This window comes from Pseudophaeobacter profundi, from assembly GCF_029697505.1.
Taxonomy (GTDB): Bacteria; Pseudomonadota; Alphaproteobacteria; order Rhodobacterales; family Rhodobacteraceae; genus Pseudophaeobacter; species Pseudophaeobacter profundi.
Map to the genome: position 1 here is coordinate 229,013 of NZ_JARJEF010000002.1, position 56,216 is coordinate 285,228.

The window sequence follows — 56,216 nt, forward strand, 5'->3', positions numbered from 1 at the left end:
ATGGCCGTCACCGTCGGATAGGCATCGGTGACCACGATCATATTGTCGGGATTGCGATAGCCCTGATAGGTCTCGTTCTGGGAATTGGGCGCCGCTTGCAGGTTGTTGTTACACTGCACCCAGTAGAAATTCAGCACACCGTCCTTGAGCTTGCGATCCTGCAGCACCGCGTGGAAACCGGGCTTGGTGTTCAGCAGCCCATGCGGCAGTTTCCACAGTTCCTCGGCGTGTTCCACATGCTTGGGGTTGGTTACGACCATATCTGCGGGCAATCGGTGCGCAAAGGTGCCGACCTCGCGCGCGGTGCCACAGGCCGAAGGCTGGCCGGTCAACGAAAACGGAGAATTGCCCGGTTCAGATATTTTACCGGTCAGCAGGTGGATGTTATAGACCATCTGATTGGCCCAGACGCCACGAACATGCTGGTTGAAGCCCATGGTCCAAAGCGACATGACCTTGGTATCCGGATCTGCGTAAAGCTCTGCCAACTCCTCAAGGAATCCGGGTTCGACCCCCGACAACTCGCTGACATGGTCGAGCGTATAGCTTGAAACATGCTCCTTGAAGGCCTCAAAATCGCTGTCTTCCATCAGTCCGGGATTGTCGGCCCCGGTTGCGGCGACTTGCAGTTCGTGTTCGGGGCGCAGCCCATAGCCGATGTCAGTGGCCCCCTTCTTGAAGGTGGTATGTTTGCCAACGAAATCCTCGTTCACCCGCCCCGTCTGGATGATGTGATTGGCGATGTAGTTCAGGATTGCCAGGTCAGTGCCCGGTTTGAACACCATCGGAATATCCGCCAGATCCATCGAGCGATGGGTGAAGGTAGACAGCACCGCACATTTCACCCCGGGGGTGCCCAGACGGCGATCGGCCAGCCTGGTCCACAGGATCGGGTGCATCTCTGCCATGTTTGATCCCCAGAGCACAAAGGCGTCTGCGTGTTCGAAATCATCGTAGCAGCCCATCGGCTCATCAATGCCGAAGGTGCGCATGAAGGCCACCGCTGCCGAGGCCATGCAATGGCGCGCGTTGGGGTCGAGGTTGTTGGACCGGAAGCCCGCCCGCATCAATTTGGTCGCGGCATAGCCTTCCAGCACGGTCCATTGGCCGGACCCGAACATGCCGATGCTTTCCGGGCCCTTGTCCTTCAGAACCGTCTTGACCCTATCCGCCATGACGTCAAAGGCCTCGTCCCAGCTGACCGGTTCAAATTCGCCCTCTTTGTCGAAGACGCCGTTCGACTTGCGCATCAGTGGCGTTGTCAGCCGGTCTTCGCCATACATGATCTTGGAGAGGAAATAGCCCTTCACGCAGTTCAGGCCGCGATTGACCTCATGCTGCATGTCGCCATGGGTGGCGACGACCTTGCCCTCCTTGACGCCCACCATGACACCGCAACCGGTCCCGCAGAACCGGCAGGGTGCCTTGGACCACTTGATCTTCAGCGCCTCAACGCCGCCGGGGACGGGCTGCGCCAGCGCCTCCTGTGGGATACCTGCGGCAGATGCGGCCAGTGCGGCTGCCTGGGCTTTCAGAAGCTGGCGTCGGGTCACGTCGAGTGGCATGTGGGATCCTCCATATGGGCGGGCATATCGTCGGGTTCTTCGGCATGTTCAAAAACCATATTTGCCACCAGAACACCGGGCATCAGGTTGATCTCGGTCAGCCGGTCGCCCAGCTGACCTGTGCTGAGCCCCTCGATGGTGATGATCAGACGCGTGGCATCCTCGCCATGCACCTCGACCCCGTCGAGAACCTCTATCAGGGCGCGTACCCTTTCTTTTGCATCTGGGGTGACGCTCACCACCGCGGATGATACGTGCCAGCGATCCTTAGGCATAACTCACATCCTTCCTTACCGCGTCAATTGCACCAGCGGGACAGACAGATGAGCAGGCCGCGCAGCCTGTGCAGGCCGCAGCATCCAGCAGCGGCAGGAAGGGGCCGCCAACCCTTGGTTTCATTGAAATCGCCTCTTGGGGGCAGGCATCGCGGCAGGTCATGCAGGATATGCCTGCCTCGACAAAACAACGCGCCGAGATTTGCATCACATGGCCCATCTCATGCGCCATGTGGTCATTATCGACAAAGACGATCTCGGCAAAAACGGTCTCGGGGCAGGATGCGGCGCATTTTCCGCAAAAGGTGCATTCGCCCGCCTCGGGGTTGAGCATCACGCCATCCGGGGCAAGCCGCAGGATGGTTTCGGGGCAGCTATCAACACAGGCCCCACATCGCGTACAGCCCTTGAGGGTCAGTTCGGAAACGCCAGGTGGTCGCGCCAAAAAAGGCGGAGCCTGGGTACTGCCTTTCAGCAGGTCACGCCGAGATATACGCCCCTTCGCGGACATACGGTCAGTGCCCCGGGGGTCCGGGCGGCCCCGAAATTAACTGGAACATCCAGATGAGAAACCCGTAGCCGCCGACGACGCCGACGGCGACAATAGGCCAAACGCCGAAGGCCAAAATCAAGAAACGTGTTAACTCTTTGCGTCGTCCCGCCCCGCTTGATTGCAGGTTGGGGTCAGTGGCTTGTCCATCAGACAATGCTGCCTCCCCCCGCTCGTAAAAGAGCGGCAACTCAATTACAATCTATTCTGGGTTGAGCCTAGAACACCGGGCAGACAACATCAAGCGTACCGACTGCCGAGGCCATGTTTTTTCATTTCTTACGATCAAAACAGGATGGGAAAACCATCAAGATATCATCGTAAGTATTTGTTTAAATATACATAAACTAAATTTTGGCGCAAAGTCAGGGGCCCTGTTCGGCGATGCGCTGAGGCGTGTCTCTCTGCGTTGCGCAGCGTTCCTGTCGCTTGTTGCGCATGAAAAAGGCCGGGTTGCCCCGGCCTTTTTTGACATGTCTTAGGTCTGGCGATGGGGCATGCGACCGCCGCCTGGCTTAGCCACGGCGCCGACGTCCGCCGCCGCTGCGGCCGCCACGACCGCGACCTTCTTCACCGGCTTTTGCCGGAGCTTTGTTGAACTTGATCCACTCGCCGCCATGCGGGTCATTGTTGGTCAAGAAGTTGGCGGCGCGGATGGCTTCCATTTCTTTGCCGGCGCGCGGCTGCATCGAGCCCAGGCCAAACATGGTCACGAAGGTTTCATCATCCATGCCCTCGGGCAGAATAATCCCAGCAGCGGCAACTTCTTCCTTTTTGGCGGCCAGCGCTTTTTGCGTCACCGGCAGGCCAACTGGGTTCATGATCGCCGAAGTCATCCCGGCCCCCATTGCCATGGGCAGGAACGCATTGTTGATGCCGTGGCGGTTTGGTAGGCCAAACGAGATATTGGACGCGCCGCAGGTGGTGTTGACGCCAAGCTCTTCGCGCAGGCGACGCACCAGGGCAAAGACTTGCAGCCCGGCAGTGCCCATAGCGCCGATCGGCATCACCAGCGGGTCGACGACTATGTCATGGGCCGGAATGCCAAAATCGGCAGCGCGCTGTACGATCTTTTTCGCCACTTCAAAGCGCACGTTCGGATCTTCGGAAATGCCGGTGTCATCATTGGAAATCGCCACAACGGGCACGTTGTATTTCTTGACCAGCGGCAGGATCTGTTCCAGCCGCTCTTCCTCGCCGGTGACCGAATTCAGCAAGGGCCGCCCTTCGCAGATTTCCAGCCCGGCCTCTAGCGCGCCGGGAACCGAAGAGTCGATACAGAGCGGCACATCCACAAGCCCTTGAACTAGCTCAACGATCTTGCGCATCAGCGGCGGTTCTGTCTCGTTGGGGTTGGGGTTGGAGTTGTAGACCACCCCAGCATTGATATCGAGCACGGTAGCGCCAGCCAAAACCTGCGCGACCGCATCTTTTTCAACGGTGGAAAAATCGCCGGCTTCCAGCTCGGCGGCCAGTTTCTTGCGCCCTGTCGGGTTGATCCGCTCTCCGATAACGCAGAATGGCTCATCAAAGCCCATGACAGCGGTTTTTGTTTTTGATTCAATAACTGTACGGGTCATTGTTTATCCTTGAGAGTTAGCAGGCTGCGCTGCGGCGCCGCCATTGTTGATCGCCCAATTGGCATTGGTCTTGATGCCACCCAGCGGGAAGAAGTGAACATGCGAGATGTTAAAGTCGGGATTGGCCGCCTTATGCGCTGCCAGTTCGGTCAGCACATCCGTGGGCTCATAGGGCAGCAGCAGTTTCGACACATCCATCGCCCGCTTTTGTAGCACTTTCAGCGAGGGACCAACACCGCAGGCAATGGCGAATTTGATCAAGGTCTGCAATTTGGCCGGCCCGGCAATGCCGATATGGATCGGAATATCAATGCCGGCCTCTTTCAGCCCGTCGGCCCAGGCGATGATCGGCTTGGCTTCAAAGGCGAACTGGGTCGCCAGAGCCATTTTGGCATCGGTGCGTTCAGAAAATTTCTGTTTCCACTGAAGTGCTTCGTCGATGTTCTTGGTCGAACCATCGGCATCGATATCACGGTTGCCTTCGGGATGACCTGCCACATGCAGATTTTCAAAGCCAGCCTTGTCGAACAGCCCGGTTTCCAGCAATTGCATTGAAGAATGGAAATCACCATGGGGCTGGGCGACACCGCCGGCCAGCAAGAGCGCCTGTTTCACATCGGCTTCGCCCTGATAGCGCGCGATCCAGTCTGCCAGCGTCGCCTCATCCTTGATGATGCGGGCGGGGAAATGCGGCATCACCGGGTAGCCTTCGGCATTCAGGCGCTTGGCGGTTTCGACCATTTCCTCGATCGGGGTGCCCTCGATATGGGCAATGTAGACGCGGGTGCCTGCGGGTAGCAGGTCAGCAAAGCTGTCCACCTTGGCGGCCGTGCGCGGCATCACCTCGATCGAATAGCCCTGCAGCAGGGCCTCGACCTGTGGGTTTACGGGTTGCGGCGACTTTGCGTCACGCTTTTTGAAATTCAACAAAGCCATCACGGCCTCCCATAGTGGTGTCAGGCTCACGCCCATCCGTCGTTTGCGATCAGGGTTTTCAAACGCTCCTGATCGTATTCCGCTTCCAGACGTCTGGCCTCGGCTTCGGCAACCTCTGCTGCGTCACCTTCTACCACATAGGGGGCCGCTTTGCGCCACTCTGCCAGATAGGCATCGCTGTCTTTGGCGTTGACCTTCATTGCGGCCCGGTCGATTGCCTGTTCAAAGCGTTCTTCCAATTGCCGTTTTGAGCCGCGGCGCCCTTTGCCTGCGATGACCTGCGCGGGAATATCGCGCCAGTATACGATCGTGATATCCACCATAGCCTGTCCTCCTAAGACGTCTGCACTTGCCTGCTTTTAGTGCGTCCCGCGACAGCGCGTACGCCGGATTTCGACATCACTGGGAGTTGGAGCGACGTTTTCACCTGTGTCGTGAATACAAAACCGGCACCGATCTGGCTACAGCAGGGCCTGCCAAAAATTTTCATCAAGCTTATGAGTTCATTGCAAGGCTGCGCCGTCACCACATGGCCTGTTTTACGCAAACGCAGCTGTGGTGCCTAATTCTCCCGCGCTCTGGGCGCCGGATCCCCTTGCGCCGCTGGGCTGCGCTCCATAGTCTAGGGGTAACACGATAATCGGAGGGCGTGAATCATGGCGCCCAGGCGTTCTAAAGGTGCGGGCGCGTTTCCCAAGGTGGTTGAAACCCCTGTACCAGCCCGTCCGGATTCTGATGCGCTTTACGCGGCTCTGGATCTTGGCACCAATAGTTGCCGCATGCTGATTGCCCAACCCAAGGGCAGCGGATTCCATGTGGTGGACAGTTTTTCCAAGTCGGTGCAGCTGGGCACCGGACTTGAACGCACCGGGCGCTTGTCGCGGTCGTCCATGGCGCGCACCATTCAGGCGCTGCGGATCTGTCAGCAAAAGCTGAAGCGCAACCGCGTCAAACGTATGCGACTGGTCACCACCGAAGCCTGCCGCCGTGCCAAGAATTCGCGCGAATTCATCCGTCAGGTCAAACGAGAAACCGGCCTGCCACTGGAAATCATCCAGCCGGAGGAAGAAGCACGCCTGGCAGTGATTTCCTGCGCGCCGCTGGTCTCGACCAAGACCGAGCAGCTCTTGGTGGTTGATATCGGCGGTGGCTCGACAGAGCTGGTCTGGATTGATCTTTCCTCGGTGCCGGGGCGCGACCGTCCGGCGGCGATCATGCGGCTGCATGCCGGGTTTCATACAGCTGCAAGCCCCTTTCCCACCGCCAAGGTCGTGGATTGGATCTCGGTGCCGCTGGGGGTGGCAACCCTGCGCGACCAGTTCAACGATGTCGAAGATGATTCTGCCCGTTTTGCGCTGATGAGCTGGTTCTTTGAAGAGCATCTGGCCAATTTCGCCCCCTATAAGGACGTGCAGGCGCGGGCCGGCTTTCAGATTGTTGGCACCTCGGGTACTGTAACCACTGTTGCTGCCTCTCATCTTGGGTTAAAGCGCTACGATCGTACCAAGGTAGACGGGTTGCGGATGACCAGCGATCAGATCGACAAGGTGATCCGTGGCTATCTTGAACTGGGCCCCAATGGGCGTCGCCGCGATCCCCGCATTGGCGAGGATCGCCAGGCGCTCATCATGTCGGGGTCGGCCATCTTGCAGGCCTTGCTGCGCTGCTGGCCGACTGATCGGCTCTCGGTAGCGGATCGCGGTCTGCGCGAGGGGCTGCTTTATGCGCAGATGAGCGCAGATGGCGTGCTGGAAGACGGGCCTTTTTGAGAAGGCGGGCCTAAGTATAGGCGCGCAAATTGTAATTGACGCCCTGCCCCTGCGGGAGGCGGCGGCGAACACGGTGAAGATGATGGCAAAAACGCCCACTGGTAAAAACACCTCCGGCCGCGGCCAGCGTGACCTGAAGGTTAAGGTCAAATCCGCCCGCGGACGTCGGCTCAGCTCTACCCGCTGGCTGCAGCGCCAGCTGAATGATCCCTATGTCAAACGCGCCCAGGCCGAGGGGTATCGCGGGCGTGCTGCGTATAAGATCATGGAAGTGGACGATAAATATCGCTTCCTCGTGCCCGGTGCGCGGGTTGTCGATCTGGGCTGCGCCCCCGGTGGCTGGGCCCAGGTTGCGGTCAAGCGGATCAATGTGATGGGCGAAAAACGCGGCAAATCCCAGGGGCGCATCATCGGTGTTGACCTGCAAGAAATGGAGCCCCTGGCGGGGGCTGAATTCTACCAGCTCGATTTCATGGATGAAGGCGCGGATGACAAGGTCAAGGAATGGCTTGGCGGCATGGCCGATGTGGTGATGTCCGATATGGCGGCCTCCAGCTCTGGTCATAAACAGACCGATCACCTGAAGATCATTTCTCTGTGCGAGGCTGCCGCCTATTTTGCCTTTGATGTTCTGGAAGAAGGCGGCACATTTGTCGCCAAGGTTCTTGCGGGCGGCGCCGAAGGGGAATTGCAAAAGCTGTTGAAGAACAAGTTCACCAAGGTGGCCAATGTCAAACCTCCGTCGTCGCGGTCTGACAGTTCCGAAAAATTTGTCGTGGCCATGGGGTATAAAGGCTAGTCTATACCCCTGCCCTGATAGAATGTTGCGCAACCGCGGGTGCCCGTATTGCGCATCTCGTCACATCGGCAAAGTCAGTCGCGTGAATGAATGAACGCGACAGGCCTAGGCGGATCGCTTCTGCCCCAGAAGAGATTGCGTTGCTCGCTTTTGCAGCATCAAGACCTCTGCGCCTGCACCTTCACTTTGCAGCGATACGCGGACCTTGCGTTGCATTTGTTCAGCAAGGCCAGATTTGCGCAAGACCTGCTTGGCAAGCGTTAGTAGGTGCCGGTTCTTGTCTGACAGGGTTGCTTTGCCCATCCGCGTCACACTGTGAAATGCCATTGTCCTCGCCCTCTTCATATTCCCCAAAACCATGGGGTTATGATCGAATAGAAAACCGGCATGGCCGAAATGTGGCAAAGCTGCCCCATTGTTTCCAATCAGGAAACATGTGGTGTTTTTGCCACCTGTCCCGCATCCGTTTTGCGCAGGTCAATCAGGGCGCCGTTGTATTCTGCCCCAAGGATCAAAATCGCCGCATTCACATAGAGAAAAATCATCGCCGCCATCGCCCCGGCCAGCCCAGCGTAGGTCGCCGAATACTGCGCGATCGCGCTGATGTAGAAGGCAAATCCAATCCCGGCGGCCCACCACAACGCGACGGTCAAAAGCGTCCCTGGCAGGATGTCCTTCAGCCGGTAGATCTGCCCCGGCAAGACCAGATGGCAGAGAAAGACCGCCACAAAAGGCACCACAGCTGCTACCAGCCCATTGATGCCAATCGGGATGTTGAATGACAGATCCACATTGGGGAAAAAATCAGCCAGGTAGCGCAGATACAACGGCAAAATAACCTTGAATATCGCAGCGATCAGGATGCCCGTTCCGCCCAGGATGACAAAACCAAGACAGATCAGCCGCGATTTCCAATAGGGGCGTGTGTCGCGTTCATGATAAGCCCGTACCATGGCGACCCGCACCGCATTGACGCCATTTGCCGCAAAATAGAGCGCCAGCACACCGCCGATGGTGATCAGCCCGGTGTTTGAGTTCTCAAGGACTGCATAAAGCTCAGTCAGGATCGGCGCCGAGACCGCCTCTGGCCAGCCGCCAAAGACCAGATCGACCAGATCATCCAGATCGATATTGCGCGAAAAAATGTTTGCCACCGCACCAGCCAGGGCGACGGTGAACAGCACAAACGGAAACAGCGCCAACATCATTGACATGGCGATATGGCTGCTCATGACCCAGCCTGCCTTGCGGTTGAAACGCTTCAGGGAAAGCCAGAGGGCGCGGGCCCAGATCGGATAGAAAGTGCTGCTTTTCATGGGCATAACCTTCCACAACTGCGCTGCAATGACCAGCCCTATGCTGATCTTGCGGCCTGACCAAAGGCGTACCGCATCTGGACAGTTGGGTCGTCAGGGTATTCACTGCCGACATCGCCCAAACGGAGCAGAATGTCATGGTCCTGTCTATTTCCAACGTCAGCAAGACACTCCCCAATTCTGGCCTGGGGCGACCAATATTAGATCAGGTTTCCTTGCAGCTTTCGGCGGGGCAGTCGCTTGCGCTGACTGGCGAAAGTGGATCGGGAAAATCAACTCTGCTGCATCTTGTCGGGGCCTTGGATGGTTTTGACAGTGGTGAAATTCATCTGGATGGCATACCGCTGAGCGGCCTGCAGGAAGCCGCACGCGCCGCGCTGCGTCGACTAAAGGTTTCTATTGTTTTTCAACAATTTAATATCATCCCCTCACTAGATGTCGCCGCCAATATTGCGCTGCACGCAAAGCTGGCAGGCCGATATGACGCCAGCCTGCAGGCGCATCTGGCAGATCGCCTTGGGCTCTCCGCGCTGTTGTCGCGCTACCCAGAGCAGCTCTCGGGGGGGCAGCAGCAACGGGTTGCCATCGCCCGCGCGCTGGCCCTGCGACCCAAACTTCTGCTTGCGGATGAACCCACCGGCAACTTGGATGAGGACAGCAGCGATGCGGTGCTGGCGCTGATGCTTGAACTGGTGCAGGAAAGCGATAGCGCGCTGTTCCTTGTGACCCATTCCCCCAGAATTGCCGCCAAGCTGGATCGCCAACTGCATCTGAGCGGTGGCAAATTGCGATGATGCGAGCAGCTTTTCATACGCTGCTGTCCTATTGGTCGCGCCACCGTTTTCAACTGTTTGCGCTGGTCGCGGGCTTGGCGCTGGCCACCACCCTGTGGTCAGCGGTTCAGGCCATCAACGGCCAAGCCAGACAGAGCTACGCCCAGGCGCAGGATTTTTTACAGCAACTGGACGGGACCAGCCTGGTTTCGCCGGGCGGAAGTTTGCATCTATCTGACTATGTCACCCTGAAACGCCAAGGCTGGAAGCTGACACCGGTGTTGGAAGGCCAGTATAGGAATGCTGGGCAAAGCATTGACCTTATAGGAATAGATGTCTTGACCTCGCCACAGGTAGCGCGGCTGTTTCCGGCAGAAAGCCTAGGTGGAGATTCCGATTTTCTACGCGGGATATTACACGAACCCGGTGGGATAGTTCTGCATCCAGAAACCGAAAAACTGCTCCCATCTGTGCTGAAAGAGATGCAGATCTTTCGGTCAGAAGCGGTTCCGCTTGGGCTCGCCGTGGCAGATATTTCGTTGGTGAGCAGGCTTTTGCAGCGCCCGGACGATTTGAGCCGCTTGATCCTGCTGGGTGACACCGGGCCAGGTGCGATGCCTTCAGCCGACAGCGGAGCAGATATGCGGCCACCGGATACCAGGGCGCTTGCCTCGTTGCCCGCGCATATCAAACTGGCCCCCGGTGGCACGGCCCGTATGAACCCTGGCACCCTAACAGAAAGCTTTCACCTTAACCTGACTGCCTTTGGGTTTTTATCCTTTATTGTTGGGCTGTTTATCGTGCAAGGCACCATTGGCCTCGCGATGGAGCAACGCCGTGGCCTGCTGCGCACTCTCCGCTGCCTTGGACTCCCCTTTGCGCAGATGATCTTGATCTTGGTGGTAGAGATCACACTGATTGCAGTGGCTTCCGCCTTTATCGGTTTGATATTGGGTTATTTTCTCGCCGCGTCGCTCTTGCCTGGCGTGGCGGCAACCCTCTCTGGGCTATATGGTGCCGAGGTAAGTGGTGCGCTTTCCCTGCAGCCCGCCTGGATTCTGTCGGGGCTGGCAATGACCCTGGCCGGGGCCAGTCTCGCCAGCGCCCATGCCTTTTACACCCTATGGAAGCTGCCGATCCTGCAGGCACCCTCTACCCAGGCGCGCGGCCAACGGTTGCTGCAAAGCTACACCGCATGGGCGGCGGCGGGCATCGGGCTAAGCCTGGGCGGGGTGCTGGCCTTGGCGCTGGTCGAGGGGTTGATCGGTGGGTTCATGTTTCTGGGCGGGGTAATGCTGGGCGCGGCGCTGCTACTGCCCTATGTTCTATGGTCATTGCTGGGGATGGCGCAGGCCCGGACGCGGGCACCGCTTATGCAATGGCTTTGGGCAGATGCACGGGCACAACTGCCGGGCCTGTCGCTGGCGCTGATGGCTCTTATGCTGGCGCTGGCAACAAATATTGGCGTTGGAACAATGGTTTCCAGTTTTCGGCTCACCTTTGTGGATTGGCTGGATCAGCGGCTTGCCGCGGATCTATATGTGACCACCCTGGATGATGCCCAGGGCGCAGAGGTGCAGGCTTGGCTGAGCCAGCAGGGGCTGACGGTGCTGCCGATCCGCAGCAAGGAGATGCAGCACAGCACCGGCCAGTTAAAGATTTACGGACTGCGCGACGATGAACTCTATCGCAACAATTGGCCGATGATTTCCGCCCGGCCCGAGGCTTGGGATCTGCTGGTGCAGGGCCGTGGTGTCTTGGTCAGCGAACAACTGGCGCGGCGGGCCGATCTGCAGCTTGGTGCGCATATTGATCTGCCCGCTGGCTGGCCGAGCGAGATCCTGGGCATCTATGCCGACTACGGCAACCCACATGGCCAGGCGATGGTGTCACTGCCGCAATTGCTGAAAAACGCCCCCGATGTGGACAATCTGCGATTTGCGCTGCGCCTTGATCCCACACAGGTGAAACAGGTGATCAACATGCTGCAGGAACGGTTTGAAATTCCACGGGAAAACATCACTCAGAAAGACTTGGCAAAGGCCAGATCCATGGCAGTGTTTGACCAAACCTTTTTGATTACCGATGCGCTGAAACTGCTGACCTTGGCGGTGGCCAGCTTTGCCATTTTCACCAGCCTGGCAACGCTTTGGAACCAGAGGTTGCCACAGCTTGCCCCGGTCTGGGCCATGGGGGTGCGCCGTCGCAGCTTGGCCCTGATCGATATCCTGCGCAGCCTGCTCATGGCCGGGCTAACGGCTCTGTTGGCCCTGCCGCTGGGGCTGCTGCTCTCTTGGGCGCTGCTTGTGGTGATCAATACTGCGGCCTTCGGCTGGCGGCTGCCGGTCTATCTGTTCCCGATGAACTGGTTGGCCCTGGTGCTGCTGGCCCTGCTGGCGGCGGGTCTTGCCGCCCTGCTGCCCGCCTGGCGCCTGTTCCGCATCAGTCCCAGTGAATTGTTAAAGGTCTTTTCAAGTGAACGCTAAACCCCTGATTATCTGGCTGGTTCTCTGTATGATTGGGCCAGCGGTCAACGCCCAGGGCTTTGCCGGGCTTGGCACTACCGCCGCAGAGGGCTTTGCCCAGCCCAGCCCGGATCTACCGCTGGTCTTTCCACGCGATCACGGGGCGCATCCCGATTTCCGCATTGAATGGTGGTATTTGACCGCGAATCTGACAGATACAGAGGGGCGCAGATATGGGATCCAATGGACCCTGTTTCGCAGCGCCCTGGCCCCCGGAGAGGCCGAGGGCTGGCAAAGCCCGCAAATCTGGATGGGCCATGCCGCCGTGACCAGCGCCCGGCAGCATTTCACCGCAGAACGCCTGGCGCGTGGCGGGATTGGTCAGGCGGGTGTCTCCATCAGCCCCGGCTTTCAGGCCTGGATCGACGATTGGGATATGGCAGGCGATGCCGACCTTGGCCAGTTGGACATCACCGCGGCTGGAACAGAGTTTTCATATACGCTGAGCGCCCACACCCAAGAACCGCTGATCTTGCACGGTGCAGCAGGCTATTCGGTGAAATCCACCGATGGGCAGGCCAGCTATTACTATGCGCAGCCCAACTACCAAATCTCAGGTACGCTCCGCCTGCCCTCTGGCCCGGTTGAGGTCACCGGCATGGGCTGGCTTGATCGTGAATGGTCAAGCCAGCCGCTGTCGCAGGAACAAAGCGGCTGGGATTGGTTTTCGCTGCGCTTTGACAGTGGCGAAAAGCTGATGGGGTTTGTGCTGCGACGGACCGATGGCAGCGTGGATTTCCGTTCTGGCACCTGGATTACAGCCAGTGGAACCGCGCAGCCGCTGCCCCCCGGCACCTTTCAGGCCGAGCCACTGACCCAGAGCACAGTCGCAGAGCGACAGCTGCCCACGCGCTGGCAAGTCACCCTGCCCGATCGGGATGTTTCCGTGACAGTAGAGGCGCTTAACCCGCAAAGCTGGATGGATCTTTCCTTTCCCTATTGGGAAGGCCCGGTAGAGGTGAGCGGCAGCCACAGTGGCAGCGGCTATCTGGAAATGACCGGTTATGAATAAAAGGGGCGCCCTTGCGGCGCCCCTTTCTGGTTTGGTGATGTATGCCGCAGGCTAGGGTTTGATTGCGCATGTTTTGGATGCGCAAAACCGGTAGCCATCTGTGCGCAACATCCGCTAACGCACCACAAAAACAGAGCAATCCGAATGGCGGATCACCCTGGCTGCATTGGGGCCTAGCAAATAGTCTTTTAAATCCGGCTTATGGGCGCCTATCACGATAAGATCGGTGCCGGCTGCCTTGGCCACCTTCAGGATCTCTTGATAGGCGGTGCCGGTGGCAACGATGTGACGGATCTTGCTATTGCGATCCTTACCCAAGACCTCTGCACAGATGGCTTCGAGCTTTTCGGTCGTCTCTTCGATCGCCTTTTCGTGGTGATGGCTTTCAAAGAAACCAGAGACCCAGCTTTCGCCAAAATCCGGCAGCACGTTGACCACATCCAACTGGGCCTTGTCGAGATCGGCCAAACGGCCAGCCTGTGCGAGAACCATCTTGTCAGTGGCGCTGTCGCTTAACTCGACCGCGCACAGAATAGATTTGCTCATGTCACTACTCCTTCTTCTTCCTTGCGGACGCGGCCGCGTTGCATCAGGGCGATCAGACCGAGTAAAACCAGCGCCGGAACAAAGATCAGCTCTTTCGGAAGCTGATCGGCAGGAGCAAGGATTTCTTTCACAAAAACAGGGCTATCACCGTAAAAGTCAAAGCTGCCAAGATCCTGTTCGGCCGGGGTACCAAAACCAGGCGCATCCAGGTTCATCTGTGTCTCTTCTGGCAGCAGGATCAGACCTGCCTTTTCCGCCATTGCAGCCCCGTCCAGGCCATCCAGCACCTGTACAACGAGCGTCGTAGAGGCGATCTCACCAGTGTCGAAATCTGGCCCCTCGATCGTTAGGCGCAGTTCTTGTCCGGGGCTTGCCTGATCCAGTGCCTGAACCAATTCGATGGGCGCAACCTCGGTATGGGCAGGCATGATCCGGTTCATCCAGAAATCCGGACGGAACAGCGCAAAGGCGACAAAGACCAACAACAGGCTTTCATAAAAGCGGCTGCGGGTCACGAAATAGCCCATGGTGCCTGCGGTGAAGACCAGAATGGCGATGGTGGCAGAGATGGCAACCAATATACCCTGCGTCCAGGTGACATCAATCAACAACAGATCGGTGTTGAAGATAAAGACAAAGGGCAAAGCCACTGTTCGCAAACTATAAAAGAAGGCTACAAAACCAGTTCGGATGGCATCGCCCCCGGATACAGCCGCAGCCGCAAAGCTGGCCAGCCCCACCGGTGGCGTCACATCGGCCATGATCCCAAAATAGAACACAAACAGATGCACGGCAATCAGCGGCACGATCAGGCCGGACTGGGCACCCAGTTCCACCACGACCCCCGCCATCAGCGAACTGACAACGATATAGTTGGCGGTTGTGGGCAGCCCCATGCCCAGCACAAGCGATAAGAGGCCAACGCAGATCAGAACAAAAACCAGAATGGTCCCGGTCATATCTGCGGCGCGTTCTGCCACGGTGCCCTCAAAGCTGGTGATCCCGATCATGTCAGTCAACGGGCTGATTGCATGCACGCCAAGTGCGCTCAGATAGGTGAGCCCATAGGCCATGGTTTCCACCAGATCCGCCATCACCTGTCCAACCCCGGTCAGGGTTACGGTACCGACGATGACGCCGGCCGTTGCAGTGGCAAGCGCGATGCCAATCATGTTGCGCGACCCGTCGATCAGGCCGTTCCACAGATCATGGCAACCATCAACAAAAGTCGCCATCATGTTGCTTTGGTTTCGGAAAAACGCCTTGATTGGTTTTTGCGTCAGCAGGATCACAAACAATAGTGCCGTGGCCCAAAAGGCCGAAAGTCCAGGCGATTTCTGTTCGATCATCAGAAAGTAGACAAGAACGATGATCGGCAGCATATAGTGCAGCCCGGCCTTGTAAATCTTGGAGATATCGGGCAGTTCCACCTCTTTTGCATTCGGGTCGTCCGGTTCCAGATCAGGAATGCCAGCCGCCAGCGCCACAAGGGCAAGGTAGACGGCCAGAACAACCCCGAACATCAGCAACCCCGCCACACTAGGCACCCATCTGTAGGCAGCTTCGACCGGGAACTGCGTACCATAGCAAAGCCCGGCAAAGACGGCAAAGAAACTGGCCATGCCCAGAATGGTGCGCGCCATGTGGACTTCGCGGTTGCCAATGGTTGGCATGTTCCGCTTCACCGCTTCCAGGTGCACGATATAGACCAGCGCGATATAGGAAATAGCAGCGGGCAAAAAGGCATGGGTGATCACCTCGACATAGGAAATGCCGACATATTCCACCATCAAGAAGGCCGCAGCCCCCATGACCGGTGGCATGATTTGCCCATTCACCGAAGAGGCAACCTCAACCGAGCCGGCCTGCTCGGATGAAAACCCGACCCGTTTCATCAGCGGGATGGTAAAGGTGCCGGTGGTCACCACATTGGCAATCGAAGATCCGGAAATCAGGCCGGTTGCGGCAGACCCCACAACGGCCGCCTTGGCCGGGCCACCGCGCAGGTGCCCAAGCGCGCCAAAAGCCATTTTGATGAAATAATTCCCCGCCCCGGCCTTATCAAGAAGAGCGCCGAAGAGCACGAAAAGAAACACAAATTTGGTTGAAACGCCAAGCGCGATACCAAAGACCCCTTCAGAGGTGATCCACATATGGCTCATCGCTTTTTTCAGGCTTGCGCCCTTCCAGCGGATAACTTCCGGCACCCATTCAGAGGCACCAAAGAAAACATAAGCCAGAAAAACCGTGGCAATGAGGGCCATGGCCGGCCCCAAGGCCCGGCGGGCAGCTTCAAACAGGATCAAGAGCCCCGCCAGCGCGTAGAATTTATCGATGTCATCGGCCAAGCCGCCGCTGTCGACGATCTTTTGGTAGTTCAGGAACCCATAGATAGAAACGAAGACACCCGCCGCCGCCAGCGCCCAATCTTGTACCGGAACAAAATGGTCCTCAGGCGTGGACCATTGCCGCAGATATGACAGGACGACCAAGGCGCCGGCTGCCAATCCAAAGACAATCGCGGCGATCTGCAGACCGCTGCTCCAGCCGCCCAAGAGATATTGGCCAAGGATTGCAAGGCCACTGTAGGACAAGACAAAAATGGCCGCAAAAACACCCATCGCGCTGACAATCTGTTCAAGCCGCGTGGCGATCCCGCTGCGGTTCAAATAGGTGGGCGCGACCAGAACCAGCGCCACCACAGCACCAACCCCAACAGCGGCGTTCATCGAAATGCCCGGCGCAACAGTCACCATCAAGGCGACCGTAAAAGCCCCCAGTCCCAGCACGGTGCCAAGATGTCCCAGCGAAAAGGAAATCAGGTTTCTGCTCGTTCGGTTCATGGCCGGATAGGCCATGAACCCCAGCATCAGGGCAAAGGCCAGGTGGATCAGGCGTGAATTGTTGTTAACGGCACCTGGAAGCAGGTAGTTCGCCAGAGGTGAGGCCAGAACAACTTGAAAAACGGACCAGGCAACAGCGATGACAGCCAGGGAAAGACCAACGGCTCCGACAGGGTTACGCGCACCTGCATCGGAGGAGGCGACCAGTTCCTGCAGTTCTTCTTCGCTGAGCGGTCGATTTCCCTGAACATCGGATGTCATGAATAATCTCCCATACAGACCGGCGCCGTCGTTTCAGGCGATCCCTTGGATTGCGGACCCTGTCTGTCTCTCTTTTGTTTTGGGGGCAGCCCCCTTTTAATTGGAAAGGGGCGCCAAATCGCGCCCCTCCCTATGGTGTTGGATTAATTATTCAATCCAACCTTGTTCACGGTAGTACTGCGCCGCGCCATCATGCAGCGGAGCCGAGAGACCATCGGCGATCATCTCTTCAGGCTTCAGATGAGCAAAGGCAGGGTGCAGCTTGCGGAAGGCATCGAAGTTTTCAAACACCGATTTCACAACTGCATAGACCGCTTCATCCGCAACATCGGTCGAGGACACGAAGGTCGCACCGACACCAAAAGTCTGGGTGTCTTCGTCAGAGCCACGATACATACCGCCGGGGATGGTGGCGGTGCGGTAAAAGGCATTGTCCTCGACCAGCTTGGTCACGGCATCGCCATCCACGGTCACCAGTACGGAATCACAGGCGGTTGTGGCTTCCTGGATCGAACCGGAGGGATGGCCAACGGTATAGACCATGGCATCGATCTGGTTGTCACACAGGGCGGCGGACTGTTCTGCGGCTTTCAGCTCGGTTGCGAGGGCAAAATCTTCCATGCCCCAGCCCTTGGCGTTCATCAGCACTTCCATGGTGCCGCGCTGGCCGGAACCGGGGTTACCGATGTTGACGCGCTTCCCTTTCAGGTCGTCAAAGTTGGTGATGCCGGCGTCGGCACGCGCCACAACGGTAAAGGGCTCTGGGTGGACAGAGAACACAGCGCGCAGGCCTTCAAAGGGGCCCTGCTCGGAAAACTTGGAGGTGCCGTGATAGGCGTGGTGCTGCCAATCAGACTGGGCAACGCCGAACTGCAGCTCGCCTTCGCGGATGGTGTTGATGTTGTACACCGAACCGCCAGTGGATTCGACCGCGCACTTGAAACCGTGTTCTTTGCGGTTCTTGTTGACCAGGCGGCAGATTGCACCACCAGTTGGGTAATACACGCCAGTAACACCACCGGTGCCGATGGTGATGTATTCCTGGGCCTGGACGGCAGGTGCCAGGAAGGTCGCGGCGACAACGGCGCCAATGCTCAACTTAGAATATTTCATGATGTGATCTCTCCCACGATATATTGGTCATGAAGTCTCGCCGTTCATGCGTTGGAACGACGATGGTTACGCACACTCATTTTGCCGGTCAGCCTGTAGGCCATGCTCACGACAAAGGGGTTATCTGATCGCGCTGCCCAAGCTAGCCTGTAAGAGGTCTCGCCTGTCAAGTTGTTCAAAATCAAGCAACAGGGGTGAGATGACTGTTTCCTCGCATATGACACAAGACTGCCAAATTTCCCCCAAGCCCCCCTCTCTGAGAGTCGCCGCACTGTGTCAGAATGTCGCATATGGGTGCAAGCCCGTTATGCAGTGATTCATGGTTTTCCCGGCCTCAGCGACTGTTTTTTTAAACCTGAACATCACACTAGCCGCGAACCCAGCCACAAGCGGCCTATCGGGAAGGGCTAGATCACCTCTGCCGAAAACGTCTTGATCCATGTCAACAACGCCAACTTAACACACCCGGCAAAATACCCAAAGTGGCTGCGCCACCCCCGGTCATCGTGCAAGCATTGAACAGGCGGCGCGATTGCCGCCCCCGCGTAGGTAGGATTGGTTACCCGCGCAGCAGGCGATTTAGCGGCGGCGGTCGCCGGGCACAACTGCGCATTTGTTGCCAGAGGTGCTGCCACCTAGGCAGCCTGCCAGTTTGGCTGGTCTTGCCTTGGCGGTTGTTTTCCGCGACACCTATAGGCAATTGTGCAGGGCTGTGGTGGTTTGCTCCGCGACCTTACCAACGGTTTTGCAAATCACTCGCCGTGGCGAGCCAGCCAGGAGGACCCCATGAAAGTTGACGGCACGCCATACCGATCCCTTTGGTGGAACACAGAACACCAGGCGCTGCAAATCATTGATCAACGGTGGTTGCCGCATGATTTCCAGATTGCGCAGCTCGACAGCATGTCAGATTATGTGAAGTCCATCAAAGAGATGCAGGTACGCGGCGCGCCCTTGATTGGTGCAACAGTTGCCTATGGCATGGCATTGGCCATGCGGCAAGATCCCAGCGACGCGGCGCTGGACAGTGCCTGGAGCGCGCTGAATGCAACTCGTCCCACCGCGATCAACCTGCGATGGGCCTTGACGCGTTGCCGCGACTTGCTGTTGCCCCTGCCCCAGGATCAGCGCGGCGCGGCGGCCCTTGCCCTGGCGCATGAGATCGCCGACGAAGACGTCGAGATCAATCGCCGTATTGGCCAGCATGGGCTGACACTGATCCGAGACATTGCCGACAGCAAAACCGACGGCAGCCCGGTGCGGATCTTGACCCATTGCAATGCTGGCTGGCTGGCCACCGTCGACTGGGGCACCGCAACCAGCCCGATGTATCAAGCCCATGATGCCGGAATCGCACTGCATGTCTGGGTGGATGAAACCCGCCCCCGGAATCAAGGCGCGCTGACCGCCTGGGAGCTGGGCAGCCATGGGATCAGCCACAGCTATATTACCGATAATGCCGGCGGCCATCTAATGCAGAATGCAGAGGTGGATCTGGTCATCGTTGGCACCGATCGCACCACCCGGCAAGGTGATGTCTGCAACAAGATTGGCACTTATCTCAAGGCCTTGGCCGCCAAAGATAACAACATCCCCTTCTATGTCGCCCTGCCCTCGCCGACCATCGACTGGAGCGTCACCGAAGGGCAGTCAGAGATCCCGATCGAGGAACGCAATGCGCGCGAGATTTCGCATGTCTGGGGCCTCGGCGCCGAGGGCAAGATAGCCGAGGCACAGGTCACTCCGCCTGGCGCGCCGGTTGCCAACCCGGCCTTTGATGTCACGCCAAATCGTCTTGTCACCGGGTTGATCACCGAACGCGGGATCTGCCCGGCCAGTGCGGCGGGACTGGCAGGCCTGTTCCCAGATCTGGCAGGCGCGGCCCCGCAATCACCACGCCGGAGCGAGGCCCAAACCAGATGACCACCGCCTATTCCGACAGCCGCCAAACCCGTCAGACCATCATTGATGCCTGCCTGCAGATGGATGCAACCGGGGTGAATCAGGGGGTGTCCGGCAACATCTCTGTGCGTCTGGATGACGGCTTTCTGATCACGCCTTCGGGGGTGGACTATGCCAAGATGCACCCCGACATGTTGGTGCGCCTGCCGCTCGACGATGGGGCCGCGATGCCGGGCCAGATGAAACCATCGTCCGAATGGCGGTTTCATCGCGATATCCTACGCGCCAAGCCTGCGGTGATGGCGGTTGTTCACGCCCATCCGGTGCATTGCACTGCCCTGGCAATGAACCACCAAAGCATCCCGGCCTGCCACTATATGGTTGCGGCCTTTGGCGGCGATGATGTGCCACTGGCAGGCTATGCCCTGTTTGGTAGCGCTGCCCTTTCTGCGCTGGTGGTTACGGCGCTGCAGGATCGCGCGGGCTGTCTGATGGCCAATCACGGTGCCGTCGTCACCGGCGATACCCTGGAACGAGCGCTCTGGCGGATGACCGAACTGGAAACCCTGGCCAAGGGCTATACCACCGCGCTGAGCATCGGCACACCCAAGGTCCTGGGAGCGCAAGAAATGGCCGAGGTAAAGCAGGCCTTTGCTGACTATGGCCTAAAGACCACATAACACCAACCGACAGCCCGGATCCTGCCGTACAATGCCTCTGCCCCCCATGGGTCCAGCCGTTCGCGACGACAGAGTAATTGGGCGATGCCTGATGGAAACGCCTGTAGTGCCCTCTGGGATTGATCAATCCTGAAATGGCCAAGACCCGAAGAAAGCATCGGTCGGAATAAGGCCAGACACCAAGCCGGAGCCTAGCGCAGCAATCCGGCAGAATATGCGAAAGGCGCCGGGTTCAAGGATCAATTGCGGTTCACGTCCGGGCCCCAGATCGGTCAGTACCGCATGGCAGTGCGGAAATTCAATCTGTGACAGGTCACAAAACGCTAGCCATGGTGCAGAAGTATTGCCAGCGAGCATCGCAAAGAAGGTTCACAAGACAGTCAAAAACCGACGCGACAGAACATGAAGGAAAAGGTGATGGGGGAACTTGTGAGGAGGTTCTCAAGGGCTTGCATCAACTTAGCAACGCAAGAAGGCAAGTCGGAAAGCCCTATCAAAAGCCGCACAACATCGTCGCACCTAAGCGACCAAAAGGCGAACAAAAGGAGCCTGTGTGAGTCGGGTGTGTGAGTGATCTGGAAAACAAACAAGGCCTTGCATGAAGTAACTCACGCAAGGCCTTGATTTCGATGGTACCCAAGGCCGGACTCGAACCGGCACGCTGTCACCAGCGGGGGATTTTGAATCCCCTGCGTCTACCATTCCGCCACTTGGGCAACGGCTTGTTCCTAACTAAGCCTGCCCCCGAGGTCCAGAGGAAAATGTCAGCAGAACGCAAGAAAATCGGCAGAAAATATGCGCTTGCAGCAGGGTGATATTGACCTCTGCGCAGCCGCATGTAACCCCCTTTTCCAAAGACTAATGGGAAAGGTATTTTGGATGCTGCGCAGGCTGTATGATCGAACTATGGCCCTTGCGGATCACCCACATGCCCTGTGGTGGTTGGCGGCGGTTGCCTTTGTCGAAAGCTCGGTCTTTCCGATTCCGCCGGATGTCTTGATGATTCCGATGATCCTGGCGCGGCCCTCTCGGGCCTGGCTGATCGCCTCGGTGGCGCTGGTGGCCTCTGTTGCGGGGGGGCTGCTGGGCTATGCAATCGGTGCGATGTTCTATGAAACGATTGGCCAACCCATTCTGCAAGCCATGGGCAAAGGCGATGCGATGGAGGCTTTTAATTCCAAATTCAATGACTTTGGCTTTTGGGCGGTCCTGGGGGCTGGGGTGACGCCGTTTCCCTATAAGGTCATTACCATCATGTCGGGCTGGACCGGCATGCCGCTTGCGACCTTTATGGCGACCTCTGTGCTAGCACGCGCGCTGCGATTTTTTGCCGTTGCGGCGCTATTGCGGGTGTTTGGCGCCCCCATTCGCAGCTTCATTGAACACCGTTTAGGGCTTGTGTTCTGCGTCTTTATGGTGCTCCTCTTTGGCGGATTTATTGCCCTGAGGTATCTGTGAATGCGACGTCTTTTTCTACTGGCCGCAACTGTAGGTTCTGCCCTTATGATGTTGGGAGCGCTGGGTTTTCAGTATATCGGAGAGATGGCGCCCTGTAAGCTGTGCTATTGGCAGCGCTACCCGCATCTGGCGGCAATCGGCATTGGCGTTCTGGCGCTGATCCTGCCGATGAACGCGCTGCTCTATCTTGGGGCTGCAGCGGCGCTGACCACAGCGGGCATCGGGATCTATCACACCGGGGTGGAACGCGGTTTATGGCAAGGCCCGACGACCTGTACATCCGGGCCGATTGACGGGCTGACGCCGGAACAATTGATGCAACAGATCCTGGGAGCGCCGCTGGTGCGCTGTGATGATATACCGTGGGACCTGTTTGGCCTGTCGATGGCCAGCTGGAATGCCATTGCGTCTATCGGTTTGGCCTGTCTCTGGGTTGCAGCTGCGCGCAGCAAGTCCTGAAGGCCACTTAGGAATCTTTCTTGGTCGCAAGCAGAAGATTGGTTTCACTGCTGACCACCCCGTCAAAGGTACGGATCTTGGCCAGCGCGGCATCCAGCGTTTCCAAGGTTTCGGTTCCCAGCTCGACGATCAAATCCCAGCGCCCGTTGGTGGTATGAATGGCGCGGACCTCCGGCAGGCCCTGAAGCTGGCGGACAATCCGGCTGGCGCCGCGCCCTTCGATGCCGATCATCATCAAGCCGCGCACCGGATCGCGCAGGACATCTTCTTTTAGAACAACGGTAAAGCCAAGAACATCGCCGCGCAGCTGCAACCGTTCAATGCGGGCGCGCACCGTCGTACGCGACAGATCCAGTTGCAATGCCAGGTCCGACAGGCTGGCCCGTGCATTATGCCGTAGCGCGGCAATAAGGCGCTCGTCCGTTTTATCCACTTTTTGCTCCGATATGGCAGTTACCCTTTCATAAAGGTCAAAATGAACAGTTTCAACCACCCCATTTCGGAGGCTTTAACAAGGCAAGCACTCTAGAGGAGAGATCAGCCATGAGCCAAAAGACCTGTATCTTGATTGGTGCCCCTGTGGACAGCGGCAAACGCAGACCCGGTTGCCTGATGGGACCAGATGCCTATCGCACCGCCGGCCTGGCAGAGGCGCTCTCGGGGCTGGGCCATCAAGTCAAGGACCTGGGCAACCTCGCGCCTGCGCCCTACCCGCCCGAGACAGACGAGAGCGGCATCTTTGCCCGCAACGAAACGATCGGCTGGACCCAGTCGCTGGCCTTGATCGCGCAGGAAACCATGTCGCAGGGGCTGCCAGTGTTTCTGGGGGGCGATCATTCCTTGTCCCTGGGATCTGTTGTCGGGGTTGCGGATTATGCCGCCTCGGTCAATCGCCCGCTCTTTGTGCTTTGGCTGGATGCGCATACGGATTTTCACACGCCCCAAAGCACCGACAGCGGCAATCTGCACGGCACCCCGGTTGGCTATTTCACTGGCCGCGATGGATTTGACGGCTTTCCTGCCGTGGCGAACCCGGTGCCAGAAGAAAATGTCTGCATGATCGGGCTACGGTCGGTTGATACGCCGGAACGACTGGCACTGGAGGCCAGCGCGATCCACCGCCATGACATGCGTGACATCGATGAAAACGGTATTGCCGGACCGCTGGCGCAGTTTCTTGCCAAGGTTGCAGCGGCAAATGGCTTGCTGCATGTCTCTTTGGATGTGGATTTCCTGGACCCGGCCGTCGCGCCTGCGGTTGGCACCACGGTGCCAGGTGGCGCAACGGTCCGCGAAGGCCATCTGGTCTGCGAAATGCTGCATGATTCCGGGTTGATGACCTCGTTGGATCTGGTGGAGTTGAACCCCTTTCTGGATGAACGGGGCCGCACGGCGCATCTGATGGTAGATCTCTGCGCCTCTGCCCTTGGTCGCCGTGTGTTTGACCGCCCAACCCGGAGCTTCAATTGAATAGCCTGCAAGCCCCCGGCGCGGTGGTGATGATCCGCCCGCATCATTTTTGCTCCAACCCGGAAACCAAGGGCGACAATGCGTTTCAGACCTCTCTGGGGGAGCCGGAAACCATCAAGCGTCAAGCCCTGCAAGAGTTTGACCGCGCAGTGGAAAGCCTCCGCGATGCCGGGGTGCGGGTGCATGTTTTTGACGATACCAGCACCAAGACCCCAGATAGTGTCTTTCCCAACAACTGGTTTTCAACCCATGCCGGCGGGCATATCGCGGTCTACCCGATGTATGCCGCCAATCGTCGGCTAGAGCGCCGCTGGGACGTGATTGAAGAGCTGAAGCGCCACTACCGGGTGCAGGATGTGATCGACTATTCTGGCCTTGAGCAAGATGATCTGGCCCTTGAGGGCACCGGCGCCATGGTTCTGGATCACATTGGCCGCATTGCTTATACGGTAAAATCCAACCGCGCCGATCCCGTGTTGCTGGAACGGTTCTGCACCCATTTCAACTATGAGCCCATGGCCTTTGAGGCACGTGATGCCCAGGGGCGTGATGTCTACCACAGCAATGTGTTGATGGGGCTTGGTACCGAATTTGCGTTGATCTGCCTTTCAATGATTTCTGATAGGCCGCGCCGCGACGAAATCGCCAATCGCCTGGCAGAAACCGGTCGTGAGGTCATTGACCTAACTGCGGATCAGATCGCAAACTTTGCGGGCAATGCCTTTGAACTTACAGGAAAAAACAGAATTCTTGCCTTGTCCAGCCGCGCCGTGGAGGCGCTGCGCCCTGAGCAGATCAACATCATAGAGCGGTCAGCCCAGCTGCTACCGCTTTCCATTCCCACTCTTGAAACCGCCGGGGGATCGGTCCGCTGCATGTTGGCCGGCGTCCACCTCAGCCCCCGTGAAAGGACCACATCATGACTACACCTTCGGATAAAGCACTTGTTCCCTTTGTCAGCGTCGACAACATGATGCGCCTGGTGCACAGCATCGGCGTCGAAACCATGCTGAAAGACCTGGCAGACTATGTCGAAGCCGATTTCAAACGCTGGGAGCTGTTTGACAAAACGCCTCGCGTGGCCAGCCATTCCGATGTGGGCGTGATCGAGCTGATGCCGACCTCCGATGGCGAAGCCTATGGCTTCAAATACGTCAACGGCCACCCCAAAAACACCAGCGAAGGCCTGCAAACGGTTACCGCCTTTGGTTTGCTGGCGGATGTCTACACCGGCTATCCCGTGCTGCTGACCGAGATGACCATGCTGACCGCACTCCGCACGGCTGCAACATCAGCTATGGTGGCTAAGTATCTGGCACCAAAGGGTGCAGATACCATGGCTATGATCGGCAATGGTGCCCAGTCCGAATTCCAGACCCTGGCGATGAAGGCAATCTGCGGGCTGAAATCAGTACGACTGTTTGACAAGGATCCAGCGGCAACCGCAAAATGTGCCCGCAATCTTGCCGCGACAGGTCTTGAGGTGGTGCAATGCGCCACGCCAGAAGAGGCCATCGAGGGGGCGCAGATTCTGACCACCTGCACCGCCGACAAACAGAACGCCACCATCCTGACCGACAACATGGTTGGCGCCGGGGTGCACATCAATGCGATCGGCGGCGATTGCCCCGGCAAGACCGAACTGGCCGCCGGGATCCTGAACCGATCAGATGTTTTTGTTGAATTCCCCCCCCAGACCCGCGTCGAAGGTGAAATCCAGCAGATGCCCGAGGATTTTCCCGTCACAGAGCTGTGGCAGGTCATCACCGGCCAGAAACAGGGCCGCCGGGATAACAAGCAGATCACCCTGTTTGACAGTGTTGGCTTTGCCATCGAGGATTTCAGCGCCCTGCGCTATATCCGCGACCATATCAAGGGAACCGATTTCTTCCTTGATCTGGACATGTTGGCCGACCCGGATGACCCACGCGACCTGTTTGGCATGTTGCAACGCTCAAAAGGGTAACGCGGCTTGGCAGGCCTGCGCCGTCTCGGGCAGGCCTGCAACTGGGAAAATTGCTATGAAACAGCACCTTCAGGCGTCAAGCTCGGTATCCCAATAGAGAAAATCCATCCAACTGTCGTGCAGATGGTTGGGTGGGAATTTCCGGCCGGTGTTGCGCAGTTCTTCCGCACCGGGCCGTCTGGGTGGTTTGCGCAGGGACATGCCCAGATGATGCAGCGATTTGGAGCCCTTCTTGAGATTGCAGGGCGAACAGGCCGCCACAACATTTTCCCAGCTGGTGATCCCACCTGCGGCCCGTGGCACCACGTGGTCAAAGGTCAGATCCCCGCGTGCGCCGCAGTATTGGCAGCAAAATTCATCCCGCAAGAATAAATTAAAGCGCGTGAAGGCCACGCGCTTTTGAGGTTTGACATAGTCTTTCAGCACCACAACAGAGGGAATTCTGATCACCGTACTGGGACTGTGCACAACCTCGTTATATTCGGCTAAAATATCCACCCGGTCCAGCCAGGCAGCCTTGACCGCATCCTGCCAGCTCCAGAGTGAGAGCGGATAATAGGACAATGGCCGGTAATCAGCATTCAACACCAAGGCCGGATGCTGGCGTAAGGCGCTAGGGTTCCTTACAAAATCAGTTCTGAAATCGCCATCCATGATGCTACGTCTTCCTCGCCCTGTCTGCCATTCTGGCACCAGAGCGGGGAACCCGCCCCGGCATATCTATAACTATATATCGTGGTCTGCATCTGACAAGCCCTGGCTGACCACAAGATTTCGCCCGTCGGTGCCCTGACGTCTACCTGCGCCGCGTAACGGAACCATGACACAACCTAACGGCACATGCAGGGGCAAGCGTCGGGGTACGGGCTTGCCAGCGCCGCCGCCACTGCCTATTGCAGCGCCATGACCCGCCTTATTCGCTTCAATAAACCCTTTGATGTCTTGCCGCAGTTCACCGATGCCGGCAGCACAGACAGCCCACGCACTACCCTGAGCGCCTTTATCGATTGCCCCGGTGTCTATGCCGCGGGGCGGTTGGATCGCGATAGCGAAGGCTTGATGTTGCTGACCGATAGCGGCCCGCTGCAGGCCTGGATCAGCGATCCACAACACAAGATGCCCAAAACCTATTGGGTGCAGGTCGAAGGTGAGATAGACGATACGGCGCTTGCCGCACTGGCACAGGGGGTGGCGCTGAAAGATGGCGTGACCCGTCCGGCCAAGGCGCAGAAGATGGCAGAGCCTGCCCAGCTATGGGCCCGCACGCCGCCGATCCGCGCGCGAAAATCCATCCCAACAAGTTGGCTGTCGTTGACCCTGCAAGAGGGAAAAAACCGTCAGGTGCGACGGATGACAGCAGCGGTTGGCTTTCCCACGCTGCGGCTCATCCGATATAGTATCGGTGCCTGGAGCCTGGATGGTTTGGCGCAGGCGCAGTGGCAAGATCTGGAAGTTCCCAGGATCCCCCCACGTGCCAAGCCCTCGCAACTGCCCAAGCGCCAGACCAAAGACACCACAGCAAAAAGCGGAAAAACACCAGGTACGCAACGCCATCCCGACAAAGCCCATCGGAAGAAAGCAGCCAGACCTGTGCACAAACGCAAACGGTAGCAGGCGGCGCGCGGTACGGGATAGACGCTGCAGGAAACGCGGTGCCACCCGGCACCCTGTCTCCTGCAACCAGTTTTTATAACCCCAGCTTGTCGCGCATAAAGGCGAGCGCGACGCTCAACCCGTCGGGGGCGATGCCATGCGCCGTGCCCTTCATGATATGGGCAAAGACATCTTTGAAACCCGCCTCATCCAGGGCTTCTGCCGCCTCTGGCAGCGATTGCGGCGGCACCACATCATCGGCATCCCCGTGAACCAGCATGACAGGCATCCGGCTGACGACCTCATCCTTCAGTGTCTCTGGGTGAAGCAGACGTCCCGAAAAGGCGACGATGCCCGCGACCGCGTCTTCTCGGCGGGGGGCCACATGCAGGCTCATCATCGTACCCTGCGAGAAACCAAACAGCACCACCTGCTCTGGCAGCACGTCTTCATCCACCATCAGCGCGTCCAGAAAAGCATTGAGATCCTCGACAGAGGCATTCATGCCGCGCATGGCCTCCTCTTCGGAAGAGCCATCAATCCAGGGGATCGGAAACCACTGATACCCCATGGGCGCGCCAGGGCAGTTTTCCGGCGCATCCGGTGCTACAAACAATGTATCGGGCAGATGTTCACCCAAGGGATCTGCCAGCCCCAGCAGATCGGCACCATTGGCGCCGTAGCCGTGCAAAAACACCACGATCGACCGGGTCACCCCGGAGAGCGGCTCTCTGCGCTCAGCTTTCAGTACACGAGTCATCGGATCCCTTCCCTGTCCTTTGCCACATGGTAATAGGCCCACAAGATGCGCGCCGCAACCGACCGCCAGGGAGACCAGGCTTCGGCCAGCTGTTTTAGTTGCCGCTCTTTGGGGCGTTCGGGCAGATCAAACAGCACCCTTGCAGATTCCTGCAGGGCCAGATCGCCCGGCGCAAAGACATCCGCGCGCCCCAGGGAAAACATGGCGTAGATCTCGGCGGTCCAGACCCCAATGCCCGTCACGCGGGTCAGGGTGGTGACAACCTGTTCTGTCGGCAGGTCGCGCAGCGCGCGATAGTCAATCGCTTCCTCGGCCAAAGCTTTGGCATAGCGTATTTTTTGGCGGCTGAGTCCCGCCCCGCGCAGGGCGTCTTCCGGCGCCGAGCGGATTGCAGACTCGGTGGTTAGCCGGGCCTCAACAAGCCGTTGCCAAATGGCATTTGCCGAGGCAACGCTGACCTGTTGGCTGATAATGGCGCTGAGCAGTTCGCCAAAGCCATCCGGCCTGCGCCGCAGCGGCAATGGTCCGCAACTGGCCAGTGCCCGCGCAAAGCGCGGATCCTGATCGGCCAGCCAGGCGACACCCTCGGCCACACAGGTATCACTGCAAATGATCCGGCCCGCAGCGGGCGCGCAGTCAACAACAATGGATGTCACGTCAATAGCCCTCTCTGGTGGTACAACCACGACATTGTACCAATGCACAGCTTGCCGCTTGTTCCGCCCAATTTTGAAGGCTACGCATCCCACATGACAATGAACATCACCACCCCCACAGGCGACCAGGTCGCCAAGAAAAACGTTGCCATCCTGGTACTGGCCCAGGCGATCCTCGGCTCTCAGATGCCGATGATCTTTATTATAGGCGGGCTGGCTGGGCAATCTCTGGCTTCGAACCCCTGTTTTGCCACCCTGCCGATATCTCTTATTGTGGCCGGGTCGATGATGGCGGCAACCCCGATTTCAGCCATTATGCAGCGCTGGGGGAGGCGTGCCGGATTTTTCACCGGGGCCGCCTTTGGCGCCTTGGGCGGCGTGATCGGGGCCTACGGGCTTTATCTGGGGTCATTCCCGGTGTTCCTTCTGGGCAGCCTGCTGACCGGCGTCTACATGAGCGCGCATGGCTTCTACCGGTTTGCCGCTGCCGACACCGCATCTGAATCCTTTCGCCCAAAGGCGATTTCCTATGTCATGGCCGGCGGGTTGCTCTCGGCGATTATTGGGCCGCAAATTGTCAAAGCCACCAGCCAGGTCTTTGTTATTCCATTCCTTGGCACCTATATGGCGGTGATTGCAGTGAATGTGATCGGCTCTGGCTTGTTCTTGTTCCTGGACATTCCGAAACCGCCTGCACCACGCGCCGATGTGCCAAAAGGGCGCAGCCGTCTGGAGCTGTTGAAAACCCCCACCATTGCTGTCGCTGTAATCTGCGCCATGGTTTCTTATGCGCTGATGAACCTGGTGATGACCTCGACACCGCTGGCGGTGGTTGGCTGCGGCTTCACCGAGAGCACCGCAGCGGATGTGGTGACCTCGCATGTCTTGGCGATGTATGTACCATCGTTCTTCACCGGCCACCTGATTGCGCGATTTGGTGTGCACAAGGTCGTTGCCGCAGGTCTGCTGACCCTAACGGCAGCGGGTGTTGTTGCCTTGCAAGGCGTTGAATTGGAAAATTTCTTTGTTGCGCTCGTGCTTTTGGGGCTGGGGTGGAACTTTGGCTTTATCGGCGCCACGACCATGTTGGCCGGTGCCCATGACGCATCAGAACGCGGCCGCATGCAGGGGTTGAATGACCTTTTGGTCTTTGGTGGTGTCACCATGGCTTCTCTGGCCTCGGGCGGCTTGATGAATTGCTCGGGCGGCAATCCGGTTGAGGGCTGGAATGCCGTCAATATGGCAATGGCGCCCTTCTTGGTGCTGGCAGGTGGCGCTTTGCTCTGGTTGGCGCTGCGTCCCAAAACCGCCTAATGCGAGGATGGTACTGACCAAAGAAAAAGGCGCCCAAAGTGGCGCCTTTTTTAATTATATCAGACCTCTACCGGGGGATATTGACCTACCAGCGCTGCCGACTGCTGCGCCAGATCAGGCCCGCGCGGCGACGAAATTCGCTTTGCCCCAGGCTGCCCTCGGCCACCCGTTCCGGCGCCTTCAGAACCTGGCGCAAAAGGCCCCGCGCCTGCCAACCTGACAACAGCGCGCTGCCTGCCTCGCGAGAGATCTTGTCGCGATCCAGTTGCGCCTGTTCAATCTGATCCAAGGCCTTTTGCGCCAGGCGGCGCAGCCCATCAGGGGTGCCATCCAGCAGCGGAATGCGCTTGTGCTGCACCAGTTCCGGGATGGCGAGCAACCAGTTGGACACCCCAACACCATAGGCAAACCTGCGCACCGTTGCCTCATCCGCCGGGCCAAGCGACGCCGCTGCCATCCACATCAAGCCACCCGTGGTTGCATCGATATATCGGTCAAATTCACCCTCATCCTCAAAGGGTTCGCGGTAGATATCCCAGCGGCGCGCCTCGGCCATTTCCTCGATATGCGCGGCAAGATGGTGTGGCAACAGCCGCCCCAGCGGGGTTGCAACAAAATGCCGCCGCACCGGTCCGCCCTGGGCAATTTCGCTGCCAATATCGCGCCACCACTGCACCCGCATTTCCGAAATCATGCTTTCCTGGCTGGCCCAGGGGGCACGTGCCAGTTCTATATTGAAAGCGTAGAGCGCAAAAAGCACTGGCCGCGCCGCAACCGGAGCCGCCATGGTCGCCAGAAAGCGATCAGGATCTCCCTGTTGCACCAGTTCGGCGCACCGGGTGACATCATCATCAAAGGCTGCCTTATCGCTCACCTGAAAACCCTTCAATTGCGACCATGCTGCCCGGCGCTACGCCCAAAAGGGCCCCAGGCCAGCTGTCGGCCTATGCAGTATCGCCGGTATCGCGGATCAGTTTCCAGCGCATCGCATCGAGCAGCGCGTCGAATGAGGCGTCAATTATATTGGCGCTGACGCCCACAGTGGACCAGCGCCGTCCTTTGCCATCTTCGCTGTCGATGATAACGCGGGTAACGGCCTCTGTGCCGCCCTGGGTGATGCGCACTTTGAAATCCACCAGCCGCATGTCATTGATAATGCTGGAATAGCGCCCAAGGTCCTTGGCCAGAGCCTTGGCCAAGGCGTTCACCGGGCCGCGATCATTGCCAGTTTCATCCATGGATTCGCTGACCGAAAGACGCTTTTCGCCATCCACCTTGATCACCACGACCGCCTCGGAAAGGCTGATCATGCGGTTATACTTGTTTTTGCGCCGCTCCACCGTGACTTTGTAGCGCTTTACCTCAAAGAATTCTGGCGCTTGACCAAGTTCTGCCCGTGCCAGCATTTCAAAAGAGGCCTGCGCCGTATCATAAGAATAGCCCTCGGCCTCGCGCTCTTTGATCCGTTCCAGAATGCGGGCCAGGGCCGGATCGCCCTTTTCAACCTGCAGCCCGGCATCCTGCAGGCGTTTGCGCAGGTTTGACTGGCCGGCCTGGTTGGACATCGGGATGATGCGGGCATTTCCGACCAGCGCGGGTTCAACATGTTCATAGGTACTTGGATCCTTCAGGATCGCACTGGCATGCAGACCGGCTTTATGCGCAAAGGCAGAGGCTCCGACATAGGGTGCCTGTTTCTGCGGCACCCGGTTCAGGATCTCATCCAGCATCCGGCTCAGCTTTGTCAGGCCTGCCAGCGCATCACGGCTGACCCCGATGTCAAACTGACTGGCATAGGGCTCTTTCAACAGCAGAGTTGGGATCAAGCTGGTCAGGTTGGCATTGCCGCAGCGCTCTCCCAACCCGTTGAGAGTACCCTGCACCTGCCGCGCACCAGCTTCCACCGCAGCCAGCGAACAGGCCACCGCATTTTCGGTGTCGTTATGGGTGTGGATCCCCAGCCGATCCCCCGGAATGCCAGCGGCGATCACCTCGGCGACGATACGGTGCACTTCGCTGGGCATTACGCCACCGTTGGTATCGCATAGCACCACCCAACGTGCCCCGGCCTCTAGCGCGGCTTGGCAGGCTGACAGGGCATAGGCCGGGTTCGCCTTGTACCCATCAAAGAAGTGTTCCGCATCATACAGCGCTTCGCGGCCCTGCGCCGTGATATGCGCAACGGATGCCCGGATGTTTTCAAGGTTTTCCTCCAGGGTAATGCCAAGCGCCGCCGTCACGTGATAATCATGCGCCTTGCCCACCAGACAGACAGCCGGGGTGTTGGCATTCATAACTGCGGCCAGAACGTCGTCATTTTCTGCCGAGCGCCCTGCCCGTTTGGTCATACCAAAGGCCGTCATGGTGGCGCGGGTTTTTGGGGCCGCATCAAAAAAGGCGCTGTCGGTGGGGTTGGCCCCCGGCCAGCCGCCTTCGATGTAATCAATCCCAAGGTCATCAAGCGCCTGAGTGATCTGCATCTTTTCTGCGGTCGAGAACTGCACCCCCTGGGTTTGCTGCCCATCCCGCAGGGTGGTGTCGTAAAGGTAGAGCCGGGATTTTTGCATCACAGCCCCTCCAGTTTGGCGGGGTCGAAATCGGGGCTAAGTTCCCAGGACGCAGGCTTGTCCTTTCGGTCGTGTAGTATAACCCCGGCATTTGCCAGCATATCCCGGAGCCGATCGGCAGTGGCCCAGTCTTTTCGCAGTTTGGCTTCGTGGCGCGATAAAACAATTGGACCAACAAGTTCCTCTCCCGACATTGCCATATTTTCTTTTGGCATCCCCCACCAAGTCTCAATAGAGTTAAGGTCGAATCCCAGAAACGCCAACGATGCTTTCAGGCGCCCCGCATCTCCGCTCTTTTTAAGCTCACGAAGTCGCGTTATCGCTTTAGATGTATTTAGGTCATCAGAAATTGCCGCGATCACCTCGTCGTCAACTACAGTTGATTTTGCCTCAAACGTCAGTGACTTAAAGTCAGACAGAGTAGCCTCGGCCTCTTTTGCCTTTTTTTCTGTCCAGTCCATCGGTTTGCGATAATGCGTGGACAAAAACACAAAGCGGATCACTTCGCCCGGAATACCCTGATCAAGCAGATCACGTACGGTAAAGAAATTGCCCAGCGATTTGGACATCTTCTTGCCCTCGACCTGCAACATCTCGTTATGCAGCCAATAGCGGGCAAAGCTGTCATCGCCATTAGCGCAGCAGCTTTGTGCGATTTCATTCTCATGGTGCGGGAACATCAGGTCATTGCCGCCACCGTGAATATCAAAGCTTGGCCCCAGCAGATCCTGCGCCATGGCAGAGCATTCGATATGCCAGCCGGGCCGCCCGCGTCCCCAGGGGCTGTCCCAGCCGGGCAACTCATCCGTCGAGGGCTTCCACAGGACAAAATCCATCGGGTTTTTCTTATAGGGCGCCACTTCGACCCGCGCGCCGGCGATCATGTCATCAACTGATCGGCCCGACAGTGCGCCATAGTGCTCTTTCCAGCTGTCTACCGCAAAGAGCACATGGCCGTCGGCCGCATAGGCATGGCCCTTGGCTATCAGATCCTCGATCATGGCAATCATCTGCGGGATGAACTGCGTCGCGCGGGGCATGTGATCAGGCTCTAACGCGCCTAAACTGCCCATATCAGCCAGATACCAGCCGATGGTTTCTTCGGTGCGTTGCTGCACCAGATCTTCCAGGCTACCTGCGGCGCCGGCCTGTTGTCGCGCTAGGGCGGTGGCGTTGATCTTGTCATCCACATCGGTGAAATTGCGCACATAGGTCACATGCGACGCGCCGTAGACCTGGCGCAACAGCCGGTAGAGCACATCAAACACCACCACCGGACGGGCGTTGCCCAGATGTGCCCGGTCGTAGACGGTGGGACCACAGAGATACAGGCGCACATTGGTGTCATCAATCGGGGTGAATTCCGATTTCTTGCGGGTCTTGGTGTTGTGCAGATTGATCGTCGTCATGACAGCTCCTTGGCGGGTGCGGATATGCAGGCACGCAATGCGGGCTTAGCAACTTGTCAAGGTGAAGAAAACGACAGAAACCAGCCCGCTGAGGATTTCAGCAGGGAATGCAACAAATAATGCGGGTGCAGGTCTGGTTCATGGTCAAGCGCTTAGCATGGCTGACGCGCGCCGCCAAGGCTGATATCGGCTGGCGAGATTACAAATCGACAGGTTTCAAAACCGAAAGGCCGCGCCAACAGCAATCCGTGTCGGGGCCTGGCGGCTGGTCTGGTTGCTGCTCTGCGCCGTGTTGCTGCCGCCGTGATGCAACAGCTCGCCGGTCAATTGCAGCGCCCGGTTCAGCGACACCCGCACCCCGATCCCCAAGGTTTCGGTCTCGGCCTGCGCATGGCCCTGCGTCTGTTCATGGCCAAGGGTCACATAGCCCAGGCTGCCGCCAAAATCATATCCGGCGCGCAGCTGAATGCTGTCGCTCTGCGATGGGGTTGCCAGGCCGGGGTAATGCCCGGGATAGGCACCGCTGGTGCCCCGCCGATAGGTGCCGCCCAGCACCACGGCGCCATAATCCCGGTCGGTCGAGAATGTCAGCCGCGTCTCGCTATCCTGCAATGCGCCATAGGGGTCCGCGGACGCGGCTGCTGCATTGGAAACAAAGGAGGTCTGGCTCCAATCGGCCGCAGCCAGCGGGCAGGCATAGGTCAGAGCCGCAATCGCACCGAACAATAGCCAGGGGGTGACGGCATTTTGGATCTTCTTAGCAGCTGGCATGATTTCTTGCCCTATTTCAGCGCCATTCAAACGCGACGTTATCTACCCGGCTATTTTGGCTGAAATTCCTTAAAGAGCGGTTCAATTCTGCGAGGTAATCCGCGCGAAACCTGCCTGGACTAGACATGAGGACGCACAGGCAAGACCACGGAAAATATTCATAAAAATATATTCTCTCTGCGCGCTGCAAAGATCTGTGCCGCCCCCATCATGGGTGAAAATATTTCATAAAATTTCACATGGGTCGCAAACGCGCTAGAATCAGCGGGCAAAAATACCAAGGCTAAAGAGGTGTCAAAAAGGATCAGCGATGTCAGCGGAACGCAGTCAAATTAGCCTGGTGGGGCGCACGATTGGGGCCGCCAGAGGCCTTGCCGCACGCGGTAGGCCCGGGGTGGAGCAGTCGAGACTACCCTAATTATGCATATGTTTTTGCCGCAAGGATCCGCCCCATGATCGACCATTCCGCCGACTCCAGCGCCGTCCCCTTCGTTAAAGCCGCCCGAAGTGGTGGCCGCACTGCCCGTCGTACTGCCCGCGCCAATGCCCTGCCCGACCATCTACGCCCTATCTGGCCTGGTCTGGAAGGCGGCGTTCTAAAACCCCTGACCACAGAGGGTATGGAGCGCATCCACCGCGCTGCCCTGGATGCGCTGGAACAGATCGGCCTTGCCGATGCGCCGCCCAGTGGTGTGAAATACCTGACAGAGGCGGGCTGTATTCAGGGCGCAGATGGCAGGATCCGTTTCCCCCGCGCACTGGTTGAAGACATGCTGGCGGTGGCCAACCGGTCGCTCACTCTGTTTAGCCGCGATGGCAAGCATGATCTCGAACTTTCGGGCAATCGGGTGCACTATGGCACTGCCGGGGCGGCAGTGCATATGGTGGATGTTGCGGGCCGCACCTACCGTGAGTCCACGGTGCAGGACCTGCATGATGCCTCTCGCATCTGCAACGTATTGGATAATATACATTTTGTGCAACGCCCTATGGTTTGTCGCGATATCCCCGACAACCTTGAGATGGACCTGAATTCGATCTATGCCACCACGTCTGGCACCACCAAACATATCGGCACATCCTTCAGCGAGCCCGGCTTTGTCGCCCCGGCGATAGAGCTGTTGCATATGATTGCGGGCGGAGAAGAAAACTGGCGCGCGCGGCCTTTTGTTTCCAATTCCAACTGCTTTGTGGTGCCGCCGATGAAATTTGCCACCGAAAGCTGTCAGGTGATGGAGGAATGCATCAAGCATGGCATGCCGGTGCTGCTCTTGTCGGCAGGCATGGCGGGGGCGACGGCACCGTCCACGATTGCCGGCGCGATCACTCAGGCGGTGGCCGAATGCCTGGCGGGGTTGGTCTATGTCAACGCGGTCAAACCCGGTGCGCCTGCCATCTTTGGCACCTGGCCCTTTGGCCTGGATCTACGCAGCGGGGCGATGACCGGCGGCTCTGGCGAGCAGGCCTTGCTGACCGCAGGCTGTGCACAGATGCACAAATTTTATGGCCTTCCCGGTGGCGCGGCAGCCGGAATTTCCGATTCAAAACTACCAGATATGCAGGCAGGATGGGAACAGATGTGTTCCAATGTGATGGCCGGTCTATCTGGGTTGAACATGGTCTATGAGGCCGCTGGTATGCATGCCTCATTGTTGGGTTTTTGCCATGAATCCCTGATCTTGGGCGACGATCTCATTGGTCAGGCGCTACGCTGTGTCCGCGGGATAGAGGTCACGGACGAGACACTCGCCCTGGATCAGATGGCCGAGGTCTGCCTGAATGGCCCGGGGCATTATCTGGGCACCAGCCAGACGCTGGGGCGCATGCAGGCCGATTTCGTCTACCCTGCCTTGGGCGACCGCACCTCTCCCAAGGAATGGGCGGAACTCGGCAAGCCAGATCTACTGCAGAAGGCAACCGCGCGCAAAGAACAGATCCTGTCAGAGAGATCCAGCGCTTGCTTTGATGCAGAGCTGGATCAAGAGATCCGGGCCCGGTTCAAGATCCATTTGCCAAGCTAAGGTAAGCAGCCGGGTGGCTAGCGCGCTTTCAACAGCTGACGCCAGTATTCCAGCCACTGTGCAAACGACAGCCCCCCGGCCTGCTTGGCCCGCATATAGCGCAATTCATGCCGCCGCAATTCGGGCGAGACGCTGGCGCTCACCTGGCCGGCATGTACACGGTTCACCACCAATGTGTCTGGTGAAATCACCGGATCGCCCAGCTGATCCCAAAGCCGCTGATACAGGTCGACATCCATCAGCCAGATCAGCTCTTCGTCGAAATAGACCAGATCCGCGCGCCGCATCGCCAGGACCGAAGGGCTGGAAACCGTATTTTTGCCAAACATCAGCTTCGGCGTCAGTCGCGGCACCATCGGGCGTTCGACCGCCCCGCCGTTACGGCTGACGCCTGATCCGCAAAGCTGCCATTTCGCCCCCTTTTCAAAGGATTGCGCGACGGTCTTCATTGCGTCAACACCGTTCAAATAGTCATCCTGAAACAGGATCTTAACGATCTCACCGCTGGCATGGCGCATGGCATTGTTCACATTGGCCGAGGCCTGCCGCTTGCCATCCCGGTTCCAGATATGACGAATGGACAGCCGATCAGCGAACCCAGCACAGATCTCTGCCACGGCTTCGTCATCGGATTGATCCGAGACCACCACCTCAAAATCAGCAAAGGTCTGCGTGGTGAGAATATCAAAGCTTTGCGCCAGGAACCCTGCGCCCTTTCCGCCCATGGCATAGGCCGGAATGCAAAGGCTGATGTGGGGCATCTGTTAGTCTTTCCTCGGCAAGCGCAGCCGCGCGGGGGTATCAGGCAAACAGGTCATGTGCCAGTTCCAGCGCTTCTATCAATGTATCGACCTCAGCCTTGGTGTTATATAGGCCGAAGGAGGCCCGGCAGGTCGCCGATAGGCCAAGATGTTCCATCAGCGGCCCGGCGCAGTGATGTCCGGCGCGCACCGCGACGCCCTTCTTGTCCAGAATGGTAGAAATATCATGCGCATGGGCAGCACCCTCTAATGTGAAGCTAAAGATGGCAGCCTTATCAGCGGCTTGCCCCTGCACGTTCAGCCAGTTCAACCCGGTCAGCCGGGCCATGGCATAGTCACGCAGTGCAGCTTCATGGGCGGCAATGTTTTCCATCCCCAGATCCATCATATAGTCCAGCGCAACGCCCAACCCGATGGTCTGCACAATGCCGGGGGTGCCGGCTTCGAACATCATCGGTGGATCGTTATAGATCACTTGGTTCTTGGACACCTCGCGGATCATATCGCCGCCGCCCATGAAGGGGCGCATTTCCGCCATCCGATCCGGATGCACATAGATGGCGCCCGACCCGGACGGACCATAAAGTTTATGCCCGGTGATCGCAAAGAAATCGCAACCAAGATCCTGCACATCCACCGGCATATGCACCGCGCTTTGTGATCCATCCACCAAGACGGGGACGCCCTTATCATGGGCGGCAGATGTGATGGATTTCACATCAACAACCGTGCCTAGCACGTTCGAACATTGGGTAATTGCAATCAGCTTGGTCTTTGGGGTGATCGCATCAATCACCACCTGTGGATCCAGGCTGCCATCTGGCGCGGTATCGACCCATTTCAGCACCACCCCCTGACGTTCACGCAGGAAATGCCAGGGCACGATATTGGCGTGATGCTCCATCACTGACAGCAGGATTTCGTCGCCCGGCTGCAGCCGGGGCATCGCCCAGCCATAGGCCACCATATTGATGCCCTCAGTGGTGCCCGAGTTCAGGACAATACTGTCTTCACTGGCTGCATTCAGAAAGGTGGCAATCCGACCGCGCACCCCTTCGTATTTTTCGGTAGCCAGATTGGAAAGGTAGTGTAACCCCCTGTGAACATTTGAATATTCATGTGAATACGCCTGATTGATTGCGTCAATCACCACCTGCGGTTTTTGCGCCGAAGCACCGTTATCCAGATAGGTCAGCGGTTTACCGTTCACCTGCCGGGACAGGATCGGAAAGTCGCTGCGGATTTTTTCTACATCATACATTTTCGGGCAACCCCAGAATGGCAGGGCCCAGCAGCCCGGCAAGAAAGATCATGGCAAAGAACAGCAGGATCGTCGCCATCAATATCACGGCAAAAGCATGCCAAAGAGAGGCAAACCCATGCGCTTCATTGACAAAGTTCAACAGCACAAAAAACATCGCAATGCCAACCACCAGAACGGCAACCATACCCAGCATCGGCGACAGTTGCAGCACCAGCAGGGCCAGCCCCAGTACCACCAGCTGCACCAGTTGATACCAGACCAAGAGCGCCAGGATCGGCATGAAACGCCCACTTCCGCCGATCATCCTACCGCCAAAGGTGACAAGCGCGGCAAAACCAAGACTGCGCAGCGCCGCCGTGAACAGCGACAGCCCGGAAATACCCGGCACCATTTGCACCCCGGCCAGCTCTGCCGAGGCGGGTAAAAGCATCGCCAGCACGCCAAAGAACAGCGCATTGAGGGTGATGGCAAGGAAGAGCCCGGTCCAGATCGCCTCATCCGGCCATTGCCGCAACAAAATGCTGCGCGCCGCCGTCCCGGGCGCCCGCAGGGTCAGCACCAAGAAAGACCAGACAAACCTCATGCCTGCACCTCTGGACGCACCCAATAGCCCTGATACATTCCCGAGATCACAAACCACAGGAAGGCCGAAAACCACAGCCCGCCAATCAGGTTCAGCTCTACCCCCGGCCCGATCATACCAGCCACCAGACCATTCAGCAGCATCAGCGGGCTGGTGGCAAGGAAGCTCCAGAACAGGGCCAGACGCGCGGCATGGCTCTCGCCCTCACCGCGCAGAATACGAGCGATCCAGTGCAGGATCAGCGCCAGTGTATAGAGCGCCAGAGGAGCCACAAAAATGATGCCAAACAATGCGTTTGACAGCAACATTGTCTGTTCCTGCCCGGTTAGATGTGCCTCGCGCGCAAGGCCGGGCATACGCCCGATAAACATCAGCGCACAGCCCGCCATCAAAAACGCCAGCATACGGTCCTCACGCGGGCCCATAGCCAGGAGCCGCGCAAAAACGCGACGCGGCCCCCGATAGGTCGCCAGGATATCTCCGGTAACGGCCATTCAGCGACGCCGCGACAGCCAGCCTTCGAGCCGGGCAACAATGTCAGCGGCGATATCCGTGTCTTCGACTTCGCCAACTGCCTCGGCCAGAAAGGCCAGGGTCAAAAGATCGGTGGCATCGGCTGTCGGAATCCCGCGCGAGCGCAGGTAGAACAGTGCCTCTTCGTCGATTGCCCCAGTGGTGGAACCATGTGAACAAATCACGTCATCGGCGTAGATTTCCAGCTCTGGCTTGGCAAGGAACTGGCTGTCCCCATCCAGCAAGAGCGACTGGCTGATCTGGTAGCCATCGGTCTTTTGTGCGCCCTCCTTGACCAGGATTTTTCCCTGGAACACCCCGGTTGCCCCGTTGCGCAGCACCTTTTTGAAAACCTGGCGGCTCTCGCAGTTGACGGCATCATGGGTGATGAACACGGTGTCATCGTGGTGGAAATCGCCATCCCCGACGCAGGCGCCAGCAATATGGGCGATGGCATCATCACCCAGCAGCTCAATCACCGATTCATTGCGGGTCAGCACGCCATTTACGGTGAGGGTGAAGCTCTTGAACACGGATTCCTTGCCCAGACGCGCAAACATATGGTTTGCAGCGCGGCGTTCATGGTCACGCCCCTGCGCTCGCACCAGATGCAACTTGCCGGTGTCGGCAATGTCGATCTCCAGGCAGCTGTTAAAGCGCGATGCGCCTGGGCCGTTTTCCAGCAGGGTTGCCTCGGCGCCCGCCTCGACCCGGACCAGATGGTGCACCATGGCATCGGACATCTCATCCGAATGCAGGTAAACCAGATTGATCGGCTTGCTTGGGGTGCCGGTCACGTGAATGGCAATGCCATCCGCCGCAAAGGCCGTATTCAGCGCAGCCAGAGGCCGTGCCACGGGGGCCTGGCCACGGGCTTCCAATACGCCATAAAGATCCTTGGCCCAGTGGATGTCCTGGCCGCAGACATCAGCGATCCGATCAATGGTAACGCCTTCCAGGCTCAGATCATCAGAAGCATCTGCATCATAGACGCCGTCGACAAAAACGATCTTCAAGCGATCGAAATCATCAAACATTGGCGCCTCGTCCGAGACAAAGACAGAGGCCTTGGTTACGTCAGTTTCCGTCAGCGTGTCGGGGCGGGTGAATTTCCAGTATTCATCCCGTCGTCCCGGCAGCCCGAGGGTTTGCACCCGCGCCAGGGCCGCCTGACGGGCCGCCGCCAGGCAGCCGCCTGCGGGCAGGCGCAGCGCGGCCAGCCGTGCCTCGGTGGCACCTTGTTTCACATCAGCAAGACCCATTTCAGGACACCTCCGCCAGGATATCGGTGTAGCCGTTGTTTTCGACTTCCAGCGCCAGCTCGGGGCCACCGGTTTTCACGATTTTACCGTCGGCAAGAATGTGTACGACATCGGGTTTGATATGATCCAGCAGGCGCTGATAGTGGGTGATAACCAGGAAACCACGGCCCTCGTCGCGCAGGGCGTTCACCCCCTCGGCCACCAGTTTCATTGCGTCCACATCCAGGCCGGAATCGGTTTCATCCAGGATGCACATCTTGGGTTCCAGCATGGCCATCTGCAGGATTTCGTTGCGCTTTTTCTCACCGCCAGAGAAGCCAACATTGACCGGACGCTTGAGCATATCAGCATCAATCTTCAGATCCTTGGCTTTGGCGCGGATGGTTTTCAGGAACTCTGCCGCCGAGAGCTCTTCTTCACCACGCGCTTTGCGCTGTGCATTCACTGCAGTGCGCAGGAAGGTCATGTTGCCGACACCGGGAATTTCAACCGGGTATTGGAAGGCCAGAAACACCCCAAGCGCCGCGCGCTCTTCGGGTTCCAGTTCCAGCAGATCCTGGCCCGCCAGGGTGGCGCTACCCTCGGTGACCTCATAGCCATCGCGGCCCGACAGCACATAAGACAGCGTCGACTTACCAGAGCCATTGGGCCCCATGATCGCATGCACCTTGCCTGCCTCAACAGTCAGGTCCAGACCTTTCAGGATCTGCTTGTCCTCATCTTCAAGTTTGACGTGCAGGTTTTTGATTTCGAGCATTTTTTCCTCGTCTCTTTTCTTGGGGCCGCACCGGTTCAGGCACTGCCAATGTGTTGTGGTGCGTGCAAGCACGCAGGAAAACTGTGGCGCAGATCCGCCTGGGCGCGACGGATGCCCGCAGCGTAGGACAGATCTGCCGGTTGTTGGGTTGCCCGCGCATGATCCGGGATCTGGTCCCAGGACAGCGGGGAAATCAGCACCCGCCCGATAGAGGCGGCGTAGTCATAGTATTTCAGGTGCCCCTGATCGCCGGGTGACACCCAGGTCGAGGGCACGCCGTAGGCATCCGCCGTGATCAGCCCATGCAGCGAAGCGGCGTAGACATGACCACAGGCGCTGATCTGGCGACAGACGCTCTGTGCATCCTGGCGCGGATCAATCAGCACCATGTCATCGCTGCCCGTGACCTGGGCCAGGCGCTGTGCTTCCTCCATCTGGCTGTGATGCGGCACCAGGCCAAAGGCATGGGTTCTGCTGGGGGAGGCGGGGTAAACATCGCCCACCAAAAGACCGGGATCGCCAAAGCGGTCGGTTTTGATCCCCAGTAAGGCCGCCGTTATAGGACCGCGCAGCAAGGCAATGTTTACGTTGGATAAAAAATCCAACGATGACACCGCGTGCAACAGGCCACTGCCCCAGATCCAGGGCTTTTGCCGATCAGGATCGAGTTCGGAAAACTTGCGCCTGGCGATCTGCAGGATTGACCCAATGGCATAAAGATCTGCCTTGCCTGGACCTGCATGCACCACATCACGGCCGCACAAATGCGCCACCACGCTGGCAGAAAGCGCGTCGCCAAAGTTTGGCACCGCCTTCCACCAGAACAGCCCAAGGGCCGCGTTATGGGATGCCGCAAGCGCCATCTTCAGCCGATCACCACTGCAGTGCCACTGGCCGAAACCATCAACATGGAATCTGCGATGACCTCGTAATCGAGATCAACACCCACCACCGCATTGGCACCCTTTTCACGGGCGCGCTCTTCCAGCTCTGCCAGCGCGGTCTCGCGCGCGTCCTGCAGTTTGCTTTCATAGGCGCCAGAGCGCCCACCGACGATATCGGTGACCGATGCAAAGAAATCGCGCACCACATTGGCGCCCATGATGGCCTCGCCCACGACGATACCCTTGTAGTCGGCGATCTGATAGCCTTCGACGGACGGTGTGGTTGTCACGATCATGTTTCTGCCTCCTTGCGGTGATGCCCAGGGGCCTGCCATTACCCGACAGACCCTTCCAGCGAGATGGCGACCAGTTGCTGGGCTTCCATGGCGAATTCCATCGGCAGGGCCTGTAGCACATCCTTGCAGAAACCATTGACCACCAGGGCCACCGCTTCTTCCTCGTCCATGCCACGCTGACGGCAGTAGAACAGCTGGTCATCGTCCACCTTGGAGGTTGTCGCCTCATGCTCTACCCGAGATGAGTTATTCTTCACCTCGATATAGGGCACCGTGTGTGCACCGCATTTGTCGCCGATCAACAAGCTGTCGCACTGGGTGTAGTTGCGCGAGTTCTTGGCCTTGGGGTGCATTGACACCAGCCCGCGATAGGTGTTCTGCGCCTTGCCGGCAGAGATACCCTTGGACACGATGCGCGACTTGGTGTTCTTGCCCAGATGCACCATCTTGGTGCCGGTATCGGCCTGCTGCATGTTGTTGGCGATGGCGATCGAGTAGAATTCGCCCTGGCTTTCATTGCCGCGCAGGATGCAGGAGGGGTATTTCCAGGTCACGGCAGAGCCGGTTTCAACCTGGGTCCACATGACCTTGGCGCGATCACCGCGGCAGTCGGCGCGTTTGGTGACAAAGTTATAGATACCGCCCTTGCCGTTTTCATCACCGGGATACCAGTTCTGCACGGTGGAATACTTCACCTCGGCGTCTTCCTCGACGATGATTTCAACCACAGCGGCGTGCAGCTGGGCGATGTCACGGGCCGGGGCGGTACAGCCTTCCAGGTAGCTGACATACGACCCCTTGTCAGCGATGATCAGGGTGCGTTCGAACTGGCCGGTGTTTTCCGCGTTGATACGGAAATAGGTGCTCAGCTCCATCGGGCAGCGCACGCCCGGCGGGATGTAGACAAAGGAGCCATCCGAGAACACGGCCGAATTCAACGTCGCATAGAAGTTATCCGAGACAGGAACCACGGTGCCGAGGTATTTTTTCACCAGTTCGGGGTGTTCTTTGATTGCTTCGGAGATCGAGCAGAAAATCACGCCAGCTTTCTTCAGCTCAGCCTGGAAGGTGGTGCCGACGGAAACGGAATCAAACACCGCGTCCACCGCAACCTTACGGCCTTCGGCGGGGGCATCTTCAGCCCCCTCGACACCAGCAAGAATCATCTGTTCTTTCAAAGGGATGCCAAGCTTCTTGTAGGTTTCCAGCAGCTTGGGGTCGACCTCATCCAGGGATTTTGGCTTCACTTCCATCGATTTCGGACGGGCGTAATAATACTGGTCCTGGAAATCGATTTCCGGGTAGTCCACCATCGCCCAGGTTGGCTCTTCCTTCTGCAGCCAGCGATCATAGGCCTCCAGCCGCCAGTTGAGCATCCACTCTGGCTCTTCGTTCTTTTCCGAGATCAGGCGAACGATATCAGTGGTCAGCCCTTTGGGGGCATATTCCATCTCGATCTCTGTTGCCCAGCCATATTTATAAGTGCTGACTTCGTTCACCGCATCCACGGTTTCCTGGTCAACGCCTTCCTTGACTTGGGTCTGGTCCAAAGCGGCCATGATTTTCTCCTACACTCACGCCACGCGGGCGCGATGTTTCTTGTGTTTCTGGAGCCACGCATCAGCAAAGCGCAGCACCTCTTCTTTTGTTGTTGTCGGCCCGAGTGAGACGCGCACGGCGCCCTGGGCGATCTCTTGGTCAAATCCCATCGCGCGCAACACCGCACTGGCGCGCACCTTGCCACTGGAACAGGCAGAACCGGCACTGATGGCAAAGCCCGCAAGGTCCATCTGCATCACCTGGGTTTCCCCCTTCCAGCCGGGAACGGCAAAGCAAGAGGTATTGGGCAGGCGCGCACTGTCTTTGCCAATACAGGTAAGCTCTGGAGCGCCAGCCACAAGGGCCTGTTCCATCAGGTCGCGCAGCTCCGCCACGCGTTCCCAGGTGCCATCAGCCAATTGCCGGGCTGCGGCTTCGGCAGCTGCGCCAAAACCTGCAATCCCGATGGTGTTTTCGGTGCCCGAGCGGCGGCCCATTTCCTGACCTCCACCGCGAATTTGCGCAGCAAGATCGGTACCACGCGGCATCACCACGGCGCCAACGCCCTTTGGCCCCCCAAGCTTATGGGCAGAGATCAGTGCCATCTGAACCCCCATCCAATTAAAGGCGATTGGCAGCTTTCCAAAGCCCTGGGTCATGTCGCTCACCGCGAGGCCCTGCGGCAGATCCTGCACAACGCCGGTTTCGGAATTGGCAAGCTGCAGGGTAGAATCCTGCGCCGCATCTGGCACCACATGCCCCGAAGGCAAAGTCGACAATTCTTCGACTGTCCAAGCCCTTACAGCGTCATGCTCAATCGCGGCTGAGCGCAATTTCCGCCCCGCCAGCGCCAGAGAGGCCCCTTCGGTAGAGCCGGAAGTAAAGACAATATCGGCACCATCCGCCCCAAAGGCCGCCGCAATCTGCGCCCGCGCACGTTCCACCACGGCCTTGGCGCTGCGCCCTTCAGCATGTACCGAAGATGGATTGCCGCAATGCTCCATCGCCGCAATCATGGCGGCGCGTGCATCCGGGTGCAGCGGGGTCGTTGCGTTATGATCCAGGTAAACCCGTGTCATAGAAACATCTTTTCTTGTTCCAAAAGGGTGGGGAATTGCGGCAATCCCATTGTGCTATTCCGCGTCTACGACAGAAAACAATCCAGGAACCGCAGGACAGGGGGCAAGATCATTCTGAATGACATCCGACAGCCTGGTCTGGTGCAGGAAGACATAGACATGGGCGCTGAGGCTTTGCCACAAACGGTTGGACAGCGATTGCGCCCGGCTACCGCTGGTCCCACCCGATGCCCCTGCCCCTATGTGCATCGCATCAACCGTTTCATCCACCGCGCTCAAGATATCTACGACGCGAATTTCCGAGGCCGGACGTGCCAGACGATAGCCGCCGCCGGGGCCGCGTACCGATGTCACCAGCTCAGCCCGGCGCAGTTTCACGAAAAGCTGTTCCAGATAGGGCAGCGATATATTCTGACGCTTGGAAATATCCCCAAGCACCACCAAAGCATCGCCCGGTTGCAGCGCGATATCTGCCAACGCGACCATGGCATAGCGGCCTTTGGTAGAAAGCTTCATCTTTCCATCTCTCCAAACATCGGTTCCGACGCGAAAACATTGACCTTTTCCGCCTGAGTGCGTATCTCAGCGTCACGGTGCAATGCAATGGCCTGCGCCAGCAATTAGAATTGTTCTAAGATGACTGATGGAATTCGTCAAGTATTCCTGAACAGCATCTGCAGAAAATGAGAGTAGGATTAACCCACCCATGCCTGAGGTCATTTTCCCCGGACCCGAAGGCCGCCTGGAAGGCCGCTATCACCCGCAAAAAGAAAAAGACGCGCCTATCGCCATCGTTCTGCATCCGCACCCCCAGTTTGGCGGCACCATGAACAATAAGGTCGTCTACAATCTGCACTACGCTTTTTACAACATGGGATTCACCGTTTTACGGTTTAATTTCCGTGGTGTAGGTCGTTCGCAAGGCGAATATGATCAGGGCATCGGAGAGCTGTCAGACGCGGCATCTGCGCTGGATTACCTGCAATCGATGAACAACAACTCCAAGCATTGCTGGGTTGCCGGGTTCTCCTTTGGGGCCTGGATCGGGATGCAGCTGTTGATGCGCCGCCCCGAAATCACCGGCTTTATCTCGGTGGCACCGCCCGCCAACATGTATGATTTCTCCTTCCTGGCGCCCTGCCCCTCCTCCGGGTTGATCATCAACGGCAGCGCCGACCGCGTGGCACCGCCTGCGGATACGGTCAACCTGGTGAGCAAACTGCATGAGCAAAAAGGCATTACCGTCACCCATACAGAGGTGGAGGGCGCTGATCACTTCTTCCAGGGCGAACACATGGATACATTGATGGGTCACACCACCGATTATGTGAAACGCCGCCTGACCGAGAATTCGCGCTGATGAGCACGATCGAAAAGCTGGGCGAAAAACTGGCGATCGATACGCTCAAGGTACAGGATGCGATCGGTGAAGATCGCTTCTATATGGAGGTTGCCCAGGTTCTTGGGGCAGCCTCTCAATCCTTGGAAGAAGCCTTCTTGACAGAAATCCGCGTCCGCCTTGCCGAACGCAAGGCCCGTGATTTCATCAGCGGCAAACTGGCGCAGGTTCAAAGCGCGCTGGAAGAGAAAGCCCGCCAATGAGCGATCGTCTGCGGGCGCAGTTTTCCTTTCTGCTCGAAGCAGACAGGCTGCGCGGGATTGAGCGTCAGAACCTGATCCTCGATTGCTCTCGCCGGGAAAATTCCGCCGAACACAGCTGGCACCTGGCGCTATACGCGCTTGTTCTGGCACCCTTTGCCGGGCCGCAGGTGACGGTGTCGCGGGTCATTCAAATGCTATTGCTGCATGACCTGGTTGAAATCGACGCAGGCGATCACCCTATTGGGGACGAGGTCGACTGGCAGGCCGTGGCCACAGCCGAAGCCAAGGCCGCAGAGCGGTTGTTTGGTCTGCTTCCCGCAGATCAAGGCAGGGCGCTGCACGCGCTTTGGCACGAATTTGAACAGGCCAAGAGCCCGGATGCAAAATTCGCCAAGCGTCTGGATCATTGCCAGCCAATTTTTCAAACCCTTTATGGCAGCAATCCGCTGCCAGATCATGTTGAAGTGGTACGGGGTAACCTGTTTGGCGGGCGCGCCGCTGCACTTGAACAAGGCTTTCCAGAAGCGTATTTTCACGCGCTTTCCTTGTTGGGGCACGAAAACGATAATGACACCAGCGCACTGTGTGCGCGCCTGCCCTTCCTCAACGCGGCGGAGGGGCTGAAATCCGTTTCGCGCGCCACCCGTATTGGCGATGGCAGCCGGGTCGAAAATTCGGCAGAGCACAGCTGGCATGTCATGCTCTATGGCTGGATCCTGGGCGAACACGCTTTGGGTGACATTGATATACCTCGTGTTATCAATATGTTGCTGCTTCATGATATCGTAGAAGTTGATGCGGGCGACACCCCTATTCACGGCGCACAAAGCGCCGAGGCCCAGGCTGCACAGGCAGCCCGCGAAGAGGTGGCGGCGGATCGGTTATTTGGGCTATTGCCCGCCGCACAGGCCAAGGATTTTCGCTCCCTCTGGGACGAATTCGAAGCTGCCACAACGGATGATGCGCTTTTTGGCAAGGCCATCGACCGGGTGCAGCCGGTGCTGCTCAACCTGTTGAATGGCGGCGGCAGCTGGATTGATTATGATGTCAGCCTGACGCAGGTTGACAGCAGAGTCGGTGCCAAGGTCCGCCGCGGTGCCCCTGTTGTCTGGGATCATGTACGCGAAGAAATCCGGCCTTGGTTTGAAATGATGGAACGTATATAGGGCCTTATCGCTAAAATCTGACCTTTGGGTCAACATGCCATTTCCAGACGATAGCAAGAATACCCCCTTGGCGTTGCCAAGGCAGAGCGCCGAGCGCGGGTCAAAAGCAGATGCCTCACCCAAAGGGGCTCACCGAACAAGGAACCCGGAATGCCCCTTCATTACATTTACCTGATCGTCGCGGTGATTGCTGAAACCATCGGAACAACCGCGCTGCAGGCCAGCCACCAGTTTACACGCCTTGGGCCGTCACTGTTGGTGCTGATTGCCTATGGGTTTTCCTTTTTCATGCTGGGTCAAACCCTGAAATTCATGCCCGTGGGATTGGTCTATGCCATCTGGGCCGGGCTTGGCATCGTGCTGATTGCGCTGATCGGATTGGTGATGTTTGGCCAACGTCTGGATCTGCCCGCGCTGATTGGCATCGGCTTGATCCTTGCCGGGGTTCTGGTCATCCACCTGTTTTCGACCTCGGCCGGCCATTAGCCATAGCGACCGGCGATGAATTGGATTTTTTCCGCCTGATAGCGGCAGGAATGTTGCCGCTTTAACGTTACGACGCCCATGAGACGTATTTCTGCTGGCCTTTGGCGCGGGTTCGGGCTATGCGCGGCGCAACTTCCTTACAAAGGCTGACGTCATGGACATGCGCAACATTGCGATCATTGCTCACGTGGACCACGGTAAAACGACCCTGGTTGATGAGCTTCTGAAACAATCCGGCGCCTTCCGCGAAAACCAGGCTGTGGCAGAACGTGCCATGGACAGCAACGACCTGGAGCGCGAGCGGGGCATTACCATCTTTGCCAAACCCACCTCGGTGGAATGGAACGGCACGCGGATCAACATCGTTGATACCCCCGGCCACGCCGATTTTGGCGGCGAGGTTGAACGGATCCTGTCGATGGTCGACGGTGTGGTGCTGCTGGTGGATGCCGCCGAAGGCCCGATGCCACAGACCAAGTTTGTGACCTCCAAGGCGCTGGCCCTGGGCCTGCGCCCCATCGTGGTGCTGAACAAGGTCGACAAACCCGACGCTGAGCCTGATCGCGCCCTGGACGAATGTTTTGATCTCTTTGCATCCTTGGATGCGACCGAGGATCAGCTGGATTTCCCGCATATGTATGCCTCTGGCCGGAACGGCTGGGCCGATGCTGAACTTGACGGCCCCCGCAAGGATCTGCACGCGCTGTACAATCTGATCGTCAACCACGTGCCCGAGCCAAAGCAGATCAAACGCCAGGGCGAAGATTTCCGTATGCTGGCCACCACCCTGGGATCTGATCCCTTTGTTGGCCGCCTGCTGACCGGCCGTGTCGAAAGCGGCACCCTGAAAGTGGGCGCAACCGTGCAGGCCCTGTCGCGCATCGGCCAAAAGATCGAACAGTTCCGCGTTACGCGCATCCAGGCCTTTCGCGGCCTGGCAGAGCAGGACATCGAAGAGGCACAGGCCGGCGACATCGTGTCTCTGGCGGGCATGACCAAGGCCACCGTGGCCGATACCATCTGTGCCCTCGCCGTGGACGAGGCGCTGGACGCCCAGCCGATCGATCCCCCCACCATCACCGTGACCTTTGGCATCAACGACAGCCCGCTCGCTGGTCGTGACGGCAAAAAGGTTCAGTCGCGGGTGATCCGTGACCGCCTGATGAAAGAGGCCGAAGGCAATGTCGCGATCAAGATCACCGACACCCCCGGCGGTGACGCCTTTGAAGTTGCCGGCCGTGGCGAACTTCAGATGGGTGTTCTGATCGAAAACATGCGCCGCGAAGGCTTTGAGCTGTCAATCTCACGTCCGCAGGTGCTGATGAAAGAAGTCGACGGCGTCCGCATGGAGCCGATCGAAGAAGCCACCATCGACGTTGATGACGAATACTCCGGTGCGGTAATCGAAAAGATCACTGGCGCCCGCAAAGGTGAGCTGGTCGAGATGCGCCCTGCAGGCGCTGGCAAGACCCGCATCATCGCGCATGTGCCCTCGCGTGGGCTCATTGGGTATCATGGCGAATTCCTGACCGACACGCGCGGTACGGGCGTTCTGAACCGCGTGTTCCACGGCTGGGCACCGCACAAAGGCTCTATTCCCGGGCGGCGCGCAGGCGTTCTCTTGTCGATGGAAAGCGGTCAGTCCGTGGCCTATGCGCTTTGGAACCTGGAAGATCGTGGCAAGATGTTCATCGGCGCGCAGGTGGATATCTACACCGGCATGATCATTGGCGAGCACTCGCGCGAAAACGATCTGGAAGTGAACCCGCTGAAGGGGAAGAAGCTGACCAACGTTCGCGCCTCTGGCACTGACGAAGCGGTACGCCTGACAACGCCGATCACCCTGTCGCTGGAAGAGGCAATCGCCTATATCAATGACGATGAACTGGTAGAAGTCACGCCAAATTCGATCCGTCTGCGCAAGCGCTATCTTGACCCGCATGAGCGCAAGCGGATGGCACGCGAAAACGGCTAAAACCGTTTTCAGGTCATTACACTGAACAAAGGGCGCTTTCGGGCGCCCTTTTGCTTTTGCTCAATGTGCTATCCAGCATAGGTACAAAAAAGGGCACCCGGTTTGGATGCCCTGTTGTTCTAGCTCTCGAAATATATTGCCTTCAGGCCGAGGTTTCCACCACCATCAATTCGCGCTCTGACGCATCGCGTGCGTGGCTCAGGGCCTCTTGGTATTCCGGGCTGTGGTAACAATCGACCGCCGCCTCGACACTGGGAAAGGTGGCAACCACGTTGCGCGGGCGTTCTTTGCCTTCCAGCTGAACAAACCGGCCGCCACGGGCGATGAATTCGCCGCCGGCCTTGGCGATGGCAGGACCGGCCAGTTTGGCGTATTTGCCATAGGCCTCTTCATCGGTGACGGTGACATGTGCAATCCAAAGTGCGGGCATGGGGGATCCTCCGGTATCGTGCCTGGCTTTTGCGCAGCATAGGCCATTGCCACCAGAGGTCGATGATTTTTTTGACCATCCGGTCCAAATCGGATCCGGGACAGAAAAAACGCCCGCCAGTCGAACGACGGCGGGCGCTTTTGTTCTGTCGCTCAGGGCAATCAGCCTGCCAGGAAAGCCTCTGCTGCGGCGATTGCTGCCTCAGCGCCAGAGAAATCCTTGCCACCGCCCTGCGCCATATCAGGACGGCCACCGCCGCCCTTGCCGCCAACCGCAGGCACAGCAGCGCGCAGCACCTCAACCGCCGAAACCTCGGCTGTCAGATCATCGGTGACCCCTGCCGCAACAGCAACCTTGCCGTCCTCTTCCGCGATCAGCAGGATCACACCAGAGCCGATGTTTTGCTTATGCGCATCAATCAACCCGCGCAGATCCTTGCCAGATACCCCCTGCAGCGCCTGCGCCAGGAAGGCCTTGCCGCCGATCTCTTTGGTCTCGGCACCACCACTGGCGCCGCCCCCCATGGCAACCTGCTGTTTCAGGTTGGAAATCTCATTCTGCAGGGACTTGCGTTCCTCCATCATGGCCTTCAGGCGATCCATCACATCCGCAGGCTGCGCCTTGAGGGCAGAGGAGATTTCCGCCATCTGGCTTGCGGCACCTTCCAGATGGGCAATGGCTGCCGCCCCAGTCAGAGCCTCGATCCGCCGCACCCCAGCCGAAGAGGCACTGTCACCCAAGATGACAAAGGTGCCGATATCGCCGGTCTGGCGCACATGCGTACCGCCGCAGAGTTCGATCGAATAGGTTTCGCCGTCCTGGCCCTTGCCTGTCGCCGCGCGCCCCATCGAGACAACCCGGACTTCATCGCCGTATTTCTCGCCGAACAGCGCCTGAGCACCAAGCGCGCGGGCGTCATCCGGGGTCATGATCCGGGTTTCAACCGGGGTGTTCTGGCGAATGTAGCGATTCACATCGGCCGAGACCTGGCTCAACTCTGCCGGGCTCAGGGCCTTGGTATGGCTAAAGTCAAACCGCAGGCGATCATCCGCATTCAAGGACCCACGCTGGGCCACATGTTCGCCAAGCGCCTCGCGCAACGCCTCGTGCAGCAGATGCGTGGCCGAGTGATTGGCACGAATAGAGGCGCGTCGGCCGTGGTCGACGATCAACTGAGCGGGCGCGCCAGCCGTGACCAGCCCCTCGGTGACCTCACCCATATGAATGAACACGCCGGCGGATTTTTTGGTATCGCTGATGCGGATCGTGCCGCCTTCGACGCGAACCTCGCCGCTGTCGCCGATCTGGCCACCGGATTCGGCATAAAATGGTGTCTGGTTCAGAACCAGTTGAATCTTATCGCCCTGGCCGGCCTCTTTGACCTCGCCGCCCTCTTTGACCAGAGCCAGGATCTGGCCCTCGGCGCTTTCGGTTTCATAGCCCAGGAATTCCGTGGCACCATGTTTGTCTGCGATGTCAAACCAGATGGTGCTATCGGCACTTTCACCAGAACCCGCCCAGGCGGCACGCGCCTTGGCTTTCTGCTCCGCCATGGCGGCATCAAAGCCATCGGTATCGACCTCGCGGCCCTGTTCCCGCAGGGCATCCTGGGTCAAATCAAGCGGGAAGCCAAAGGTGTCATAAAGTTTGAACGCAGCCGCGCCAGGCAGAGGAGCACCTTCCTGCAAAGAGGAAACCTCATCGTCCAATAGCTTCAAGCCGCGGTCCAGCGTTTGTTTGAAGCGTGTTTCTTCCAGTTTCAATGTCTCTTCGATCATTGATTGCGCCTGGCCCAGCTCTGGGTAGGCCGCGCCCATCTGCTGCACCAATGCGGGCACCAGACGGTGCATCACCGGATCTTTCGCCCCCAACAGATGCGCATGGCGCATGGCACGGCGCATGATCCGGCGCAGCACATAGCCGCGCCCATCATTCGAAGGCATCACGCCATCGGCCAGCAGGAAGGAGGTGGAGCGCAGGTGATCCGCAATCACCCGGTGATGCACGTTCTGATCACCGTAAGGATCGGAACTTGTGACATCCGCCGACGCTTCGATTAGGGATTTGAACAGATCGGTATCATAGTTGTCATGGCTACCCTGCAACAAGGCGCCAATGCGTTCCAGCCCCATACCGGTGTCGATCGACTGCATGTCCAGTGGCACCATGGTGCCGTCTTCGAACCTCTCGTTCTGCATGAAGACCACATTCCAGATCTCGATAAAGCGATCGCCGTCTTCCTCGGCAGAGCCGGGAGGGCCGCCCCAGATGTGATCGCCGTGATCGTAGAAAATCTCGGTGCAGGGACCACAGGGACCTGTGGGGCCCATCTGCCAGAAGTTATCGGCAGTATCGATACGGATGATCCGGTCCTCGGGGACGCCCAGCTTTTTCCAAATCGCAAAGGCTTCGTCATCAGTGTGGTAGACCGTGGTCAGCAAGCGGTTTTTGTCGATGCCAAATTCTTTGGTTACCAGCTCCCAGGCGAAGGTAATCGCCTCTTCCTTGAAATAGTCGCCGAAAGAGAAGTTCCCGAGCATTTCAAAGAAGGTATGGTGACGCGCCGTGTAGCCGACATTGTCAAGGTCGTTGTGTTTGCCGCCGGCACGCACGCATTTCTGCGCCGTGGTCGCGCGCTTGTAATCGCGGCTTTCAACCCCGGTAAACAGGTTCTTGAATTGCACCATGCCCGAGTTGACAAACATCAAGGTCGGGTCGTTGCGCGGCACCAGCGGGCTTGAGTCGACCACTTCGTGGCCCTGCTTGGCAAAATAGTTCAAAAAGGTAGAGCGGATATCGTTCAGCGTCGCCATGGAAGGGATCCCTTTGCGGGCAGAGTTCAAGGTTGGAACGAGGTTTATCCCCCCAACCCCCCCCTGTCCACCGCCTGCATCCCGGCATCTTATGCAAAAAGGGCGCAGCCGTAGCCGCGCCCCCGTAAAAGATCAATTTGATCAAAAAACCCGTGGCTTAACCTTCCAGGATATCATCCTCATCGCCAGCATCGGGGCGGTTGAAATCCAGCCCATGCGCGGCGCGGATCTTATCTTCGATGTCATAAGATATGGCCGAATGGTCGCGCAGGAATTGCTTGGCGTTTTCACGCCCCTGGCCGATACGTTCATCCCCGTAGGAAAACCAGGACCCGGACTTGTTCACCACGCCCGCCGCAACACCAAGATCCAGCAGCTCACCCATCTTGGAGATACCTTCGCCATACATGATGTCGAACTCGACCTGCTTGAAGGGAGGGGCCACCTTGTTCTTAACCACTTTGACACGGGTGGCGTTGCCGACGATTTCGTCACGATCCTTGACCGCGCCAATGCGGCGAATATCCAGACGCACAGAGGAATAGAACTTCAGCGCGTTACCGCCGGTTGTGGTTTCGGGCGAGCCGAACATAACGCCGATTTTCATCCGAATTTGGTTGATGAAGATCACCATGCATTTGGAGCGGCTGATAGAGCCAGTCAACTTACGCATGGCCTGGCTCATCAAGCGGGCCTGCACACCGACGCTGGAATCGCCCATATCGCCTTCGAGTTCCGATTTGGGCGTCAGCGCCGCAACGGAATCGACAATCACCATATTCACAGCACCAGAGCGCACCAGCGTGTCGGTGATTTCCAGCGCCTGCTCGCCCGTGTCAGGCTGCGAGATCAGCAGCTCATCCAGATCGACGCCCAGCTTGGCCGCATATTGCGGATCAAGCGCATGTTCCGCATCCACAAAGGCCACAACGCCGCCATTGCGCTGCTGTTCTGCGGCGCAATGCAGGGTCAGCGTGGTTTTCCCGGAACTTTCCGGCCCGTAAATTTCAATGATGCGCCCCATCGGCAAACCGCCAATGCCCAGTGCAATATCCAGCCCGAGCGACCCGGTCGAGCTCGCCTCGATTTCCTGAATGGCGCCGTCGCTCATCTTCATGATGGAGCCCTTGCCAAATTGCCGCTCGATCTGTGCAAGCGCGCTGTCGAGCGCCTTTTGCTTGTCACCGCTTACTTTGTTTTTCATGGTCAACAGATCCGCCATAGTCCCTTGTCCCCTTCTATGTGTCATAGAGCTGCGCTTGCGGCAATCACTGCTTTGTTCGCCTCTTGTTCTTTATGGGACCAAAAAGAGAACAAAGCAAACACAAACTTAACCTATCCAGCCAAACAGCGGGATGCTAAACAGGGCAGCAATGGTTTAAGCAACTTATTTTACAGGGTTTGACGATAGAAATGCTGGTATTTTATGACGCACGACTGGTTTTGCTTTCGGTGCCAAAAACCGGAACATCTGCCTACCAAGAAGCGCTGCAAACCCGCGCAGATCTGGCCATTACTAACCCACCGGAGCTAAAGCATGCGCCGCTCTACCGCTATAACCGATGGATTCGGCCCATGTTCGCGCGAGTCTGCAACGCGGAGCTGGACGTGGCAGCGGTGATGCGCGAACCCGTCAGCTGGCTTGGCAGCTGGTATCGCTTTCGCCAGCGCCCCTTTCTGGATGGCAAGACCACCTCTACCCGCGGGCTGAGCTTTGATGATTTTGTGCGCGATTATTGCAAGGGGCAGCAGCCTGAACATGCCAACGTTGGCAGCCAGGCAAAGTTTCTGGAGGCGCAGAAAAACGGCTGCCGGGTGACGCATTTGTTCCGTTACGAAGATCAACCCCGCCTGCAACAGTTCCTGCAGGATCGGCTGGGGGTCGAATTGACGCTGCAACAGCGCAATGTCAGCCCT

55 protein-coding genes and 1 tRNA gene (2 of these 56 running past the window's edge) are annotated in these 56,216 nt (G+C 58.2%); 21 read left to right on the forward strand and 35 right to left on the reverse strand.

All coding sequences use genetic code 11. From position 1 onward, the window contains the following. The 7 genes from napA to P2081_RS04335 all read right to left on the reverse strand — a co-directional run. A protein-coding gene (gene napA / locus P2081_RS04305) for a periplasmic nitrate reductase subunit alpha (protein WP_278921651.1) crosses the window boundary here: on the reverse strand, positions 1-1,565 show its 5' portion. It extends 943 nt beyond the left edge of the window; only the first 1,565 of its 2,508 coding nucleotides appear in the window; its start codon is at positions 1,563-1,565; its stop codon lies beyond the left edge, outside the window. Continuing rightward, positions 1,550-1,840, reverse strand: coding sequence for a chaperone NapD (locus P2081_RS04310; RefSeq protein ID WP_278921652.1), 291 nt, complete (start codon positions 1,838-1,840; stop codon positions 1,550-1,552). Before P2081_RS04310 ends, napA begins: the two co-directional genes overlap by 16 nt. Next, positions 1,833-2,285: a 4Fe-4S dicluster domain-containing protein gene (locus tag P2081_RS04315; protein ID WP_278921653.1), complete on the reverse strand. Its 453-nt coding sequence runs from the start codon at positions 2,283-2,285 to the stop codon at positions 1,833-1,835. The genes P2081_RS04310 and P2081_RS04315 overlap by 8 nt, the downstream gene beginning before the upstream one ends. A 70-nt stretch (positions 2,286-2,355) precedes the next feature. After that, positions 2,356-2,580 carry a periplasmic nitrate reductase, NapE protein gene (gene napE, locus P2081_RS04320; protein WP_313790324.1) on the reverse strand — a complete coding sequence of 75 codons (225 nt, stop codon included), beginning with the start codon at positions 2,578-2,580 and terminating at the stop codon, positions 2,356-2,358. Between the two features lie 325 nt (positions 2,581-2,905). After that, positions 2,906-3,970: a methyltetrahydrofolate cobalamin methyltransferase gene (locus P2081_RS04325; RefSeq protein WP_278921655.1), complete on the reverse strand. Its 1,065-nt coding sequence runs from the start codon at positions 3,968-3,970 to the stop codon at positions 2,906-2,908. A gap of 3 nt (positions 3,971-3,973) precedes the next feature. Then, positions 3,974-4,906: a methylenetetrahydrofolate reductase gene (locus P2081_RS04330; protein ID WP_278921656.1), complete on the reverse strand. Its 933-nt coding sequence runs from the start codon at positions 4,904-4,906 to the stop codon at positions 3,974-3,976. 26 nt (positions 4,907-4,932) lie between these two features. Next, positions 4,933-5,229, reverse strand: coding sequence for a virulence factor (locus P2081_RS04335; RefSeq protein ID WP_278921657.1), 297 nt, complete (start codon positions 5,227-5,229; stop codon positions 4,933-4,935). 333 nt (positions 5,230-5,562) lie between these two features. On the opposite strand from P2081_RS04335, the gene P2081_RS04340 reads away from it, so the two are divergent. Next, the gene (locus P2081_RS04340) at positions 5,563-6,675 is read left to right on the forward strand and encodes a Ppx/GppA phosphatase family protein (protein WP_278921658.1); all 1,113 of its coding nucleotides are present in this window, start codon (positions 5,563-5,565) and stop codon (positions 6,673-6,675) included. 82 nt (positions 6,676-6,757) lie between these two features. Further along, the gene (locus P2081_RS04345) at positions 6,758-7,474 is read left to right on the forward strand and encodes an RlmE family RNA methyltransferase (RefSeq protein ID WP_278921659.1); all 717 of its coding nucleotides are present in this window, start codon (positions 6,758-6,760) and stop codon (positions 7,472-7,474) included. Positions 7,475-7,579: 105 nt separating this feature from the next. Here the strand turns inward: P2081_RS04345 and P2081_RS04350 are convergent, their stop codons facing one another. Together P2081_RS04350 and P2081_RS04355 are read right to left on the reverse strand one after the other, a co-directional pair. Further along, positions 7,580-7,801: a hypothetical protein gene (locus P2081_RS04350; protein ID WP_278921660.1), complete on the reverse strand. Its 222-nt coding sequence runs from the start codon at positions 7,799-7,801 to the stop codon at positions 7,580-7,582. Between the two features lie 98 nt (positions 7,802-7,899). Beyond that, complete coding sequence (locus tag P2081_RS04355; protein WP_278921661.1) at positions 7,900-8,790, reverse strand: YihY/virulence factor BrkB family protein; 891 nt, start codon at positions 8,788-8,790, stop codon at positions 7,900-7,902. A gap of 137 nt (positions 8,791-8,927) precedes the next feature. Between P2081_RS04355 and P2081_RS04360 the strand changes: the two genes are divergently transcribed. The 3 genes from P2081_RS04360 to P2081_RS04370 are packed head-to-tail and all read left to right on the forward strand — an operon-like array spanning position 8,928 to position 13,100. Next, complete coding sequence (locus tag P2081_RS04360) at positions 8,928-9,584, forward strand: ABC transporter ATP-binding protein (RefSeq protein ID WP_278921662.1); 657 nt, start codon at positions 8,928-8,930, stop codon at positions 9,582-9,584. Next, entirely contained in the window at positions 9,581-12,049 is a 2,469-nt protein-coding gene (locus tag P2081_RS04365) for an FtsX-like permease family protein (RefSeq protein WP_278921663.1), read from the forward strand. Before P2081_RS04360 ends, P2081_RS04365 begins: the two co-directional genes overlap by 4 nt. 28 nt (positions 12,050-12,077) lie before the next feature. Beyond that, entirely contained in the window at positions 12,078-13,100 is a 1,023-nt protein-coding gene (locus P2081_RS04370) for a lipocalin-like domain-containing protein (protein WP_278921664.1), read from the forward strand. Positions 13,101-13,214: 114 nt separating this feature from the next. Here P2081_RS04370 and P2081_RS04375 read toward each other — a convergent pair whose 3' ends face one another. From P2081_RS04375 to P2081_RS04385, 3 genes are all read right to left on the reverse strand, one after another. Continuing rightward, positions 13,215-13,646 (reverse strand): universal stress protein, encoded by a 432-nt coding sequence (locus P2081_RS04375; RefSeq protein ID WP_278921665.1) that lies wholly within the window; start codon positions 13,644-13,646, stop codon positions 13,215-13,217. Next, a complete protein-coding gene (locus P2081_RS04380) occupies positions 13,643-16,750 on the reverse strand; it encodes a TRAP transporter permease (RefSeq protein WP_278921666.1) in 3,108 nt (1,035 codons plus the stop codon). The genes P2081_RS04375 and P2081_RS04380 overlap by 4 nt, the downstream gene beginning before the upstream one ends. Positions 16,751-16,897: 147 nt before the next feature. Further along, the gene (locus P2081_RS04385; protein WP_278921667.1) at positions 16,898-17,863 is read right to left on the reverse strand and encodes a TAXI family TRAP transporter solute-binding subunit; all 966 of its coding nucleotides are present in this window, start codon (positions 17,861-17,863) and stop codon (positions 16,898-16,900) included. A gap of 786 nt (positions 17,864-18,649) precedes the next feature. On the opposite strand from P2081_RS04385, the gene mtnA reads away from it, so the two are divergent. Continuing rightward, positions 18,650-19,786, forward strand: a complete 1,137-nt coding sequence (mtnA, locus tag P2081_RS04390) for an S-methyl-5-thioribose-1-phosphate isomerase (RefSeq protein ID WP_278921668.1) — start codon at positions 18,650-18,652, stop codon at positions 19,784-19,786. Next, positions 19,783-20,445 (forward strand): class II aldolase/adducin family protein, encoded by a 663-nt coding sequence (locus tag P2081_RS04395; RefSeq protein WP_278921669.1) that lies wholly within the window; start codon positions 19,783-19,785, stop codon positions 20,443-20,445. The genes mtnA and P2081_RS04395 overlap by 4 nt, the downstream gene beginning before the upstream one ends. Positions 20,446-21,075: 630 nt before the next feature. On the opposite strand, the gene P2081_RS04400 is transcribed toward P2081_RS04395, so the two are convergent. Beyond that, positions 21,076-21,161, reverse strand: a tRNA-Leu gene (locus tag P2081_RS04400). 163 nt (positions 21,162-21,324) lie between these two features. Between P2081_RS04400 and P2081_RS04405 the strand changes: the two genes are divergently transcribed. Both P2081_RS04405 and P2081_RS04410 read left to right on the forward strand, forming a co-directional pair. Then, positions 21,325-21,903 (forward strand): YqaA family protein, encoded by a 579-nt coding sequence (locus P2081_RS04405; protein ID WP_278921949.1) that lies wholly within the window; start codon positions 21,325-21,327, stop codon positions 21,901-21,903. Beyond that, entirely contained in the window at positions 21,904-22,362 is a 459-nt protein-coding gene (locus P2081_RS04410; protein WP_278921670.1) for a disulfide bond formation protein B, read from the forward strand. A 7-nt stretch (positions 22,363-22,369) separates the two neighbouring features. Here the strand turns inward: P2081_RS04410 and P2081_RS04415 are convergent, their stop codons facing one another. Next, positions 22,370-22,795, reverse strand: a complete 426-nt coding sequence (locus P2081_RS04415; protein WP_027240242.1) for an Lrp/AsnC family transcriptional regulator — start codon at positions 22,793-22,795, stop codon at positions 22,370-22,372. A gap of 110 nt (positions 22,796-22,905) precedes the next feature. Here P2081_RS04415 and rocF point away from each other — a divergent pair, with 110 nt between their 5' ends. From rocF to ocd, 3 genes are read left to right on the forward strand one after another with little or no spacing between them, the layout of a single operon-like run. Continuing rightward, entirely contained in the window at positions 22,906-23,832 is a 927-nt protein-coding gene (rocF, locus tag P2081_RS04420; protein ID WP_278921671.1) for an arginase, read from the forward strand. After that, complete coding sequence (gene ctlX / locus P2081_RS04425) at positions 23,829-24,755, forward strand: citrulline utilization hydrolase CtlX (protein ID WP_278921672.1); 927 nt, start codon at positions 23,829-23,831, stop codon at positions 24,753-24,755. Before rocF ends, ctlX begins: the two co-directional genes overlap by 4 nt. After that, complete coding sequence (gene ocd / locus P2081_RS04430; RefSeq protein ID WP_278921673.1) at positions 24,752-25,798, forward strand: ornithine cyclodeaminase; 1,047 nt, start codon at positions 24,752-24,754, stop codon at positions 25,796-25,798. The genes ctlX and ocd overlap by 4 nt, the downstream gene beginning before the upstream one ends. A 69-nt stretch (positions 25,799-25,867) precedes the next feature. On the opposite strand, the gene P2081_RS04435 is transcribed toward ocd, so the two are convergent. Next, positions 25,868-26,452 carry an HNH endonuclease gene (locus tag P2081_RS04435; RefSeq protein ID WP_278921674.1) on the reverse strand — a complete coding sequence of 195 codons (585 nt, stop codon included), beginning with the start codon at positions 26,450-26,452 and terminating at the stop codon, positions 25,868-25,870. Positions 26,453-26,701: 249 nt separating this feature from the next. On the opposite strand from P2081_RS04435, the gene P2081_RS04440 reads away from it, so the two are divergent. After that, a complete protein-coding gene (locus P2081_RS04440; protein ID WP_278921950.1) occupies positions 26,702-27,409 on the forward strand; it encodes a pseudouridine synthase in 708 nt (235 codons plus the stop codon). Positions 27,410-27,485: 76 nt separating this feature from the next. Here P2081_RS04440 and P2081_RS04445 read toward each other — a convergent pair whose 3' ends face one another. Further along, complete coding sequence (locus P2081_RS04445; protein WP_278921675.1) at positions 27,486-28,151, reverse strand: alpha/beta hydrolase; 666 nt, start codon at positions 28,149-28,151, stop codon at positions 27,486-27,488. Further along, positions 28,148-28,807, reverse strand: coding sequence for a DNA-3-methyladenine glycosylase family protein (locus P2081_RS04450; RefSeq protein WP_278921676.1), 660 nt, complete (start codon positions 28,805-28,807; stop codon positions 28,148-28,150). The genes P2081_RS04445 and P2081_RS04450 overlap by 4 nt, the downstream gene beginning before the upstream one ends. 93 nt (positions 28,808-28,900) lie before the next feature. Here P2081_RS04450 and P2081_RS04455 point away from each other — a divergent pair, with 93 nt between their 5' ends. Continuing rightward, on the forward strand, positions 28,901-30,121 hold the full coding sequence (locus P2081_RS04455; protein WP_278921677.1) for an MFS transporter: 1,221 nt from the start codon (positions 28,901-28,903) through the stop codon (positions 30,119-30,121). An 85-nt stretch (positions 30,122-30,206) separates the two neighbouring features. On the opposite strand, the gene P2081_RS04460 is transcribed toward P2081_RS04455, so the two are convergent. The 4 genes from P2081_RS04460 to P2081_RS04475 all read right to left on the reverse strand — a co-directional run bounded on the left by P2081_RS04460 (position 30,207) and on the right by P2081_RS04475 (position 34,868). Beyond that, complete coding sequence (locus tag P2081_RS04460; RefSeq protein WP_278921678.1) at positions 30,207-30,995, reverse strand: squalene/phytoene synthase family protein; 789 nt, start codon at positions 30,993-30,995, stop codon at positions 30,207-30,209. A 70-nt stretch (positions 30,996-31,065) separates the two neighbouring features. Continuing rightward, positions 31,066-32,688 (reverse strand): citramalate synthase, encoded by a 1,623-nt coding sequence (cimA, locus tag P2081_RS04465; RefSeq protein ID WP_278921679.1) that lies wholly within the window; start codon positions 32,686-32,688, stop codon positions 31,066-31,068. Next, entirely contained in the window at positions 32,688-34,097 is a 1,410-nt protein-coding gene (cysS, locus tag P2081_RS04470; RefSeq protein ID WP_278921680.1) for a cysteine--tRNA ligase, read from the reverse strand. The genes cimA and cysS overlap by 1 nt, the downstream gene beginning before the upstream one ends. 216 nt (positions 34,098-34,313) lie before the next feature. Beyond that, on the reverse strand, positions 34,314-34,868 hold the full coding sequence (locus P2081_RS04475; RefSeq protein ID WP_278921681.1) for a hypothetical protein: 555 nt from the start codon (positions 34,866-34,868) through the stop codon (positions 34,314-34,316). Positions 34,869-35,320: 452 nt separating this feature from the next. Between P2081_RS04475 and P2081_RS04480 the strand changes: the two genes are divergently transcribed. After that, positions 35,321-36,889, forward strand: coding sequence for a trimethylamine methyltransferase family protein (locus P2081_RS04480; RefSeq protein ID WP_278921682.1), 1,569 nt, complete (start codon positions 35,321-35,323; stop codon positions 36,887-36,889). A gap of 17 nt (positions 36,890-36,906) precedes the next feature. Here P2081_RS04480 and P2081_RS04485 read toward each other — a convergent pair whose 3' ends face one another. From P2081_RS04485 to iscR, 11 genes are read right to left on the reverse strand one after another with little or no spacing between them, the layout of a single operon-like run. Then, positions 36,907-37,650, reverse strand: coding sequence for a glycosyltransferase family 2 protein (locus tag P2081_RS04485; RefSeq protein ID WP_278921683.1), 744 nt, complete (start codon positions 37,648-37,650; stop codon positions 36,907-36,909). Positions 37,651-37,690: 40 nt separating this feature from the next. Then, positions 37,691-38,911 (reverse strand): cysteine desulfurase, encoded by a 1,221-nt coding sequence (locus P2081_RS04490; protein WP_278921684.1) that lies wholly within the window; start codon positions 38,909-38,911, stop codon positions 37,691-37,693. Further along, entirely contained in the window at positions 38,904-39,497 is a 594-nt protein-coding gene (locus P2081_RS04495) for a YIP1 family protein (RefSeq protein WP_278921685.1), read from the reverse strand. The genes P2081_RS04490 and P2081_RS04495 overlap by 8 nt, the downstream gene beginning before the upstream one ends. Then, positions 39,494-39,991, reverse strand: coding sequence for a Yip1 family protein (locus P2081_RS04500; RefSeq protein WP_278921686.1), 498 nt, complete (start codon positions 39,989-39,991; stop codon positions 39,494-39,496). Before P2081_RS04500 ends, P2081_RS04495 begins: the two co-directional genes overlap by 4 nt. Continuing rightward, the gene (locus tag P2081_RS04505; RefSeq protein WP_278921687.1) at positions 39,992-41,272 is read right to left on the reverse strand and encodes a SufB/SufD family protein; all 1,281 of its coding nucleotides are present in this window, start codon (positions 41,270-41,272) and stop codon (positions 39,992-39,994) included. A gap of 1 nt (position 41,273) precedes the next feature. Then, a complete protein-coding gene (gene sufC, locus P2081_RS04510; protein ID WP_278921688.1) occupies positions 41,274-42,029 on the reverse strand; it encodes a Fe-S cluster assembly ATPase SufC in 756 nt (251 codons plus the stop codon). A gap of 35 nt (positions 42,030-42,064) precedes the next feature. Beyond that, the gene (locus tag P2081_RS04515) at positions 42,065-42,892 is read right to left on the reverse strand and encodes a polysaccharide pyruvyl transferase family protein (RefSeq protein WP_278921689.1); all 828 of its coding nucleotides are present in this window, start codon (positions 42,890-42,892) and stop codon (positions 42,065-42,067) included. A gap of 2 nt (positions 42,893-42,894) precedes the next feature. Continuing rightward, complete coding sequence (locus P2081_RS04520) at positions 42,895-43,209, reverse strand: YbjQ family protein (protein WP_278921690.1); 315 nt, start codon at positions 43,207-43,209, stop codon at positions 42,895-42,897. A gap of 38 nt (positions 43,210-43,247) precedes the next feature. Next, the gene (gene sufB / locus P2081_RS04525; RefSeq protein WP_278921691.1) at positions 43,248-44,768 is read right to left on the reverse strand and encodes a Fe-S cluster assembly protein SufB; all 1,521 of its coding nucleotides are present in this window, start codon (positions 44,766-44,768) and stop codon (positions 43,248-43,250) included. Positions 44,769-44,783: 15 nt separating this feature from the next. Next, a complete protein-coding gene (locus P2081_RS04530) occupies positions 44,784-45,827 on the reverse strand; it encodes a cysteine desulfurase family protein (protein ID WP_278921692.1) in 1,044 nt (347 codons plus the stop codon). A 54-nt stretch (positions 45,828-45,881) separates the two neighbouring features. Then, a complete protein-coding gene (gene iscR, locus P2081_RS04535; protein WP_278921693.1) occupies positions 45,882-46,343 on the reverse strand; it encodes a Fe-S cluster assembly transcriptional regulator IscR in 462 nt (153 codons plus the stop codon). A 190-nt stretch (positions 46,344-46,533) separates the two neighbouring features. On the opposite strand from iscR, the gene P2081_RS04540 reads away from it, so the two are divergent. From P2081_RS04540 to typA, 5 genes are all read left to right on the forward strand, one after another. After that, positions 46,534-47,187 (forward strand): alpha/beta hydrolase, encoded by a 654-nt coding sequence (locus P2081_RS04540; RefSeq protein WP_232405645.1) that lies wholly within the window; start codon positions 46,534-46,536, stop codon positions 47,185-47,187. Beyond that, on the forward strand, positions 47,187-47,429 hold the full coding sequence (locus P2081_RS04545) for a hypothetical protein (RefSeq protein WP_278921694.1): 243 nt from the start codon (positions 47,187-47,189) through the stop codon (positions 47,427-47,429). The genes P2081_RS04540 and P2081_RS04545 overlap by 1 nt, the downstream gene beginning before the upstream one ends. Beyond that, entirely contained in the window at positions 47,426-48,595 is a 1,170-nt protein-coding gene (locus P2081_RS04550) for an HD domain-containing protein (protein WP_278921695.1), read from the forward strand. The genes P2081_RS04545 and P2081_RS04550 overlap by 4 nt, the downstream gene beginning before the upstream one ends. A gap of 150 nt (positions 48,596-48,745) precedes the next feature. Next, a complete protein-coding gene (locus P2081_RS04555) occupies positions 48,746-49,081 on the forward strand; it encodes an SMR family transporter (protein ID WP_278921696.1) in 336 nt (111 codons plus the stop codon). A 154-nt stretch (positions 49,082-49,235) separates the two neighbouring features. Then, positions 49,236-51,056, forward strand: coding sequence for a translational GTPase TypA (gene typA, locus P2081_RS04560; protein ID WP_278921697.1), 1,821 nt, complete (start codon positions 49,236-49,238; stop codon positions 51,054-51,056). Between the two features lie 142 nt (positions 51,057-51,198). Here typA and P2081_RS04565 read toward each other — a convergent pair whose 3' ends face one another. The 3 genes from P2081_RS04565 to recA all read right to left on the reverse strand — a co-directional run bounded on the left by P2081_RS04565 (position 51,199) and on the right by recA (position 55,521). Beyond that, the gene (locus P2081_RS04565) at positions 51,199-51,486 is read right to left on the reverse strand and encodes a DUF1330 domain-containing protein (protein WP_232405651.1); all 288 of its coding nucleotides are present in this window, start codon (positions 51,484-51,486) and stop codon (positions 51,199-51,201) included. 161 nt (positions 51,487-51,647) lie between these two features. Beyond that, on the reverse strand, positions 51,648-54,299 hold the full coding sequence (alaS, locus tag P2081_RS04570; protein WP_278921698.1) for an alanine--tRNA ligase: 2,652 nt from the start codon (positions 54,297-54,299) through the stop codon (positions 51,648-51,650). Positions 54,300-54,456: 157 nt separating this feature from the next. Next, positions 54,457-55,521 carry a recombinase RecA gene (gene recA, locus P2081_RS04575; protein WP_278921699.1) on the reverse strand — a complete coding sequence of 355 codons (1,065 nt, stop codon included), beginning with the start codon at positions 55,519-55,521 and terminating at the stop codon, positions 54,457-54,459. A 191-nt stretch (positions 55,522-55,712) separates the two neighbouring features. Between recA and P2081_RS04580 the strand changes: the two genes are divergently transcribed. Next, a protein-coding gene (locus P2081_RS04580) for a gamma-glutamyl kinase (RefSeq protein WP_278921700.1) crosses the window boundary here: on the forward strand, positions 55,713-56,216 show its 5' portion. The gene runs 90 nt beyond the window's last position; the window shows 504 of its 594 coding nt (coding positions 1-504); it begins with the start codon at positions 55,713-55,715; its stop codon lies off the right edge, out of view.

Bases quoted from the DNA above. Each gene is read 5' to 3' on its own strand.
- P2081_RS04310 (WP_278921652.1), bottom strand. From the start codon at position 1,840: ATGCCTAAGGATCGCTGGCACGTATCATCCGCGGTGGTGAGCGTCACC.
- P2081_RS04325 (WP_278921655.1), bottom strand. From the start codon at position 3,970: ATGACCCGTACAGTTATTGAATCAAAAACAAAAACCGCTGTCATGGGC.
- P2081_RS04330 (WP_278921656.1), bottom strand. From the start codon at position 4,906: ATGGCTTTGTTGAATTTCAAAAAGCGTGACGCAAAGTCGCCGCAACCC.
- P2081_RS04335 (WP_278921657.1), bottom strand. From the start codon at position 5,229: ATGGTGGATATCACGATCGTATACTGGCGCGATATTCCCGCGCAGGTC.
- P2081_RS04340 (WP_278921658.1), top strand. From the start codon at position 5,563: ATGGCGCCCAGGCGTTCTAAAGGTGCGGGCGCGTTTCCCAAGGTGGTT.
- P2081_RS04345 (WP_278921659.1), top strand. From the start codon at position 6,758: ATGGCAAAAACGCCCACTGGTAAAAACACCTCCGGCCGCGGCCAGCGT.
- P2081_RS04350 (WP_278921660.1), bottom strand. From the start codon at position 7,801: ATGGCATTTCACAGTGTGACGCGGATGGGCAAAGCAACCCTGTCAGAC.
- P2081_RS04355 (WP_278921661.1), bottom strand. From the start codon at position 8,790: ATGAAAAGCAGCACTTTCTATCCGATCTGGGCCCGCGCCCTCTGGCTT.
- P2081_RS04360 (WP_278921662.1), top strand. From the start codon at position 8,928: ATGGTCCTGTCTATTTCCAACGTCAGCAAGACACTCCCCAATTCTGGC.
- P2081_RS04365 (WP_278921663.1), top strand. From the start codon at position 9,581: ATGATGCGAGCAGCTTTTCATACGCTGCTGTCCTATTGGTCGCGCCAC.
- P2081_RS04370 (WP_278921664.1), top strand. From the start codon at position 12,078: ATGATTGGGCCAGCGGTCAACGCCCAGGGCTTTGCCGGGCTTGGCACT.
- P2081_RS04375 (WP_278921665.1), bottom strand. From the start codon at position 13,646: ATGAGCAAATCTATTCTGTGCGCGGTCGAGTTAAGCGACAGCGCCACT.
- P2081_RS04380 (WP_278921666.1), bottom strand. From the start codon at position 16,750: ATGACATCCGATGTTCAGGGAAATCGACCGCTCAGCGAAGAAGAACTG.
- P2081_RS04385 (WP_278921667.1), bottom strand. From the start codon at position 17,863: ATGAAATATTCTAAGTTGAGCATTGGCGCCGTTGTCGCCGCGACCTTC.
- mtnA (WP_278921668.1), top strand. From the start codon at position 18,650: ATGAAAGTTGACGGCACGCCATACCGATCCCTTTGGTGGAACACAGAA.
- P2081_RS04395 (WP_278921669.1), top strand. From the start codon at position 19,783: ATGACCACCGCCTATTCCGACAGCCGCCAAACCCGTCAGACCATCATT.
- P2081_RS04405 (WP_278921949.1), top strand. From the start codon at position 21,325: ATGCTGCGCAGGCTGTATGATCGAACTATGGCCCTTGCGGATCACCCA.
- P2081_RS04410 (WP_278921670.1), top strand. From the start codon at position 21,904: ATGCGACGTCTTTTTCTACTGGCCGCAACTGTAGGTTCTGCCCTTATG.
- rocF (WP_278921671.1), top strand. From the start codon at position 22,906: ATGAGCCAAAAGACCTGTATCTTGATTGGTGCCCCTGTGGACAGCGGC.
- ocd (WP_278921673.1), top strand. From the start codon at position 24,752: ATGACTACACCTTCGGATAAAGCACTTGTTCCCTTTGTCAGCGTCGAC.
- P2081_RS04435 (WP_278921674.1), bottom strand. From the start codon at position 26,452: ATGGATGGCGATTTCAGAACTGATTTTGTAAGGAACCCTAGCGCCTTA.
- P2081_RS04440 (WP_278921950.1), top strand. From the start codon at position 26,702: ATGACCCGCCTTATTCGCTTCAATAAACCCTTTGATGTCTTGCCGCAG.
- P2081_RS04445 (WP_278921675.1), bottom strand. From the start codon at position 28,151: ATGACTCGTGTACTGAAAGCTGAGCGCAGAGAGCCGCTCTCCGGGGTG.
- P2081_RS04455 (WP_278921677.1), top strand. From the start codon at position 28,901: ATGACAATGAACATCACCACCCCCACAGGCGACCAGGTCGCCAAGAAA.
- cimA (WP_278921679.1), bottom strand. From the start codon at position 32,688: ATGCAAAAATCCCGGCTCTACCTTTACGACACCACCCTGCGGGATGGG.
- cysS (WP_278921680.1), bottom strand. From the start codon at position 34,097: ATGACGACGATCAATCTGCACAACACCAAGACCCGCAAGAAATCGGAA.
- P2081_RS04475 (WP_278921681.1), bottom strand. From the start codon at position 34,868: ATGCCAGCTGCTAAGAAGATCCAAAATGCCGTCACCCCCTGGCTATTG.
- P2081_RS04480 (WP_278921682.1), top strand. From the start codon at position 35,321: ATGATCGACCATTCCGCCGACTCCAGCGCCGTCCCCTTCGTTAAAGCC.
- P2081_RS04485 (WP_278921683.1), bottom strand. From the start codon at position 37,650: ATGCCCCACATCAGCCTTTGCATTCCGGCCTATGCCATGGGCGGAAAG.
- P2081_RS04490 (WP_278921684.1), bottom strand. From the start codon at position 38,911: ATGTATGATGTAGAAAAAATCCGCAGCGACTTTCCGATCCTGTCCCGG.
- P2081_RS04495 (WP_278921685.1), bottom strand. From the start codon at position 39,497: ATGAGGTTTGTCTGGTCTTTCTTGGTGCTGACCCTGCGGGCGCCCGGG.
- P2081_RS04500 (WP_278921686.1), bottom strand. From the start codon at position 39,991: ATGGCCGTTACCGGAGATATCCTGGCGACCTATCGGGGGCCGCGTCGC.
- P2081_RS04505 (WP_278921687.1), bottom strand. From the start codon at position 41,272: ATGGGTCTTGCTGATGTGAAACAAGGTGCCACCGAGGCACGGCTGGCC.
- sufC (WP_278921688.1), bottom strand. From the start codon at position 42,029: ATGCTCGAAATCAAAAACCTGCACGTCAAACTTGAAGATGAGGACAAG.
- P2081_RS04515 (WP_278921689.1), bottom strand. From the start codon at position 42,892: ATGGCGCTTGCGGCATCCCATAACGCGGCCCTTGGGCTGTTCTGGTGG.
- P2081_RS04520 (WP_278921690.1), bottom strand. From the start codon at position 43,209: ATGATCGTGACAACCACACCGTCCGTCGAAGGCTATCAGATCGCCGAC.
- sufB (WP_278921691.1), bottom strand. From the start codon at position 44,768: ATGGCCGCTTTGGACCAGACCCAAGTCAAGGAAGGCGTTGACCAGGAA.
- P2081_RS04530 (WP_278921692.1), bottom strand. From the start codon at position 45,827: ATGACACGGGTTTACCTGGATCATAACGCAACGACCCCGCTGCACCCG.
- iscR (WP_278921693.1), bottom strand. From the start codon at position 46,343: ATGAAGCTTTCTACCAAAGGCCGCTATGCCATGGTCGCGTTGGCAGAT.
- P2081_RS04540 (WP_232405645.1), top strand. From the start codon at position 46,534: ATGCCTGAGGTCATTTTCCCCGGACCCGAAGGCCGCCTGGAAGGCCGC.
- P2081_RS04545 (WP_278921694.1), top strand. From the start codon at position 47,187: ATGAGCACGATCGAAAAGCTGGGCGAAAAACTGGCGATCGATACGCTC.
- P2081_RS04550 (WP_278921695.1), top strand. From the start codon at position 47,426: ATGAGCGATCGTCTGCGGGCGCAGTTTTCCTTTCTGCTCGAAGCAGAC.
- P2081_RS04555 (WP_278921696.1), top strand. From the start codon at position 48,746: ATGCCCCTTCATTACATTTACCTGATCGTCGCGGTGATTGCTGAAACC.
- typA (WP_278921697.1), top strand. From the start codon at position 49,236: ATGGACATGCGCAACATTGCGATCATTGCTCACGTGGACCACGGTAAA.
- P2081_RS04565 (WP_232405651.1), bottom strand. From the start codon at position 51,486: ATGCCCGCACTTTGGATTGCACATGTCACCGTCACCGATGAAGAGGCC.
- alaS (WP_278921698.1), bottom strand. From the start codon at position 54,299: ATGGCGACGCTGAACGATATCCGCTCTACCTTTTTGAACTATTTTGCC.
- recA (WP_278921699.1), bottom strand. From the start codon at position 55,521: ATGGCGGATCTGTTGACCATGAAAAACAAAGTAAGCGGTGACAAGCAA.